Annotated in this window: 50 protein-coding genes and 1 tRNA gene; 30 read left to right on the top strand and 21 right to left on the bottom strand. The window is 68.3% G+C overall.

What is annotated here, in order from left to right; genetic code table 11:
* Window positions 1-35: 35 nt before the first annotated feature.
* Window positions 36-1,667, top strand: coding sequence for a DNA polymerase/3'-5' exonuclease PolX (locus KEG38_RS45940; protein WP_272427115.1), 1,632 nt, complete (start codon window positions 36-38; stop codon window positions 1,665-1,667).
* A gap of 14 nt (window positions 1,668-1,681) precedes the next feature.
* Here the strand turns inward: KEG38_RS45940 and KEG38_RS45935 are convergent, their stop codons facing one another.
* On the bottom strand, window positions 1,682-2,005 hold the full coding sequence (locus KEG38_RS45935) for a transcriptional regulator (protein WP_272427114.1): 324 nt from the start codon (window positions 2,003-2,005) through the stop codon (window positions 1,682-1,684).
* Window positions 2,006-2,217: 212 nt separating this feature from the next.
* Between KEG38_RS45935 and fusA the strand changes: the two genes are divergently transcribed.
* Both fusA and KEG38_RS45925 read left to right on the top strand, forming a co-directional pair.
* Window positions 2,218-4,329, top strand: a complete 2,112-nt coding sequence (gene fusA / locus KEG38_RS45930) for an elongation factor G (protein WP_272427113.1) — start codon at window positions 2,218-2,220, stop codon at window positions 4,327-4,329.
* Window positions 4,330-4,397: 68 nt separating this feature from the next.
* Window positions 4,398-5,366: a potassium channel family protein gene (locus tag KEG38_RS45925; RefSeq protein WP_272427112.1), complete on the top strand. Its 969-nt coding sequence runs from the start codon at window positions 4,398-4,400 to the stop codon at window positions 5,364-5,366.
* Between the two features lie 8 nt (window positions 5,367-5,374).
* On the opposite strand, the gene KEG38_RS45920 is transcribed toward KEG38_RS45925, so the two are convergent.
* The 3 genes from KEG38_RS45920 to KEG38_RS45910 all read right to left on the bottom strand — a co-directional run bounded on the left by KEG38_RS45920 (window position 5,375) and on the right by KEG38_RS45910 (window position 7,521).
* Window positions 5,375-6,103, bottom strand: a complete 729-nt coding sequence (locus KEG38_RS45920) for an aquaporin (protein WP_272427110.1) — start codon at window positions 6,101-6,103, stop codon at window positions 5,375-5,377.
* A 67-nt stretch (window positions 6,104-6,170) separates the two neighbouring features.
* On the bottom strand, window positions 6,171-6,944 hold the full coding sequence (locus KEG38_RS45915) for a phosphocholine cytidylyltransferase family protein (protein WP_272427108.1): 774 nt from the start codon (window positions 6,942-6,944) through the stop codon (window positions 6,171-6,173).
* 112 nt (window positions 6,945-7,056) lie between these two features.
* Entirely contained in the window at window positions 7,057-7,521 is a 465-nt protein-coding gene (locus KEG38_RS45910; RefSeq protein WP_272427106.1) for a hypothetical protein, read from the bottom strand.
* 344 nt (window positions 7,522-7,865) lie between these two features.
* Here KEG38_RS45910 and KEG38_RS45905 point away from each other — a divergent pair, with 344 nt between their 5' ends.
* On the top strand, window positions 7,866-8,654 hold the full coding sequence (locus KEG38_RS45905; RefSeq protein ID WP_272427105.1) for an acyl-CoA desaturase: 789 nt from the start codon (window positions 7,866-7,868) through the stop codon (window positions 8,652-8,654).
* Here KEG38_RS45905 and KEG38_RS45900 read toward each other — a convergent pair.
* Window positions 8,635-9,726 (bottom strand): hypothetical protein, encoded by a 1,092-nt coding sequence (locus KEG38_RS45900; protein WP_272427103.1) that lies wholly within the window; start codon window positions 9,724-9,726, stop codon window positions 8,635-8,637. The two genes, KEG38_RS45905 and KEG38_RS45900, sit on opposite strands and share 20 nt — an antisense overlap.
* A gap of 17 nt (window positions 9,727-9,743) precedes the next feature.
* Here KEG38_RS45900 and KEG38_RS45895 point away from each other — a divergent pair, with 17 nt between their 5' ends.
* Window positions 9,744-10,682 (top strand): TIGR01777 family oxidoreductase, encoded by a 939-nt coding sequence (locus KEG38_RS45895; protein ID WP_272427102.1) that lies wholly within the window; start codon window positions 9,744-9,746, stop codon window positions 10,680-10,682.
* A 272-nt stretch (window positions 10,683-10,954) separates the two neighbouring features.
* Here KEG38_RS45895 and KEG38_RS45890 read toward each other — a convergent pair whose 3' ends face one another.
* Complete coding sequence (locus KEG38_RS45890) at window positions 10,955-12,820, bottom strand: HEAT repeat domain-containing protein (protein WP_272427100.1); 1,866 nt, start codon at window positions 12,818-12,820, stop codon at window positions 10,955-10,957.
* A complete protein-coding gene (locus KEG38_RS45885; protein ID WP_272427098.1) occupies window positions 12,817-14,295 on the bottom strand; it encodes a hypothetical protein in 1,479 nt (492 codons plus the stop codon). Before KEG38_RS45885 ends, KEG38_RS45890 begins: the two co-directional genes overlap by 4 nt.
* Before the next feature lie 50 nt (window positions 14,296-14,345).
* Here KEG38_RS45885 and KEG38_RS45880 point away from each other — a divergent pair, with 50 nt between their 5' ends.
* Window positions 14,346-14,945 carry a phosphatase PAP2 family protein gene (locus tag KEG38_RS45880; protein WP_272427096.1) on the top strand — a complete coding sequence of 200 codons (600 nt, stop codon included), beginning with the start codon at window positions 14,346-14,348 and terminating at the stop codon, window positions 14,943-14,945.
* Here the strand turns inward: KEG38_RS45880 and KEG38_RS45875 are convergent.
* The 4 genes from KEG38_RS45875 to KEG38_RS45860 are packed head-to-tail and all read right to left on the bottom strand — an operon-like array spanning window position 14,866 to window position 19,157.
* On the bottom strand, window positions 14,866-17,067 hold the full coding sequence (locus KEG38_RS45875; RefSeq protein WP_272427095.1) for a bifunctional serine/threonine-protein kinase/formylglycine-generating enzyme family protein: 2,202 nt from the start codon (window positions 17,065-17,067) through the stop codon (window positions 14,866-14,868). The genes KEG38_RS45880 and KEG38_RS45875 overlap by 80 nt on opposite strands.
* A 22-nt stretch (window positions 17,068-17,089) precedes the next feature.
* Window positions 17,090-17,890 (bottom strand): HvfC/BufC N-terminal domain-containing protein, encoded by an 801-nt coding sequence (locus KEG38_RS45870; RefSeq protein ID WP_272427093.1) that lies wholly within the window; start codon window positions 17,888-17,890, stop codon window positions 17,090-17,092.
* Window positions 17,883-18,758: an MbnB/TglH/ChrH family RiPP precursor modification enzyme gene (locus KEG38_RS45865; RefSeq protein ID WP_272427092.1), complete on the bottom strand. Its 876-nt coding sequence runs from the start codon at window positions 18,756-18,758 to the stop codon at window positions 17,883-17,885. Before KEG38_RS45865 ends, KEG38_RS45870 begins: the two co-directional genes overlap by 8 nt.
* A 3-nt stretch (window positions 18,759-18,761) precedes the next feature.
* A complete protein-coding gene (locus tag KEG38_RS45860) occupies window positions 18,762-19,157 on the bottom strand; it encodes a hypothetical protein (RefSeq protein WP_272427090.1) in 396 nt (131 codons plus the stop codon).
* A 358-nt stretch (window positions 19,158-19,515) separates the two neighbouring features.
* Between KEG38_RS45860 and KEG38_RS45855 the strand changes: the two genes are divergently transcribed.
* Complete coding sequence (locus KEG38_RS45855) at window positions 19,516-20,130, top strand: outer membrane beta-barrel protein (protein ID WP_272427088.1); 615 nt, start codon at window positions 19,516-19,518, stop codon at window positions 20,128-20,130.
* 62 nt (window positions 20,131-20,192) lie between these two features.
* On the opposite strand, the gene KEG38_RS45850 is transcribed toward KEG38_RS45855, so the two are convergent.
* Complete coding sequence (locus KEG38_RS45850; RefSeq protein ID WP_272427086.1) at window positions 20,193-21,179, bottom strand: DUF72 domain-containing protein; 987 nt, start codon at window positions 21,177-21,179, stop codon at window positions 20,193-20,195.
* Between the two features lie 313 nt (window positions 21,180-21,492).
* On the opposite strand from KEG38_RS45850, the gene KEG38_RS45845 reads away from it, so the two are divergent.
* The 8 genes from KEG38_RS45845 (at window position 21,493) to KEG38_RS45810 (ending at window position 30,502) form a co-directional block, all read left to right on the top strand.
* Window positions 21,493-22,050 (top strand): hypothetical protein, encoded by a 558-nt coding sequence (locus tag KEG38_RS45845; RefSeq protein ID WP_272427085.1) that lies wholly within the window; start codon window positions 21,493-21,495, stop codon window positions 22,048-22,050.
* Between the two features lie 59 nt (window positions 22,051-22,109).
* Window positions 22,110-23,282, top strand: coding sequence for a methyltransferase domain-containing protein (locus KEG38_RS45840; protein WP_272427084.1), 1,173 nt, complete (start codon window positions 22,110-22,112; stop codon window positions 23,280-23,282).
* Between the two features lie 263 nt (window positions 23,283-23,545).
* A complete protein-coding gene (locus tag KEG38_RS45835; protein WP_272427083.1) occupies window positions 23,546-25,870 on the top strand; it encodes a SpoIIE family protein phosphatase in 2,325 nt (774 codons plus the stop codon).
* A gap of 22 nt (window positions 25,871-25,892) precedes the next feature.
* Window positions 25,893-26,810, top strand: a complete 918-nt coding sequence (locus KEG38_RS45830; RefSeq protein ID WP_136928627.1) for a slr1658 superfamily regulator — start codon at window positions 25,893-25,895, stop codon at window positions 26,808-26,810.
* A 48-nt stretch (window positions 26,811-26,858) separates the two neighbouring features.
* Entirely contained in the window at window positions 26,859-27,848 is a 990-nt protein-coding gene (locus tag KEG38_RS45825) for a PP2C family protein-serine/threonine phosphatase (RefSeq protein WP_272427082.1), read from the top strand.
* The gene (locus tag KEG38_RS45820; protein WP_272427080.1) at window positions 27,845-28,351 is read left to right on the top strand and encodes an ATP-binding protein; all 507 of its coding nucleotides are present in this window, start codon (window positions 27,845-27,847) and stop codon (window positions 28,349-28,351) included. The genes KEG38_RS45825 and KEG38_RS45820 overlap by 4 nt, the downstream gene beginning before the upstream one ends.
* Window positions 28,348-28,755 carry a hypothetical protein gene (locus KEG38_RS45815; RefSeq protein WP_136928624.1) on the top strand — a complete coding sequence of 136 codons (408 nt, stop codon included), beginning with the start codon at window positions 28,348-28,350 and terminating at the stop codon, window positions 28,753-28,755. The genes KEG38_RS45820 and KEG38_RS45815 overlap by 4 nt, the downstream gene beginning before the upstream one ends.
* Window positions 28,756-29,011: 256 nt before the next feature.
* Window positions 29,012-30,502 carry an ATP-binding response regulator gene (locus tag KEG38_RS45810; RefSeq protein WP_272427078.1) on the top strand — a complete coding sequence of 497 codons (1,491 nt, stop codon included), beginning with the start codon at window positions 29,012-29,014 and terminating at the stop codon, window positions 30,500-30,502.
* Window positions 30,503-30,510: 8 nt separating this feature from the next.
* Here the strand turns inward: KEG38_RS45810 and KEG38_RS45805 are convergent.
* Window positions 30,511-30,584: transfer RNA gene (locus KEG38_RS45805), tRNA-Arg, on the bottom strand.
* A 129-nt stretch (window positions 30,585-30,713) separates the two neighbouring features.
* On the opposite strand from KEG38_RS45805, the gene KEG38_RS45800 reads away from it, so the two are divergent.
* A complete protein-coding gene (locus KEG38_RS45800; RefSeq protein ID WP_272427077.1) occupies window positions 30,714-32,288 on the top strand; it encodes a L,D-transpeptidase in 1,575 nt (524 codons plus the stop codon).
* Window positions 32,289-32,318: 30 nt separating this feature from the next.
* On the opposite strand, the gene KEG38_RS45795 is transcribed toward KEG38_RS45800, so the two are convergent.
* From KEG38_RS45795 to KEG38_RS45780, 4 genes are read right to left on the bottom strand one after another with little or no spacing between them, the layout of a single operon-like run.
* A complete protein-coding gene (locus KEG38_RS45795; protein ID WP_272427075.1) occupies window positions 32,319-33,005 on the bottom strand; it encodes a class I SAM-dependent methyltransferase in 687 nt (228 codons plus the stop codon).
* A 37-nt stretch (window positions 33,006-33,042) separates the two neighbouring features.
* Entirely contained in the window at window positions 33,043-34,059 is a 1,017-nt protein-coding gene (locus KEG38_RS45790; protein WP_272427073.1) for a D-cysteine desulfhydrase family protein, read from the bottom strand.
* A complete protein-coding gene (locus KEG38_RS45785; protein ID WP_272427071.1) occupies window positions 34,056-34,559 on the bottom strand; it encodes an acyl-CoA carboxylase biotin carboxyl carrier protein subunit in 504 nt (167 codons plus the stop codon). The genes KEG38_RS45790 and KEG38_RS45785 overlap by 4 nt, the downstream gene beginning before the upstream one ends.
* Before the next feature lie 12 nt (window positions 34,560-34,571).
* Window positions 34,572-34,946 (bottom strand): hypothetical protein, encoded by a 375-nt coding sequence (locus tag KEG38_RS45780; RefSeq protein ID WP_272427070.1) that lies wholly within the window; start codon window positions 34,944-34,946, stop codon window positions 34,572-34,574.
* Between the two features lie 112 nt (window positions 34,947-35,058).
* On the opposite strand from KEG38_RS45780, the gene hutH reads away from it, so the two are divergent.
* From hutH to KEG38_RS45755, 5 genes are all read left to right on the top strand, one after another.
* Entirely contained in the window at window positions 35,059-36,615 is a 1,557-nt protein-coding gene (hutH, locus tag KEG38_RS45775) for a histidine ammonia-lyase (RefSeq protein ID WP_272427068.1), read from the top strand.
* Between the two features lie 88 nt (window positions 36,616-36,703).
* Entirely contained in the window at window positions 36,704-37,018 is a 315-nt protein-coding gene (locus KEG38_RS45770) for a hypothetical protein (protein WP_272427067.1), read from the top strand.
* 68 nt (window positions 37,019-37,086) lie between these two features.
* Entirely contained in the window at window positions 37,087-39,996 is a 2,910-nt protein-coding gene (locus KEG38_RS45765) for a protein kinase domain-containing protein (RefSeq protein ID WP_272427065.1), read from the top strand.
* Between the two features lie 273 nt (window positions 39,997-40,269).
* Window positions 40,270-41,649, top strand: coding sequence for a sensor histidine kinase (locus KEG38_RS45760; RefSeq protein ID WP_272427064.1), 1,380 nt, complete (start codon window positions 40,270-40,272; stop codon window positions 41,647-41,649).
* The gene (locus tag KEG38_RS45755) at window positions 41,646-42,581 is read left to right on the top strand and encodes a response regulator (RefSeq protein WP_272427063.1); all 936 of its coding nucleotides are present in this window, start codon (window positions 41,646-41,648) and stop codon (window positions 42,579-42,581) included. Before KEG38_RS45760 ends, KEG38_RS45755 begins: the two co-directional genes overlap by 4 nt.
* 220 nt (window positions 42,582-42,801) lie before the next feature.
* On the opposite strand, the gene KEG38_RS45750 is transcribed toward KEG38_RS45755, so the two are convergent.
* Window positions 42,802-43,335 carry a hypothetical protein gene (locus KEG38_RS45750; RefSeq protein ID WP_272427062.1) on the bottom strand — a complete coding sequence of 178 codons (534 nt, stop codon included), beginning with the start codon at window positions 43,333-43,335 and terminating at the stop codon, window positions 42,802-42,804.
* A complete protein-coding gene (locus tag KEG38_RS45745; RefSeq protein ID WP_272427061.1) occupies window positions 43,332-44,915 on the bottom strand; it encodes a hypothetical protein in 1,584 nt (527 codons plus the stop codon). The genes KEG38_RS45750 and KEG38_RS45745 overlap by 4 nt, the downstream gene beginning before the upstream one ends.
* Window positions 44,916-45,062: 147 nt before the next feature.
* Here KEG38_RS45745 and KEG38_RS45740 point away from each other — a divergent pair, with 147 nt between their 5' ends.
* From KEG38_RS45740 to KEG38_RS45715, 6 genes are all read left to right on the top strand, one after another.
* Window positions 45,063-45,680 carry a hypothetical protein gene (locus KEG38_RS45740; RefSeq protein ID WP_272427060.1) on the top strand — a complete coding sequence of 206 codons (618 nt, stop codon included), beginning with the start codon at window positions 45,063-45,065 and terminating at the stop codon, window positions 45,678-45,680.
* Between the two features lie 61 nt (window positions 45,681-45,741).
* A complete protein-coding gene (locus tag KEG38_RS45735) occupies window positions 45,742-47,154 on the top strand; it encodes a serine/threonine-protein kinase (protein ID WP_272427059.1) in 1,413 nt (470 codons plus the stop codon).
* Between the two features lie 91 nt (window positions 47,155-47,245).
* Window positions 47,246-49,420 carry a hypothetical protein gene (locus KEG38_RS45730; protein WP_272427058.1) on the top strand — a complete coding sequence of 725 codons (2,175 nt, stop codon included), beginning with the start codon at window positions 47,246-47,248 and terminating at the stop codon, window positions 49,418-49,420.
* Window positions 49,417-50,052, top strand: coding sequence for a hypothetical protein (locus KEG38_RS45725; RefSeq protein ID WP_272427056.1), 636 nt, complete (start codon window positions 49,417-49,419; stop codon window positions 50,050-50,052). Before KEG38_RS45730 ends, KEG38_RS45725 begins: the two co-directional genes overlap by 4 nt.
* Before the next feature lie 615 nt (window positions 50,053-50,667).
* Complete coding sequence (locus KEG38_RS45720) at window positions 50,668-51,003, top strand: helix-turn-helix domain-containing protein (protein ID WP_272427055.1); 336 nt, start codon at window positions 50,668-50,670, stop codon at window positions 51,001-51,003.
* A 359-nt stretch (window positions 51,004-51,362) separates the two neighbouring features.
* Window positions 51,363-51,698 (top strand): helix-turn-helix domain-containing protein, encoded by a 336-nt coding sequence (locus KEG38_RS45715; RefSeq protein WP_272427054.1) that lies wholly within the window; start codon window positions 51,363-51,365, stop codon window positions 51,696-51,698.
* 105 nt (window positions 51,699-51,803) lie between these two features.
* Here KEG38_RS45715 and KEG38_RS45710 read toward each other — a convergent pair whose 3' ends face one another.
* Together KEG38_RS45710 and KEG38_RS45705 are read right to left on the bottom strand one after the other, a co-directional pair.
* On the bottom strand, window positions 51,804-52,226 hold the full coding sequence (locus KEG38_RS45710) for a hypothetical protein (protein WP_272427053.1): 423 nt from the start codon (window positions 52,224-52,226) through the stop codon (window positions 51,804-51,806).
* A 19-nt stretch (window positions 52,227-52,245) separates the two neighbouring features.
* Window positions 52,246-54,738, bottom strand: a complete 2,493-nt coding sequence (locus KEG38_RS45705; RefSeq protein WP_272427052.1) for a peptidase U32 family protein — start codon at window positions 54,736-54,738, stop codon at window positions 52,246-52,248.
* Between the two features lie 69 nt (window positions 54,739-54,807).
* Between KEG38_RS45705 and KEG38_RS45700 the strand changes: the two genes are divergently transcribed.
* The 3 genes from KEG38_RS45700 to KEG38_RS45690 are packed head-to-tail and all read left to right on the top strand — an operon-like array spanning window position 54,808 to window position 56,773.
* Entirely contained in the window at window positions 54,808-55,071 is a 264-nt protein-coding gene (locus KEG38_RS45700; protein WP_272427051.1) for a chorismate mutase, read from the top strand.
* 46 nt (window positions 55,072-55,117) lie between these two features.
* Window positions 55,118-55,453, top strand: coding sequence for a YciI family protein (locus tag KEG38_RS45695; RefSeq protein ID WP_272427050.1), 336 nt, complete (start codon window positions 55,118-55,120; stop codon window positions 55,451-55,453).
* A gap of 3 nt (window positions 55,454-55,456) precedes the next feature.
* The gene (locus tag KEG38_RS45690; RefSeq protein ID WP_272427049.1) at window positions 55,457-56,773 is read left to right on the top strand and encodes a globin domain-containing protein; all 1,317 of its coding nucleotides are present in this window, start codon (window positions 55,457-55,459) and stop codon (window positions 56,771-56,773) included.
* Window positions 56,774-56,896 lie beyond the last annotated feature (123 nt).

Below are 56,896 nucleotides of genomic sequence, written 5' to 3'. Positions count from 1 at the left end.
GGTCTGGCGCGAGCAGGCGAGCGAAGAGGAAGAACATGGACAACGAAACCATCGGGAGCACGCTGGATCAGGTTGCTGATCTCCTGGAGATCGAGGGCGCGAGCGTGTTCCGCGTACGCGCGTACCGAGGCGCCGCGCGCACGGTCTCCGCGCTCGCCTCGCCCGTGAGCACGCTCCCGGACAAGGGGCCGGGCTCGCTGGAGGAGCTGCCGGGCATCGGCAAGGATCTCGCCGGCAAGATCCGCGAGCTCGCGGAGACGGGGGAGCTCGCGCTTTTGCACGAGCTGAAGTCACGCACGCCGGAGAGTTTGATCCACCTGCTCGAGCTGCCCGGGCTCGGGCCGAAGCGCGCGAAGGCGATCCACGAGGGGCTCGGGATCGACACGATCGAGGAGCTCGAAAAGGCCGCGCGCGAAGGAAGGTTGCGCGCGCTGAAGGGCGTCGGGCCGAAGCTCGAAGCGCAGATCCTGGAAGGCATCGCGGCGCGCGCGGCGCGCGGGAAGCGGATCTCGCTCGCGGAGGCGGAGGCGCAGGTCGAGCCGATCGTGGCGCGGCTGCGCGAGGTCGTGGGCGTCTCGCAGATCGAGGTCGCGGGGAGCTATCGCAGGCGCAGGGACAACGTGGGCGACGTGGACATCCTCGTCGCGGCGGATGCGAGCGTCGCGATCGGGAAGAAGCTCATCTCGGATCCCGCGACGGACAAGGTGCTCGCGGACGGCGACACGAAGACGAGCGTGCTCTTGAAGAGCGGGCTGCAGGTCGATCTGCGTGTGGTGCCTGCGTCGTCGTTCGGCGCGGCGATGCACTACTTCACGGGGTCGAAGGCGCACAACATCGCGATCCGCACGCTCGGCGTTCGCCGGAAGCTCAAGATCAGCGAGTGGGGCGTGTTCCAGGAGGACAAACGCCTCTCGGGCGAGCGCGAGGAGGACGTGTTCGCCTCGGTGGGGCTCGCCTGGGTGCCGCCCGAGCTGCGCGAGGATCGCGGCGAGATCGACGCGGCGCGGGAAGGAAAGCTGCCGAAGCTCGTGGAGCGCGCGGACCTGCGTGGCGACTTCGTGGGGGGGAATCTCGACGCAGACGGCATCGCGGCGATCGCGTCGGCATGCGCTGCGAAGGGCGCGGCGTGGCTCGTGGTGCTCGGCGCGACGCGACACGACGTCGAGCGCGCGCAGAAGCACGCGGGCAAGGTGAAGCTCTTCGCCGGCGCGGTGGTGCCCATCGGCGCGGATGGTTCGATCGGGACGAGCGAGGATGTCGACGTCGTGATCGGGGAGATCCACGCGGCCGACCTCGACGAAAAATCGCTCACGCAAGCGCTCGTCGCCGCGGCGAAGTCGGGGCGCATCCACGTGCTCGCGCGTCCGTCGAACGGGGGCAAACCCAAGCAGTTCGACGTGGAGGCGGTGGCGAAGGTTTGCCGCGAGCACGGCGTGCTCCTCGGGCTCGACGCGCGCCCCGCGTTCCTCGCGGGCGCCGATGGCTACGCGCGGGCCGTCAAGGACACGGGTGCGCGCATCGCCATCACGAGCCGCGCGGCGAACGCCGACGAAGCCGCGCACATCCGCTTCGGCTTCGATCAAGCCCGGCGCGGCTGGTGCGAGGCCAAGGACGTCGCGAACACGCTCTCGGCCGAGGCGTTCGAGACGCTCCTCGCGCGCCGCTGATCAAGCCCCGAGCATCACATCGGCGCGTCCGGCGGCAATCCGGCGGCCCAGACGAACACCTCGTCCACGACCTGAGCCACGAGAGCGATCAGCACGGTCACGACGACGCCGAGCACGAGGCCCACGAGCCCGTGCAGGCGCCCTTTTCCGCGCCGCGTCACCCAGCCCCAGGCCGGCATGCAGAGCGGCCCGTACCATAGGAGCGCCGCCCCCCAGGTCGCCGCGTTCCAGGCGTGCTCCCGCTGCTCTTCGGACAGGCGGCTCTTGTCCCAGCGCTGAAGCGCGTAGGTCAGAGCGATCCCGAGGGCGAACTGAAGGGCAAAACGAGCGACCTGCATGCGATGACGCGCGTGACGCGGATGCTACCCGAGCCCGCTCCCGTCTGGGGCGGTCTGCGAGGGACTCGCCCGCGCTGCCGTCCTCCCGCGGGCTCCGCGCGCAAACCGCAGAGCTTCGAACCCAATCCCCCTGGCAAGGGCGACCGAACAGGCGTAGAGGGGAGATCCGCCCTGCGACAAGGGGAGCGCGAGGGCGTGGACAGGAACCGACCATGACGACGACCGCGCCCAGCGACATTCGCAACGTTGCTCTGATCGGCCACAAAGGAGCCGGCAAGACGTCGCTCGCCGAGGCCATGCTCTTCGTGGCGAAGGCGACGCCCAAGCTCGGCAAAGTGGACGACAAGTCGAGCATTCTCGACGACTCGGCCGAGGAGAAGGACCACGCCTGCTCGCTCGAAGCGAGCGTTGCCTACCTGAACTGGAACGGCAAAAAGGTGAACGTCGTGGACACGCCGGGCGAGGGCAGCTTCCTCGCCGAAACGCGTCTCGCGCTCGGCGCGGTGGACGCGGCGGTCCTCGTCGTGAGCGGCAAGGACGGCGTGCAGCCGATCACCGAGCGCGTCTTCGGTTGGGCGCGCGCGCAAGGCCTGCCGGTGATCGTCGTCGTCACCAAGGTCGACGCGGAAAACGCGCGGCCCGACGACGTCGTCGCCGAGATCAAGGCGCGCCTCAAGGCGCCTCTCGCCGTGATGGAGCATCACGTTGGCGAGGGCCTCGACTACCAGGGCATCATCACGCTGCGCACGAAGAAGGCGTGGATCGGCAAGCCCGAGGCGCCGAACGCGATCGCAGCGAGCGCGGTGCCGGCCGACCTCGCGAGCGTGCTCGATACGGGCCGCGGAAGGCTCGTCGACGACGTCGCCGGGACGACCGACGAGCTCACCGAGAAGTACCTGACCGAAGGTGATCTCACGCAGGAGGAGCTCGATCAGGGCCTGCGCGACGCCGTGCGCGAGGGCAAGGTCGTCCCCGTGTACTTCGCGTCGGGCACGCGCCCGAGCGGCATCGCGGCGTTGCTCGACGGCATCGTGGAGCTCATCCCGCCGCCCACCGCGCACCCGACGTGGAAGGGCACGGTGCCCGGCGGCAAGGTCGGCGTGGCGCCGGCTGCAGCCGAGCGTCCGAGCTCGACCGACGCGCCGACCGCGGTGTTCGTCTTCAAGACCTCGATCGATCCGCACGCGGGCCGCACCTCGTTCGCGCGTGTCCTCTCGGGCACGCTGAAGCCCGACAGCTCGCTCTTGAACGCATCGACGGGCAACGCCGAGCGCGTCGGCAAGATCTTCAACATCGTCGGCAAGGACGCGAAGGCCGTCGAAGAGGCGAAGGCCGGCGACATCGTCGCGCTCGCGAAGCTCAAGTCGACGCTGAGCGGCCAGACGCTGTCCGATGAGAAGCACGCGTTCCAGTTCACGGCGCCGGAGCTTCCGCCGGCCCTGTTCTCACGCGGCGTGAAGTTCGAGGGCAAGGGCGCCGAGGACAAGGTGAGCACGGCGCTCTACAAGCTCACCGAGGAGGATCCGGGCCTCACGGTGTCGATCGAGGAGACGACGCGCGAGCTCGTGGTGTCGGGCCTCGGCTCGTTGCACCTCGAGATCACGGTCGAGCGCATCCGTCGCCGCGTGGGCATCGATGCGCGTCTCGGCGCGCCGCACATCGCCTACAAGGAGACGATCACGAAGCGCGTCGCGGGGGTCGAGGGCAAACACAAGAAGCAGACCGGCGGCCACGGCCAGTTCGGCGTTTGCTACATCGACATGGAGCCCATGCCGCGTGGCGGCGGGTTCGTCTTCGAGGACGCGGTCGTCGGCGGCGCGATCCCGCGGCAGTTCATTCCCTCGGTTGAGAAGGGCGTCGTGAAGTCGATGGCGAAGGGCTTCCTCGCCGGCTTCCCGCTGGTCGACCTGAAGGTGCGCCTCTACGACGGCAAGTACCACGACGTCGACTCGTCCGACGCGGCCTTCCAGATGGCCGGCAGCAAGGCCTTCAAGGCCGCCGCCGCGCAGGCGGGCGCGGTGCTGCTCGAGCCGGTCGTGAAGCTGCAGGTCGTCGCGCCGAGCGTGGCGACGGGTGACGTCATCGGCGACATCAACAGCCGCCGCGGCCGCATCCTCGGCACGGACACGATCGAGGATCAGACGATCGTGAACGCGTACGTCCCGCTCTCCGAGGTGCTCGAGTACGAGTCGAAGCTGAAGAGCATGACGCAGGGCAAGGGCACGTTCTCGATGAGCGTCGACCACCTCGCGATCTGCCCGCCGATGGTCCAGGACAAGGTCATCAAGGACAGCGGCTTCAAGGTCACGGAAGAGGAAGACTGATCTCGAAGCGCCGTCGCTTCCGATCGGTAAGGCTCCGCATCGCCGCCGCAGGCTACGTCCTGCGGCGCATGGGGCCGCCCCTCCTCTACGCCGCCCTCTACCTCATCGTCGCGACACTCGTCCTGCGCTGGGATCTCCGGCGCGGCGGCGAGCCTCTGCCCGACTTCACCGAGACCGTCTGGTCGCTCTGGACGTTGCTCGTCTTCGAGCCGACCGAGCCTTTTCCTCACACGCCCGTCGCGCGCGCCGTCTTCTGGTTGACCCCGCTCGCGGGCCTCTTCCTGCTCGCGCAGGGCGTCTTCAAGATCGGCGCGTCGCTCTTCGACCTCGCGACGCGGCGGGAGGTGTGGACCTCGATCATGACCGACATGATGAACGGGCACGTCGTGGTGTGCGGCGTCGGGCACGTGGGCTACCGCGTGATCGAGGAGCTCTGCATCCTCGGCGAGGACGTGGTGGCGATCGAGCAGAACGACGCGAAAGGCTTCCTCGAAGAGGTGCGCGAGAAGGGCGTGCCCGTGCACATCGGCGACGCGCGTCGCGACGAGCTGCTCGAGAAGGTCGGCGCCAAGCGCGCGAAGGCCGTCGTGTGCGCGACGAGCGACGACCTCGCGAACCTGGAGATCGCGCTCGACGCGAAGCGCATGAACCCGAGCGTGCGCGTGGTGATGCGCATGTTCGATCAGCGGCTCGCGGGGAAGGTCGGCGGCGCGCTCGGGCTCGATCAGTCGTTCTCGACGAGCGCGCTCTCCGCGCCGCTCATCGCGATTCAGGCGACGTACGAGGGCGTGCACGCCGCCTACCGCATCGACGACGTCGTGCGCGTGACGGCCGAGGTGAAGGTCGGCGCGTCACACGCCGAGGCGACGGTGATGGATCTCGAAGAGCGGTTGCCCTGCCGTGTCGTGAGCCGCCGGAAGAATCCCGACGAAAGCTTTGCACCCGTACGACCGCGCGACGTCATCCGCGGCGGCGACACGCTCGTGGTCGACACGGCCGCCGTCGATCTGCCGGCGGTCCGCTTCCAGCTCGGCTGAAGGACGGATCAGCGCGCTCGCTCGGCTCTTGCCCGAGCACCTTCGCCCGATGTTTCGGGCGCAAACAAAACCCGGAGCGCCATCGCCGCGATCGCACCCCCCACGATCGGCCCGAGCACGAACACCCAGAGCTGATCGAGCGCGACCCCGCCCGCGCAGAGCGCCGCGCCGAGCGCGCGCGCTGGATGCGCCGGCAAGCCCGTGACGGGCATGCCCACGAGGTGCACGAGCGTCATGCCCGCACCACCCGCCGCCGCTGGCAACGCATGCTGCACGGCCGGCCGCGCGTGGTGCGTCGCGCCGAGAAGCACGAACGCGAGGATCGCCGAGAGCCCGATCTCCGCGGCGAGCGCGGCGTTCGCGCCGTAGAACCCGGGCGAGTGCCGCCCGAACCCGCCGGAGAGCGCCTCGAGCACGCCCGGCGCCCCGCCCGGTCGGCCGCGTGCGATCGTCACGGCGAGCCCAACACCCGCTGTCGCGCCCGCGACCTGCGCCGCGACGTACGGCAGCACCTCACGCGCTCGCATCCGCCCGGCGAGCGCGGCCGCCACCGTGACGGCCGGGTTCAGGTGCGCCCCGCTCACCGGCCCGAGCGCGAGCGCGGCCGCGGCGAACGCGATCCCGAACGCGAGGGCGATCCCGATCGTCCCGAGCGCCGCCCCGCCCACGGCTGCCGCCCCGCACCCCGCGAAGACCACGATGAACGTTCCCACGCCCTCGGCCCAAGCTCGCCGCACCTCGCGCCTCCTTCCTGCCCCGAAGCGTAACCCAGGGCCGGGCCGGAGTTCCCCGCGCGCCGCGATTTCAGCCGTCCGTCCGGCCTCCGCTCCACCACGACGCGGCGAGCGAAGCATCCTCGACGGTATCGATCTCCATGTATCCGCCGAACGTGTCCACGCGGTGCATCGCCTCGCCCCGCTCCAGCATGTGCTGCAAGAGGTCGATCAGGTACGCCTTCTCGAACGTGCGCCCCTCCCGGAACACGCCCTCCGGGTGCGCGGCCTTCGCCTCGTCGTAGGCGCGCACGAACCGCCCCGCTCCTTCGGCCGACAGCTTCATCACCCCGATGAACTCGCCCGCCGCCTGCTCCGACACGATCCGCCGGGAGAGCTCCACGACGCGCCGGTCGTCGGCCCGCATCTTCTCCGCGTCGGTCTCCGGGTGCTGCGAGCGGCCCAGGTAGCGCCTCCGCCAGTCCGTGTCGCAGGCGAGCGTGATGTCCCAGGGCGCGCGCACGAGGTCCCGGGCGATCTCGGGGCGGTAGACGATGTCCGCGTACGTGGACACGAAGCCCTCGGCGAGGTGCTCGCGGGCGCAGAGCAGCGAGGCCAGGATGTTGTTGTGCTCCCAGCGCGTGTTCTCGACGTAGGTCAGGTCGGGGTAACGCGCCTTTATGACCTCGGCCTTGTAGCCGCAGATGAAGATGATGTCCTTGCGGGAGAAGCCGCCGGCGGCGAGCGCCTCGAGGATGCCGTCGAGCATCGGGCGTCCGAGGACGGGGACCAGGGTCTTCGGGATCTCTTCGGTCATGTGGCGGAGCCGGCTGCCGCGGCCCGCGCCGATGATGATGGCCTTCACGGGCCGGCTCGTTAGCACGCCTTCGGGCCGGCGTCCTTGGCGCACAAAAGGCCGCGAGCGGCCCCGGAGAACCGGAGGCCGCTCGCTTCCAGAACGGTCGTGCTCGTTCGGATCAGTTACCCGAGCAAGCTCCGAACTCTGCGCCGCAGCCCGCGGCGGAGTCGAGAATGCAGGTCTGGCATTCCCCGCTCGGATCGGCCGTGCCGCCGCAGTAGTCCTTGCACGGCTCCTGGCACGCGCCCATGTCGGAGCACGTGCAGTCGTAGAGCGCCGTGTAGATGTCCTTGACATCCTCACACACCGTCATGCCGGCGCACAGCTCGACCGTCACGAACTCGGCGCACGTGTAGCATTCCATGCCCGACGCCGGCTTCTCGCACGGCGTTCCGCCGCCCGCGCCGCCCGTGCCGCCCATGCCGCCCGCGCCGCCGCCCGAGCCGCCGTTGCCGCCGACGCCCGGACCGGCGCCGCCATCACCGCCGGCGCCGCCGGCGCCGGTGTTGTCGACGACCACACACGCCGTCGTCAACGCCATACAAGCCACTGCACCAAGCATCGCAAAGAATCGGATCTTCATTCGAGTTCCTCCCAGGTAAGCACCCGAGTTCGACAAGGACGTGCCGAGGCTAGCAGAGCTCTCCGCCGGGGCCAACCGGGGGCAAGGGCCCCACGACGGGGCCGAGCGAAGCATCGGAAGCAAGCAAGCCTCCGCGCGCGAACGGGCTCGGGTCCCCGATCGCCGCTTGGCCAAATGGCTTGGACGAGGGTGCTCGGGACGCATTCAACGCTTGAAACATGATCACGACGCGGAGCCGGGCCGAGGTGGTTTCCGTGCTTCCCACCGGCGCGCTGTCTCTGGACCGACCGAAAGATGACCCAGCCGTGACGGAGCGCGCGCCCCGCCTCGCCTACCACGGAGGCATGGCAATCGCGCTGTTCTTCGTCGGGCACTGGACGTTGTCCATATTCTGCCAGACGTTTTTCCTGCACCGCTATGCCTCCCACCGCATGTTCACGATGAGCAAGGGCTGGGAGCGCTTCTTTTATCTGCTCACGTTCATCGCGCAGGGCTCCTCGTACCTCGTCCCGCGAGCTTATGCGATCCTGCACCGGCATCACCACGCCTACAGCGACACCGAGCGGGATCCGCATTCACCACGCCATACCGGCAATCCGTTCGCGATGATGTGGGGGACGAGGACGCGTTATCACGACCTCGCTTATCGCATCGAGACGCCCGAGCCGAAGTTCGACGGCGGATATCCCGAGTGGGACCTCGTCGACCGCATCGGCGGCGATTGGCCGGGCCGGCTCGCCTGGGGCACGGCGTACGTCGTTTTTTATCTCGTGTTCGCGACCGCCTGGTGGCAATTCTTGCTCTTGCCCGCGCACTTCCTGATGGGCGTCATTCACGGCGCGATCGTGAACTGGTGCGGTCACCGGTATGGATACCGGAATTTCGATAGCAAGGACGACTCGCGCAATACGCTGCCGTTCGATTTCGTGACGATGGGCGAGCTCTTCCAGAACAACCACCACCGTTTCGGCCAGGCGCCGAACTTCGCCGTGCGCGCCTGGGAGCTCGACCCGACGTGGCACGTCATCCGCTTGCTCGCCTTCCTGAAGATCATCGACCTCGGCGAGCACCTCCAGGTCGGCCGTTATGAGCCGACCCCGGAGGTTTCGCCCGTCATCGATACAGCGACGTGAATGCGTCGCGCAGGTTCTCCGGCGAAAGCGCGTCCTTTCGCCGGTGGAACTCGGGCAGGGCCGCTTGATAGGCCTCGTCGAGGCGGAAGATCGTGCTCTGGAAGTCCGGCGCGAAGATCGGCGCGGTCGCCGCCCCGAGCTCGAGCACATCCTGGTATTGCCCGCGCTCTTTCAGGATCTGCGCCGACAGGCCGTACATGAGCAATCCGCCGGGGATCGCGCCGAGCGCCGTCGTGGCCACGGCCGGATAACAGAGCCGCACCGTTCGCGCCCCGAACCGATCGTGAATCTCCTGCATCGTCTGGCGCTGAAGCTTCTTCGCCCCCGCGAGCGGGCCCATCGCATAAACCGGATCGTCGGGCTCGAAATCGTAATCGCAGAACGCGACCACGCTCTCGCCCTTCGCGACGAGGCCCGCCGCCGCGAGCGGCTCGGCCCAGAGGAGCGACGAGGTGCCCATGAACCGGTTCGTCCGGTCGATGTCCGTGTCCGTCGCGACCTCGACCTCCACGAGCCCGACACGCCGGATGTTCTCCGGTCGGCTGAAATCCGGGACCTGCAGGATCGGATCGAACGCGACGTCGATGTCCTTCACGTTCGTCGGTCCATGCTCGACGTACCGCTTCGTCGCGCCCGCCGCGATGCCGTTGACGAGGTGGACCGCGCGGTAGTTGCCCTTGAGCGCCGCGACGACCTCCTCCACGGTCTCGGGCTTCGTCGCGTCCGCGTTCCAGAAGCGCGCCGTGAGCCCCTCGGCCGTCGCCGCTTCGACGAGCGCCGCGACATGGTGGCCGCCGATCTGCATCTTCTCGCTGTCGTAGTGCACGCCGAAGACGGCCGCGCGCTCGCCGAAGAGGAGCTGCACCGCGAGCGCCCGCGTGATGCCGTTCGAGCCGCCGAGGATGACGACGGCCGTGTCCTTCGCGAGGTTCGCGCCACGCGGCTTGATCATGGCTCGCTGCGCGGCGAAGAGCTCGCGCGCGACGCGAGGGCCATCCTGGGCCAGCGCTTGGACGATGGCGCGGCGATCGGTGCCGCCGAGCGGGAGCTTGCGGAAGACCTCGAGTTCCATGTCCGTAGCCTCTTACCATGGTAAAGAGCGCCGTGGTGAAGACGGTCCTTTTGACGGGCGGCACCGGGTTCATCGGTCGGCGTCTCACGGAGACGCTTCTCCAGCGCGGTGACCGCGTGACAGTGCTCACGCGGGATCCCAACCGAGCACGAGGCAAGCTGCCCGCGGGCGCGACGGCCGTCGCGTGGGATCCCGAGCACGAAGGTCCGTGGCTCGACGAGATCGGGCGCGCGTCGGCGATCATCCACCTCGCGGGCGAGCCCGTCGCGCAGCGATGGACCGACGAAGCACGCCGCGCGATCGTCGCGAGCCGCGTGGACTCGACGCGCCTCGTCGTGGAAGGCATCCGCCGCGCCGCGAAAAAGCCCGAGGTGTTCGTGTGCGCGTCGGCCGTCGGCTACTACGGGCCGAGGCCGCCGGACGAGGCGCTCGACGAGACGAGCCGCCGCGGCGAAGGGTTTCTCGCGGACGTGGTGACGCGATGGGAGGCCGAGGCGGCGAAGGCCGAGGCGCTCGGCGTGCGCACGGTGATGCTGCGGATCGGCGTCGTGCTCGGAGAAGGCGGCGGCGCGCTGGAGAAGATGCTCCTGCCCTTCAAGATGTTCGCAGGCGGGCCGATCGCGCCGGGCTCGCAGGTGATCGCGTGGGTGCACGCGGAGGACGTCGTGGGCCTCGCGCTGCTCGCGCTGAACGACACGCACGCGCGTGGACCGATCAACGTCGTCTCGCCCGAGCCTGCGACGAGCAAGGAGCTCGCGTCGGCGATCGGCCGCGTGATGCGCAGGCCCTCGTGGTTCACGACGCCCGAGGCCGCGGTGAAGGTCGCGCTCGGCAGCGAGGCTTCGATGGTGGTCACGACGGGGCAACGTGTCGTGCCTGCACGCGCCAAGGAGCTCGGCTACGTGTTTCAGTACCCGTCGCTCGTTCCGGCGCTCGCGTCGATCCTGACGCCGTAGGGCGGCCTCTCGAAGCGCCTCAAAAGACGCCGGCCGCCGGGAGTCGCCGAGAAGTCGACCTTGTCGAGCAGCAACTTCCCGGGGGCCGGGACGGCCTGTTGAGACGCTCCCCCCGAAGCGCGCCGTCCATGAGTCCATGAATAGGCCATCTTCGTCTCCGGATCGCTCGGGACGAGTTGGATTCCCGTGTCCGGTCTTGACCTGACGTCCCCGTACGAGACGTACGCGGGTACTGGAATTCGAGGGCTGGTAGGGCCCGTTTCCATTCGAAATCAGCCGATTCCGCGGCTCCGGAGCACCTCGCGGACGGCGGATTGCGCTGCGCTCGAAAGGCCGGGCAGGGAAGACTTCGCGACGTCCACGAACTTCATGCCACGCGCCCTCTTGAGGGCTTCGATCGCCGCCTGACGCTCGTCGCGACCATCGTGCTCGATCACGCCGAGCAGCATCTCGGCGGCCTCCAGCGTGTCGATACGCGCGAGCGCCTTCACCGCGGAGGCGCGCACCACGGGGCTCTGCGACTCGCGGTAGATGCGCGCGAGCGGATCGAAGGCGTGCGGGAAGCGCAGCTCTTCGAGCGCCTTCGCCGCCTCCTGGACGACGCCACCCTCGGCGTCGACGAGCGCCTCGCGCAGCGTGATGAACGTACGCTTGTAAAGGAATCGCGAGAGCGCGCGGACCACGGCGATCCGCACCTCGCGCTCGGGCCTCCGGAAGAGGGCCTCGAGCGGCGAGAGGATCGTGTAGAGCTCGACGAGCGCGAGCTGCTCGGCGAGCGTGGAATAGAGCTGGCTCTGCGCCGTCCGGCCCGGGGAAGCCTCCTCCTCGGCCTCGATCGCGAGCGCCGTGAGCCGCGCGAGCATGGCGCGCCTTCGCGTCACCTCGGACCACGCAGACGGGTCGAGCACGACGTCGCCCGCGGACTGGCTCGCGCTGCCGCGTTGCTCCCACTCGACGAGATCGACGTGCCAGACCTCGGGGAAGCCGACCTCGTGGCGCAGGTGCGCCGGCAAGGGCTGGCTCTCGATGCGGAGGTCTTGCGCCTCGACGTAGCGCTTGCGCGCGTTCGTGTAGTGCTTGCGCCGCGCCTCTTCGAGATCGAGCGCCGCGAGCTTCTCGTACACCTGGCCGACCTTGCCGTACTGCCCCGCCTCGCCGAGGGCGATCACCGCGGCGAGCAGCGCGTTCTCCGCGATGGAAGGCGGCGCGCCGCGCGCCGTCGACGCCGCGGCGACCTCCTGCCAGAGGCGCGCCTGCGCGAGCGTCCCGAAGTTCGCCACCGCCGGAAGCCCTTCCTTCCGCGCGTACGCGCTCATCTCGCGCGCGAGCGTGGCCGCGGCCGAGACCTCCTTCTGCTTCTCCGCCGCGGAGAGGGCCTCCTCGTACGATTGGAGCGCGTAATATCGCAGGTGATCCTCGCGCAGGATGCGGATCACGTTCACGTAGCCTTCCAGCACGTGCTCGAACTCGCCGCTCTCCCGGCCGATCGCGATGAGCACCTGGTAGCAGTCGAACGCGCGCTCGCGCTGGCCGATCGTCTCGTACCGATCCGCCGCTTCCTCGAGCAAGTGCACCGCCGCCACGACGGCCTCGCGCGCGGCCGCGGGTTCGCCCGTGCGCATCGACGTCCGCGCGAGGTTGAACCGCGCGAGCCCCGCCGCGTAAAAGTCCCCGCCCGACGCGCCGAGGATCTGCGACAGGCGCGACCAGAGCGCGCGCGCCCGGTACAGATCGCCGCCCCGCTCCCGCGCGATCGCCGCCTGCGCCACGAGGCCCGCCGACTCGTACTCGTCCGCGGCCTTCGCATAAAGCGCCTGCTTGCGTGACGCGTCCTCGGCCCGATCGGCCCACGCGAGGTAGGTGCGCGCGCGATCGATCCCCGGCACGCGCCCGCTCGCCACGAGATCGCGCTGCCCCTTCTCGCTGCCCGTGTACCAGTCGAGCGTGAGCGCGCCGCGCAGATCGCCGATCGCGACGAGCACCTCGCGCAGATCGCGGACCGCGCCGGCGTACTCCTCCTCGCGCGCGATCGTCTGTCCGAGCGCCGCGACGAGAGAAATCCTCGCGCGCCCGAGATCACCCCGCGAGCTCGCCGTCCGCGCTTCTTCGCGCAGATCCGACACCGGTCGGCCGCTCACGCTTCCGCCCCTTTCGCCGCGCCCTTGCTCGCCTCGTCCCCGGAGGACGCCGTCGTCTGATCGAGGATCGACCGCGCCGCGTTCGCGCGCGCCGAGCCGCTCGACAAGGTCGCGTGGTCGACGACCCAGTGCGCGTCGAGCAGGTCGAGGTAGTCGAGGTCGAGCTTGCCGCCCGAGGGCAGGATGAACACGGCCGCGATGTGCGCCGAGCGCCGCACCGCCTGCACCATCTCGCGCGGGATGTAGAGCGCCGCGTGCGTGAAGAGGTGCACGACGGGCGAACGTGGATCGCGGTGGCGATGAAGATCGAGCTCCGTCGCGAGCTCCGCGAACACGCGCGCCGGGTTTCGCCCGCGCTCGCCCTTGAACGAGAGCACGTGCGCCGTCGGCAGTTTGTCCCCGTGCGCTCGATGGATCTCGTAGAGCCGCGCGTCGAAGAACCGGAACGCCACGTCCTCGCCTTCGAGCAAGAGCTTCTTCGCCGTGGCGATCGCCATCCCGCGCGCGAACGTTTGCCGGTCGCCGCGCATCGACGCCGACGCGTCGACGAGCAGGTAATGCACCCGCTTCTGCTCGTCGCGGCTCTGCTCCCGCGCGTAGTAGAGCACCTCGTTGTCGAGCAGCCTCCGCGCGAGCTCGAGGTCGTCCCAGGCGAGCTCCGTGAGCACGAGCCCGTCGATCGACCCGCGCGTCCCGATGCCCGAGTAGCCGTGCGCCGCCGTCGTGCCCGCCGCGGGCCGCGTCTTCGTCTCCAGCACGCTCGGCAGGATCTCCAGCGAGAAGTTCACGATGTCGTTCGCCTCGGGCGACTCCAGCGCCGCGAGCAGATCGACCTGCGTGAGCGCGCCGCCCGCGCCCTCGGCGCCGAGCATGCCGAAGAGCCGCAGCGTGTCGAGGTCGAGCGCGTCCGTCATCGTCAGCACGAAGAGCCGCGAGACCTCGAGCGCCGAGAGCGCCGACGCCTCGAAGCCGCGTCGCGCCGTGGAGAAGAGCTGCGGGAGCTGCGGCTCGATCCGCTCGAAGAGCGACGCGTCCATCGGCACCGCCGCGCGATACGCCGGCGGCACGTTCACGCGCGACGCGACCGCGCCGAGCAGCCGCGAGAGCAGCACGATGACGAGGTCGTCGCTCATCTTGAGCTCCGGCGCGCGCCGCGCCGCCTCGCTTTGCCCGAGCTCTTCGAGCATGCGCCGGTAGCCGTCGAGGAGCCGCAGGAGATCCGGCATCCCGCGCGCGATCGACGAAGGCTCGCAGCGCGGACCGATCTCCACGTGGTCCCGCGAGGTCGCGAAGAGCAGACCCACGTCGTGCACGAGCGCGAAGGGCAAGACGACGCCGAGCCGCCCGAGGCCCTCGTGCCACTTCACCGCCCGGAGCGCGAGCACGGTGCTTCCTGGGCGCACCTGGGACAACGCGAGGGAGCCGAGCGGCCCCGTCACCGACGTATCGCCGAGGAGATGGTCCGGGACCGGCACGGCAGACAACCTAGCAGGCACCAGCGCCCAGGGACTATATCCTCCCGGACTTGAGCCCCCTCGACGTGATCTCCGCGGCCGACGAGGCCCTCCTCCGCGCCGTCCGCGGCTCGCCCGCCTGGGCCACGCCCCTCTTCGTCGCCGTCACCTTCGTCGGCGGCGGCTGGGGCATGTTCGCCCTCGTCCCCTTCCTCGCCCGCGAAAAGACCCGCGCCACGACCACGCGCCTCATCGCCGCGCTCGTCGTCACGAGCGCCCTCGTCTCCACCGTGAAGGCCGTCGTCGGCCGCGTGAGGCCCTGCGACGCGCTCGCCGCCTGCGAGCCCGTCTTCATCACCTCGCCCGGCGGACACTCCTTCCCGAGTGGACACGCGGCCGGCTCGTTCGCCTTCGCCGCGTTCGTCGCCTCCGTGCGCCCGGTGTTCGCCGTACCCGCGTTCGTCTTCGCCGCGCTCGTCGCCTGGTCGCGATGCTTCCTCGCCGTGCACTACCCGAGCGACATCCTCGCGGGCGCGCTCCTCGGCATGTCGATCGGCTTCGTCGCGGCGCGGCTCCGTTTTCCCTTGGACCTCAAAGGTTCATCACGCAGCGGAAGCCGATCACCGGCGTCGTCGCGTCCGGCACCTGGTGGAACCGGAACGCCGGATTGAGCCACTGCTGCACGCCGCCGTTGAAGCCGCCGCCGCGGATCGCCTTCCTGTCACCCGCGGGCGCGCCCTTCGGGTTGATCTGCTCGTCCTCGGCCTTGTACGTCTCGTACCAGTCCGCGGTCCACTCCCACACGTTGCCGACGAAGTCGTCCGCGCCGAAGCGCGTCTTGCCCTTCGGGAAGCTGCCGACGGGCGCCGTGCCCGGGAAGCCGTCGTCGATCTCGTAGAGCGTGCCCGTGAGCTTGAGGCCTTGCGCCTTCTCCCACGCCGCCCACTCCTTACCGCCCGCGTTCATGTGCCCCGCCGCGGCCTCGTCCGCGCCCCAGGGGAACTTGCGACCGTCGGAGCCGCGCGCCGCGTACTCCCACTCGGCCTCCGTCGGCAGGCGCTTCTTGCGCCACTTGCAGTACCCGTCGGCCTGGTACCAGCTCACGCAGTTGACCGGGTGGTTCTCGCGGCCCGCCTTGCCGAACGTGCAGAACTCCGCGTACGCCTCGCGCTTCTTCTCGTGCTCGTCGTCCGTGCTCCCGGCCGTCTTCGGCCAGTTCGGCGCGACCTCCGGTCGTTTGCATTCGCCGACGTCCGAGCACTCCTTGTACTCGGCCGACGTCACCTCGTGCAGGTCGACGCAGAACGTGTCGATGATGACCTTGTGCGCCGGTTGCCAGAGCTTGAACGACCCTTCGTCCGAGCCCATGAAGAACTTGCCGCCGGGCACGAGCACCGTCCCTGCCGGGCACTCCGTCGGCCGCGTCGTCGCTGCGATCGCCGACGAGCTCACCACCGGCGCCGCGCTCACCACCGGCGCGGACGAGCCCGTGGTCGACGTTCCGCCCGAGGGCTTCGTGAACATCTTGTACGCCGCGAAGCTACCGCCGAGCAGCGCGATCGCCGCGATCGCGGCGAACGCCATGAGCCCCTTGCCCTGATCCGCGGCCGGCGCATTCACCGGCCCGCTCGGCGCGGCCGGCGGCGTCGCCAGCGATCCCGGCGGATCCTGCGTCGTGCGTTGCTGCGCGCCCTGCGGCCCCGTCATCATCGCGGTGCCACCACTCGGGCGCGGGAGCGTCTCCTGCAGCGGCCCCGGCATGCTCGCGCGTGATGCCGATCGTCCGCTGGGCGACGACGTGATCGACGACGACACGCCGCTCGTCGTCCCCGGGTTCCACTGGATGTCCGGGAACACGGCCTCGTGCAGCGCGGCCCAGAACCGACCCATCGACGGGTACCGGTCCGTCGGCGCCACCGCGAGCGCCTTCTCGAACACCGCCTCGACCTCGGGCGAGACCGGAACGCCGAACGTGCGCGGCGTCGGCCTGCGCATCGGATCGCGGCTCGCGAGGGCGAACTGGATGAAGTCATCGCCTTCGAACGCCGGGATCCCGCCGCGCAGCACCTCGACCATGATGAGCGCCATCGCGAACACGTCGGTCCACGGGCCCGTCGCGCCGTACGATCGGCTGAACTGCTCGGGCGCGCCGTAGTTCGGCGTGAACGCGGTGATCTCCTTGCCCGTCTGCGCGAGCTCGGCCGTCGCCGCCGCGTGATCGGCCATCACCTTTGCGATGCCGAAGTCGAGGATCTTCGTGAACGGCGAGGGCCCTCGCGGATCTCCGATGACGAAGATGTTCGCGGGCTTGATGTCGCGGTGCGCGATGTTCTTCGCGTGCGCGATCTCCAGCGCCACCGCGACCGGCTCGAGCAGCGCGAGCGCCTCGTGGATCTCGCGTGGCTTCTCACCGCTCACGCGCTCCACGAAGAGCACGTGATCGAGCGTCTTTCCTTCGAGCCACTCGAGCACCATGTACGGGATCCACATCCCGTCCGCGGTCGTGAACTTGCCGATGTCGCGCGCCTGCACGATCGCCGCGGATCGGCTCGACAGGCTCGCGAGCAGCCGGCCCTCTTGGATGAAGCCGTCGAGCAGCTCGTCGCGCTTGTTCTCCGGCGCCTGCGCCAGGATGCGGAAGCACTTGATCGCCACCGGCTGCTGCCAGATGAGGTGCTCGGCGCGGTAGACGACGCTGAAGCCACCCTCGCCGATGAGTGCGTCGATCCGGTATTTCTCGGCGAGGATCGTCCCCGTGATGCCGAGCGGGTCCTGTTGCGAGCTCGTCGTCATGGGCAAACGCAGAGGTGTCGGCTCATGTTCGTTCGCCGGCGACTATACCTCGCTCGCTTGCCGCGTGCGTGACGTGATCGTGATTTCCTTGCTCGAAGGCCGCACCGAGGACCACCCCGCGCTCCCCGAGGTCCGCGAGCACCTCGGCCGTGCCGCGCAACACCGCGTCGCCGAGCGGCTCCCCGAGCGTCGCGCATGCCGCCGTCACCGCCTCCCCGAGCCGAGCGCCCCCGAGGAGCCGCGCGAGGATCTCGGCCGCGAGCGGCGATAGCACGAGGCACCGGACCTCGTGCGCCCCGTCCCGGTAGAGCAGCACTGCCGTGGGCTCTTTTTCAGGCTCGCCCGGCGCGCCCTCCGGCAAGCGGTTCACCGCCCACGCATACCGAGCGACCTGCGCCGCGCCGCCGAACTTCACCGCCCGATCGAGCGCGAGCGGAAGTCCGCTCGGCTCGCCCGCCGTCTCCGCCGCCGCCACGTCGAACCGCGCGACCTCGTACCGCGCGAGGTCGGAAATCCATGGCGGAACGGATGCATCCTCCGTCCAGCGCGCCGCGGCCCAACCGACGAACTCGACCGCGGCGTCGCGCAGATACGGCGAGCTCGGCAGCGCTTCGTCGAGCCAAAGGTCCACCGTCGCCTCGAACCGCGCCCCGAGCGTCATCGCCGTGCGTGGCATCTGTGCCCGCACCGCCCCGAGGATCCCCCGACGAACGAGCGACCTGTACACCCCGCGCCGCGTCTCTTCCGGCGGCCCTTGCACGACGGCCGCGAATGCTGCCGCGACCTCGGCGATCGCGGCCCGCCCCTCCTCTTCTTCAACCACGCGCCCGCGCCTCCCGCGCCGCGAGCCCTGCCTGGTAGGCCGCTTCGACCCGCCCTAGCTCCCCGAGCAGCTCGTCGAGCGGCGGGATCGCGTGATCCCGCTCCAGCACCACCGGCACGGGCCCCGTCCGCTCGATCGTCCATGTGAGCAGCGACAGCACCTCGCCGAGCACGTCCGCGCCGTGCGTGTCGATCACGAGGTCCGTCCCGGCGCGCTTCTCGTGCCCCGCCACGTGGATCGCGGCCACGCGATCGAGCGGGATCTCCGCGAGGAACACGAGCGGATCCGTGCCGTCGTTGATCGCGTTCACGTACACGTTGTTCACGTCGAGCAAAAGCTTTGCACACGAACGATCGAGCACCTCCGCGACGAACGCCGCCTCGCTCATCTCCGGCGCGCCTGGCACGACGTACCGCGTGATGTTCTCGACCACCATCGGGAGCCCCAGCCGATCCTCGGCCTCCCGCACGCGCGTGGCCACGTACGCCGCGGCGCCTCGCGTCAGCGGCAAGGGCAAGAGCTCGTGCACCATCCGCCCAGCGATCCCCGAAAAACACAGGTGGTCCGAGTGGAACGGCACGTCGAACCGCCGCGTGAAGGCGGCGAGCTCGCGCATGTAGGCGTCATCAAAAGGATCGACCCCGCCGAGCGACATCGAGAGCCCGTGCGAGAGCAGCGGATACCGCGCCGCGATCCGCTCGAGCGCGGCCGGGACGAACCCGCCCCGGCGCATGTAGTTCTCCGGCGCGACCTCGAAAAACCGCGCGGGGCCGAGCGACATGTCCGCTAAGGCCCGCGCAAGCACGTCATCCAGGAAGTCGAACCTGAGCCCAAGCCCGACCCCCGTGATCGTCGACCGAACCGTCACCCTCTAGCCGCAGGACCCTTCGCCGCAGGCCGCTTCCGCGCCCTTCTTGGGCGCCGCGACCTTCTTCGGAGCGGGCTTCGGCGCGGCCTTCGCCGTCGTCGCCGGGGCCGGAGTCGCCGCCGGCGCGGGCGTTGCCGCGGGTGCGGGTGTCGCCGCGGGTGCGGGTGTCGCCGCGGCTGCCGGGGCTTCCGCGGGCGCGGCGGCTGCGTTCGTCGCGCCTGCCGCCTCCGTACCTGCCGCCGACTCGGCCTTCTTCTCTTCCGGCGCGGCCTCTGCGGGCGCCGCCTCGGCTTGCGGCTCCTCGGCGGCCTTCACGGGCTCCTGCGTCCCGGCACAACCTGCGATCATCGCGCTCGCGCCGAGCGCCGCGAGGGTCTCGTAAATGCTCTTCGCGTTCATCGTCTGCTCCTCGATGCTTGCACCGAAACCTACGGTCGCCACCCCCTCGCGGTTCCGTTGCCCTGGATCCGCGCCCCGCCCCCGCGCCTTCGGCCTCGCTCCTCTACTCTCCGCCCGAAGCGCCCGCGGCGGCAACAACAAAGGCTTGACAGCCCCCCGCGCCCCGGTCTTTGCCGCGTGACGCCGCGCCTCGCGTGGCTGCTGTCCGCCCTCACGGCATGCTTCGGGTCCGGACCGCCCGTCTGGACGTGCAGGGTCCGACCTGCACAGCCTCCATGGCCCGCTGCATGCACCGGGACGCACGCAAGGCGAGACTCGTTCTCGGTAAGGACCTCGAGCATTCGCTGAGGAGGAAGCAATGACCACCGGACGAATCGTGGCGGCCCTCGTGGCTTTCGCCGCACTGGGAGCGCCGTCGTTGGCCCACGCGCAGAACACCCGGGCAGGCCTGCCTCCTGCCGATCAGCCCGCCATCCGCGAGATCCCGCGGCCGACGTCGTTCTCTGTGGAGGGCGGCGCCGGCATCGTCGGGTTCCTGGGCGGCGTTGGCGCCCTCGGCCCCGGCTGGAACGTGCGCGTCACCGGCGCCATCAACGATCGCTGGGCGATCGAGGGTAACTACCTCGGCAGCACCAACACCCGCGCCGACACTCGCACCCAGCTCGTGATGACGTCGCTCGACGCCGGCGCTCGTTACAACCTCGCCGCTGCGGACCGCCTCCCGCTGCAACCCTTCGTCGTCGCGGGCGTCGGCTACGCCGGCTTCGCGGGCAGCTACGGCGACGGCTTCACGCTCATCGTCCCCGTCGGCGTGGGCGCGGACCGCATGCTCACCGAGAACATCAAGGTCGGCGCGCGCTTCAACTACCGCCCGGCCTTCTTCGACAACCTCGGCTCGCCGATCACGCCCCCCAACGACGAGCCCGGCGGCGACACCTGGACCCTGCTCGCCCAGATCGGCGGCGGCTTCTGATCTGATCATAAGGAGGAGGCGGACCCGCGGAGGTCCGCCTCCTTCCGCCTGGGACGTACGACTCAGCAGCCTGCCGCGATCCGCCGCCCGAGCGCGCGCACCGTGAGCGGCGCCGATCCTTCCACCTTGTTGTTCACCAGCACCATGAGGCTCCGCCCCTCGCGGGCGCATCGGGCCGCGACTTCCACGACGTCGGCACGGGTCTCCTCGTCCGTGGCCACGATCTTGTCGAACGGCGCGCAGATCCGCCGCCGCTCCTCGTACCTCTCGCCGGGCCGTATGGACAACCGGCACACGACGAGCGGCGCCGTCAGGATCTTCGGCACCGCCAGTTGCCGGCCGAGCGTGGGCATTCGTTCCCACAGCCCGAGCACGTGCGTCACCCCGTACCGCGCGAGCACGTCGAGGTACGCCCTCGAAAGCAGCTCTGGGTTCCGGAGCTCCACGGCGTAACGAAACGACCGCGGCGCGGCTTCGAAGAACCGATCGAGCTGCTCGGCGAGCTGCTCGGCATCCATCCGATCCTCGGCGCGCATCGGCGACAGCACGAGCAAGAGCACGCCTACGTTCCGGGAAAAACTCTTCTCGATCGGCGCGAGCACGCGCTCCTCGAAGGCGCGTGGATCGAGGAACCAGGGCGAGCGTTGGTTTGTGCTCGGATCTCTTCGCGCCACGATTCCGCTCCACACCTTCATCGCGCAGCCGTAGCCGTCGGGCAGATCGTCGCGGTACCGCGCGAGCTCTTCGACGCGGAGCGGCGCGTAGTAACTCCGATCGATCCCTACGGTGCGGAAGAGTGGGTTACGCGTGTAGAGTCGTAGCCCGTGCGAGGTGATTTCCCGCTCGGGGATATCTTTGGGGTAGAAAATTCCTCGCCATCCCGGGAACGTCCAGGTGGACGTCCCGAGGAGAACGGTTGGGGCGAGCTTCGCGGCGATCGCGCGGTCCGCTTCGATCTCGGGGAGCTCGGGCTCCGGCCGGCCCGAGAACAACACGAGCTGCTTCATGTAAAACACCTTCGGCCGGGCGAGCCGCGACGAACCTAGCATGCGAAGCTCGTTTCGTCTCGACGCGGACAAACCCTGGGGTTTGGCGCCGGCTTTCGGGTGAACTGCGCTACAATAGCTTTCTGCTTCTACCGTTCTCCGCCGTCCAACGTGGGCTTCGTGCTTTACTCACAGCCGCGATCTGGAACGTGATAGGGGTGGCATGGTAGCTGCTACCCGCGCGTGCGCGAACGGCCGCTTTGGAAGCATGTTGAGACACGTCGCGAGCCACCACGGTTGGACAGACGGCACTCGACGTCGACGTCGGGACCGGCTAGCCTTTCTAGGCCGACGGTCGGCCGCCTTCGAGGTCCCGATGTCGATTGTCAAGACCATCACACCGGCTCCGCCCATGGAAGCCGAGTTCGCCTCGAGCCGATACAGGATGATCATGGCGGCTCGCTTTACGGTGGGCGGCTTTGCTCGGGAGTGGGGTCACTGCCATCTGCTCGCGAACTACCTCGCTCGTTACGTAAGCGCGAACGAGGGGGACCCCGAGCGTCATGCGACGCTGCTTTCGACGTTCATAAACGAGCTGCTCGAGGTCATCTTTCGCAACCACGCGGTGGAGGGGCAGATCGAGCTCATCTTCCGCAAGCGGGGCCGGCACGTGATCCTGCAGATCACGCTTCCGGTCACCGAGCAGAATCGAGTATTCTATCGTATGGCCGTGCAGATCGTGAACCAGCCCGATCTGAAGAGCTGGTATCGCGCCCGGCTGGAAGATCCGGCGGATGGCGAGGATACCATGCTTGGTTTGCTGGAGCTCGCTGCCGTATATGCCTGCTCCCTCACGATATCCGAGCCACCGGGTCAAGACAGGCTGAGCCTCTTCCTGGAGCTGCCAGAGGTCGACGATATGGGGGAGGTATGAGCAACTCCATCGCTCCTGCGTCTTCGGGTACGCCCTCTTCCGGCGTTCCTCCTTCATGCATGCCCGTGGCCCTCAACATGCGGCTCACGGGGAACGAGGAGCAGGAAGTCACGCTCACGGGGACGCTGCGGCCGTTCGTCGCCGAGGAAATGGCCTCGGTACGCAGCTCGCTCGAGCAGGCGGCGCGGTCGACGCGCGGCACGTTGTGCGTGAACTTGAAGCGCCTCAAGTACATGAACAATGTGGCGTTCCTCGAGCTCAACCGCTTCGTGCGGTGGGTGGCGCATACGCGCCCCGGGCTCCGGGTGAAGTTCGTCATCTCCAGCGTCATTCCCTGGGCGGTCCGCAAGTTCCAGGTGATCGCGGAGCTTTACCCGTTCGTCACGATCGAGGTCTACGACAAGGCCTTCTATCCTATCCAGCAGGTGATCGAGGACGACGACTTCATGAACGTCCTCCGCACCCAGCAGAAGATCATCTGGGAGCACGAGCGGGAGAAGCTCGCCTGGCATGGTCTTCGTCCTGGGCTGCGTATCGCCGACATCTGCTGCGGCCTCGGGGATTTCGCGATCCTCCTGCAGAGTGATTTCCGGCCGGAGTACCTCATCGGCGTCGACCATTCGAAGCCGTTCCTTCGGTATGCCTGGCAACTCGTCTCGGACTTTGGCCTCGAGAACATCGAGTATCAATACGGCGACGCGGCGGCGCTGCTCTTGCCGGACAACTCGTTCGACTTCGTCTCTTGCCGGCTATCGCTGCAGGTGTTCCACGAGCCCGATCACATCGTGAACGAGCTCTATCGCATCTGCCGACCCGGGGGTCGGATCTACCTGACGAACGAGATGATGTCCGGCGTGACGGGCTATCCGAACGAGGAGGTCATACGCCACGGATACATTCGGTTCCTCGAGCTTTGCCGGCGGGTCGGTATGGATCTGGATATCGGGTTGAAGACCCGGACCATCCTGCACGAGGTGGGGCTCGAGGACATCAAGATATGCCTCCTCGGTATCACGAACATGAACACCGCGCCGCATGACTTCGCCCGCGTGGTGGAGAGCTGGCTCCGCACCGCGAAGCAGATGGCCGCGACGGCGAATGCCGAGCCCGAGCTCTACGAGGACGTATCGGCCGGCCTCACGGCGCATATCGAGGCCATCACCCGCGACAACGGCTTCGCCATGTGGCCCATCTTTGCGGGTTCCGGGCGTAAACCTTTCCGTACTTCATAGCGAGTGGTAATGCAATTCACGCGTTGGATGTAAACCGTCGATTCTTTGGCGGAGGCATCACGAGGCGGAGGCAGGAGAGGAAGCGAAGAGCGTAGTGGCGTCTCCCTTCCGCCTCGATGTTTGGTGTGGCGGTCGGAGCGTAGACGGTTTAGCGTCGCAGGCTGTCTGGGCCACACGAGGCCGTTGCGAGGAGATGCGTGGACGTGTCGTCGGAAGCGCGTGGAACGAACAGGGGGGTGCGGCCGACTGGCCTGCTCGCACGGATGAGCAAGTTCAACACCAAGTTCATCCTGGTGACGGGCGTCAGCGTGCTGCTCGGCGCGATCCTCAACGTCCTCGTGGCGCGGCAGGGCATCCACAAGCTCAGCCGGGAGGCCACGGACGAGATCGAGCAAGGCCTCGACCAGGCGACGCGCGAGTATCTGACGAACCACCTGCGCGACACCGCGCAGCACACGAACAGCTCCCTTGCCCACGCCTACACGGACCTCGAGATCCTGGCCGACATCGTGCAAACGATGGTCGACCACGACGAGGACCTGACGCCGCTCTACGACCACGCCAAGACGCTGCCTTTCCTCCAGGACAAGCTCGTCTTTCACGAGAAGGGCGGCTGGTACGAGAACCAGAACGACGAGCCGACGGCCGTCGCGGCGTGGGGCTACCTCGGCGACAAGCAAAGCCGCGTCCTTTTGCCCGAGGCGCAGCGCGACATCGATCGCACGATTTTGCTCGACGTCGTGATGCCGTCGTTCAAGAAGCGCGGCGCCGACAAGCTTCAGCTCTATTTCGTTGGTCCTCCAAAGCATCCGTACGTGCGCCTCGCGCCCTGGGCCGACATGGCCGCGGAGTTCGATCGCACCTCGCCGGGCCACAACGAGAAGAACTTCTACGACTTCTTTTACACGGGCCTGAGGCAGGGCTGGGAGGCGTGGCTCAACGAGCCCGGGGGCCTCGAGCAGCGCAACTCCCAGGTCACGTTCTGGCCCCCCTACGACGACGCGAGCGGCGGCGGGAAGATCATGACGATCTTCCACCCCGTGTGGAGCAAGGACCGCAAGGCGCTCTCGGGGGCGCTCGGCCTCGATCTCACGCTCACGCAGATCGTCAAGTACATCCAGGATGTGAAGCTGAAGGAGACGGGCTTCGCGTTCCTCACGCAGGGCGACGGAAACGTCCTCGCGGTGAGCGAGGACGGCGCGAAGCGGCTCGGCCTCCAGGCGAAGGCGGAGCGCCAGGGGCTCGAGTACCTGAAGCGGGTCCTCAAGGACAGCAACGAGCCGCAGATCGCCTCGATCGAGCTGCCCAAGGATGCAAAGGTCCAGTACCGCGACAACGTGCAGATCAACGGGGCGCCGCACTTCCTCGTCCTGCAGCGCCTCGCGCCCTTCCACATGGGCGGCGGCGGCGACAAGATCGTGGAGGACACCTGGACGATCGGGTTCGTCGTCCCGAAGAGCGAGATCTACGCCTCGCTGACCAAGGCGCAGGCGGCGATCGACACGAGCCGCACGAGCATCCAGACGAGCCAGGCGTTCGTCTCGTTCGGCTCGATCCTGGTGCTCATGGCGGGCGTCTTCCTCGTCTCGCGGAAGATGACGGGCGCGCTCGTGGCCCTGTCCGAGGGCGCGACGCGCATGCGCCAGGGCGACTACGGGGTGCGCGTGGCCGTGACGAGCGAGGACGAGATCGGGCAGCTCACGGGGGCCTTCAACGAGATGGCCGCCGAGATCCAGGCCCATACGACCAATCTCGAGGAGCTCGTCAAGGCGCGCACGAGTGAGCTCGAGGACGCGAACAAGGAGATCATGAGCCTCAACGCCCAGCTCGCGCAGGAAAACCTGCGGCTCGGCGCGGAGCTCAACGTGGCGCGGCAGCTCCAGCTCATGGTGCTCCCGCCCGCGCAGGAGCTGCAGGAGATCAAGGATCTCGACATCGCGGGGTACATGTCGCCCGCGGACGAGGTCGGCGGTGATTATTACGACGTGCTCCGCGGCAACGGCGTCATCAAGATCGGCATCGGCGACGTGACCGGGCACGGCCTCGAGAGCGGCGTGCTCATGCTGATGGTGCAAACCGCGGTTCGGACGTTGCTCGCCAGCAACGAGACCGATCCGACGCGGTTCCTCGGCATCGTCAACAAGGTCATCTACCAGAACATCCAGCGCATCAGCTCGGACAAGAACCTCACGCTGTCGCTGATGGACTACAGCGATGGCAAGCTTCGGCTCACCGGGCAGCACGAGGAGGTCATCGTCGTGCGTGCTTCGGGCGAGCTCGAGCGTGTGGACACGACCGGTCTCGGGCTCCCGGTGGGCATGGACGAGGACATCACGGATTTCCTCTCCAACACCGAGATCGATCTGGAATCGGGGGACGTCGTCGTTCTCTTCACGGACGGGGTAACAGAGGCGGAACGCACCGACACGGCGCAGTACGGGGTCGAGCGGCTATGCGAGATCGTCTCTCAGAACCACAAGAAGACGTCGCAGGAGATCAAGGACGCGATCATCGAAGACCTGATGAACCACATCGGCACCAACAAGGTCTACGATGACATCACCGTGTTGGTCATCAAGAGGCTATGACGCGTAGGAGACCGGCAACACTATGAGTGAGATCATTGGCGTCTATTCGCTGGACGATTCGTTCAGCGAGCACATGTCGTTGACCCTGTACCCGGATTCGTTCGCGGTGCGGTGGAGCCTCTGCAACCTCACGGCGAACTTCATGGCGGAGTACTTCGCCGAGCTCTTTCCGGACGCGGACAACGACGGGAAGCTCATCAGCCGGGCGGAGGTCAGCGGCGCGGTGAGCTACGTGCTCAACGAGCTCGTGGAGAACGCCGTCAAGTTCAACCGCAGCGGTGATATCAACGTCACGGTTGGGATTGGCAAGGAAGATCTGGTGTGCCTGGTGAGCAACCACATCGCCAATGGCGAGGTTCCTCCGCTGCGGGAGAAGCTGCTCGAGCTCTCGCGCGAGGATCCGGGGGAGCTCTTGCGCCGCCAGGCCGAGGCGAACGCGGAGGACGTCGAGGCGACGGGCTCCGGGCTCGGGTATCTCATCATCATGAGCGATTATGGCGTGAGCCTGGGGTGGAAGCTCGATCCGGTCTCAGCGCAGAACACTTGCATCAGGACGATGGCGCGGCTGCCCATCTTGAAGGAAAGGGCCAGAATGGAAATCAAAGGTGGAAACTATCGAGTCTGGTACGACCCCGCGGAGGTCACGGTCTACTTCGAGGGTATCTTGCGCCTCGGCGGGCCGCAGGAATACCAGCCGATCGAGGATCTCCTCGAGAAGGTCCTCCTGGGCAATGCGAAGTCGATCACGATCGACATGCGCACGCTGAACTTCCTGAACAGCTCTGGCATCAACGTGCTCTACAAGTTCGCGATTGCCATGCGGAAGAAGGGCGACGTGCAGCTTGTCGTCCGGGGCTCGAAGGCGATTCCGTGGCAGGGCAAGTCGCTCCCGAACCTCAAGAAGTTCAACCAGAACTTCGAGATGATCTTCTGTGACTGATAGGAGAGGGGAACGTAGGGCGCCCGCGGCGGAGGATTTCTTCGAACGATGACCGCATCGAAGGACAACTCGTCGGATCCGGTGGACGAAGGTCGGTCGGAGCAGACGGATCTCGAAGCCGTCAAGGCGCTCCTATCGGACGACGCTGCTTGCAAGGCTTTGCTCGCGCGCGAGGGTGGGGCTCTCGAGCTCCTTGCTCGCTGTCGGGGCCTGGTCGAGCAATGCGAGCGTGTTCGGGCCGACATCGACGAGATGTCCGTTGTGCACGAGCTCACGCTCGAGCACGCGACGCGCATCGAGAACGAGCTCGAGCTTCAGAACCGGATCGTGAGCGAGGACCTCGAGGTCGCCCGAGGGATCCAGCAGGCGCTCTTGCCAGACCCGTCGATGCTCTCCGCGGAGCTGGAAATCGCCATTTACCACAAGCAGCTCGCGGAGGTTGGAGGAGACTACTACGACTTTTCCCAGCTACCCGGGGAACGCTTTGCGGTCAGCGTGTTCGACATCTCCGGTCACGGGGTATCGTCGGCGCTCATCATGTCCTTCTTGAAGGCACAGATCGAGAATGCGACACGGCGTTCCGACAGCCCGAGCGCGATCGTGGATTGGGTGAACCGAGCATCGTATGCCTTCCTCCGCGGAGTGAGGCGGTATGCCACGGTGAACTTCGTGGTCTTCAGCGATCGGTTCATCCGGTACGTTTCTGGTGGCGGATATGGGCTCCTGGTCCGGCACGGGATGCAGCGAACGTTCAATAGGGTGGGCAATTACATCGGTTTGAGGACCAAGCCATTCCGTGAGTTCGAGCTGCCGTTCGAGCAGGGAGACGTCCTGGCGCTGTACACGGATGGTATGGTCGAGGCTTTAGATGCAGAGGGAAAGGGTTATACCGTGCAACGTCTCAACGACATCATCGCGCGGCATAGCGAAGAACCCGTCCAGGATATCCTGAAGAGATGTGTGGACGACTACACGTCCTTCAGGGCCGAGGACATCGACGACATCACGCTCCTCATCATGCGAAGGTGCGCTAAATGAGCGCCGGGGGCAACCGGACGCAGACGGCCGTCGGAGCGTCGATTTCCATCGCGCCGCTCGATCACGTGGCCGGAGACGTGGCAGGCCTGCTCGGGAACTTTCTCTTCGACCTTTTGGGGATGTTTTACCCGCGGCAGATCTGCTCGAAGGCGAACGTGGTCGTCATCGAGCTGGTCACCAACGTGATGGAGCACTGCTCGATCCGCGACGGCGCATTGCGCGTCGACCTCAAGATCGACGGTGATGAGCTCATGATCACCGTGGCGAATCCGGCCACGGAAGACGAGTTCAAAGCCGTGAGCGATCGCTTCACCATCATCGCCAACGCCGAGGACCCGAGGAAGCTCCTCGCGGATACGGTCTATCGCCGGCGTATCGACAAGGCGAAGGGAGGCCTCGGCCTCATGCGGCTCACTGCGGAGAGCAAGTTCAAGCTCACGGCCGAGTACGAGCAGGGGTTCCTCGTTGTCAAAGCGCTATTCCCGATGAGAGGTTTCGCATGAAGGTCCTCACCTACGGTGAAATCATGGACGGCGGCCTGAGCGTGTTCCACTCGGTCGCGAAGCTCGATGATCATCACCTGATCCTGACGTTCGAGGGCGTCATCCGGGTGGACAACCCCTACCGCTACCTCCACACGTACCTCGAGGAGCTCGCGAAGGTCCTCCCCCGGCAGTCCGTCACCGAGACGACGATGGACTTCGTCAAGATGCGCTTCTGCAACTCGAACGGGTTCTACGTCATCATGGATATCGTCGACGCGGTCTACAACCTCGTCCCCGGCCGCGTCACCGTGCGTCGTATTGCCGACGACGACTGGCAATGCGAAACGCTGCCCATCCTGCTCAACCTGAGCGAGGAGCACATTGCCGCGAGGACGAACTTCGAGGACGTCAAAGCGCCCTGACCGCCTGACCGACCGATCGCTCGATACGCCGCGTCCCGCCCGCCTCCCCGTCATCCGTTTCTGTTCAAACGGATTTCCATTCCATCCATCTCACGTCGCATCTTTGCTCGTGCCAGGCCGCCGTTCCTCCAGAATCGCGCGGACGCGAGATCCGTAGTACGTTCGTTCCGACCGCCTGAACATCGTGGAGCTCAGAGGTACGGCATTGGACCGCTCGGACGCGCCATCGGCACGTACGGTGTGGAAACGTTACGCGGTGGCGCTGCTTTCAGCCGGGCTCGGGCTGGGCTCGCGCTTATTGCTGACGCCGATCGTCGGTAATGAGGTTCCGTTCATCACGATGTTCCCCGCCGTGGTGCTGAGCGGCTGGTATGGAGGATTCCGTGCCGGAATGCTCACCACGCTCGTCGGCGGTTCCAGCGTTGCCTGGTTTTTCCTTCGATACGATTTCACGCCCGTAGGTGGCCCGGTTGAAAAGGTCACGAGCCTCGTCGTGTTTCTCCTGATGGGTGTGCTCATCAGCTGGCTCACGAACGAGCGCAACGTGGCCATTGCGCACCTGCGCAAGGCCCACGAGAGCGAGCGCGTCGCGCGGCGACGAGCCGAAGAATTGAGCACGCGCGAGGAGGCGCTGCGTAGCCAGGCCGAGTCCGCCAACCGCGCGAAGGACGGGTTTCTGGCGATGCTCGGGCACGAGCTCCGCAACCCGCTCGCCCCGATGGTCACGGCCCTCGAGCTCATCCGCATGCGCAGCGGCGGAGCGCTCGGCCGTCCAGAGCAGGTGATCGAGCGGCAAGTGCATCACCTCGGCCGGATGGTCGACGATCTGCTCGACGTCTCGCGCGTCGCGCGTGGGCTCATTTCACTCGCGAAGCGATCCACCGAGCTCGAACCGATCATCACGCGCGCGCTCGAGATGGCGAGTCCGCTGCTCGAAAAACGTCGCCACCACGTGACCGTGACCGTGCCGAGAACCGGGCTCGCGGTGTACGCGGATCCCGACAGGCTCGCGCAGGTCTTCGCGAACCTCTTCACGAACGCGGCGAAGTACACCGATCCCGGCGGGGTCGTCGAGGTCTCGGCCGAGCGGCGTGGCGGTACGATCGTGGCCACGGTGCGCGACACGGGCGTGGGGATGAGCCCGGAGCTGCTCGCGCGGGTGTTCGAGCCATTCGTGCAAGGCGCGCAGAGCATCGAGCGCAGCGCGGGCGGGCTCGGCATCGGTCTCACGCTCGTGAAGAGCCTGGTGTCGCTGCACGGCGGAGAGGTCTCGGCGCACAGCGACGGCGCAGGTCACGGAAGCACGATCGAGGTGCGATTGCCCGGGCTCGATCGCGCGTCGCTGCCCGCGATCGAGGAGGTGAACGGACCCGCGGCGGCGCTCCCCGCGCATCGCGTGCTCGTCGTCGACGACAACGAGGACGCGGCGACGTTGCTCGCGGACGTGATCCGCGCGCAGGGCTGGCCCGTGGCCGTGGCCTTCGACGGGCCGCAAGCGCTTTCGATGCTCGAGTCGTTCGCGCCGGACATCGCGGTGCTCGACATCGGGCTGCCCGTGATGGACGGCTACGAGCTCGCCGCGCGGATCCGCGAGCGTCTCGGGACGCGGGCGCCACGCCTGCTCGCGGTGACGGGGTACGGGCAGGAGGAGGACCGGAAGCACGCAAGCGAGGCGGGCTTCGCGCACCACCTCGTCAAGCCGGTCAGCACCGACGCACTCCTCGCGGCGATGAACGAGATGCGGTGATAACGCTGCGCGCCACAGTGGATTCGAACCACTGGCCTTCGGCTCCGGAGGCCGACGCTCTATCCAGCTGAGCTAGTGGCGCACGCCGCGTTTTCGGACGCGGGGGCCAGCAACCTAGCGGGAAGTTTGCCCCTGCGCAAGCCCTTCGAGTGTCGTTCCGGTGCGACCTCAAAACTTGGCCCTCTTGGCCGACATCCGGCATCCGGGCCCCATGGACGCACGCAAGCGGCTCTCCCTCCTGGCCCTCGGTGTGCTCGCGCTCGCCGGGTGCAAGGGCAAGGGCTCTCCTGAGGGCATCGTCAGCTTGTCCGCGCCTGCGGAGCAGGTTGCGGCCGATCCGGCGACGGTCCCCAAGGAGGGCGGCCCCCGCATCGGCGCCGTGGAGATGGCGGCGCCCATCTATCTCAAGCCTGATCGCAGGTCGCCGAAGATCGGCTACCTGCGCGCGGGCGCGACCGCGGTGCGGGGGGAGAAACCCGCCGCGTTCGACGACTGCCAGGGCGGGTATTACCGCGTCCTGCCGGCCGGCTACATCTGCGCCGAGGGCAGCGCGTCGATCGACATGAAGCACCCGATCTTGCGGGCGCTGACGAAGCGGCCGGACCTCTCGAAGCCGATGCCGTATCCGTACTCGTTCGTACGAGCGATCGCGCCGAACTACTACCGGCCTGCGACGAAGGCCGAGCAGTTCCAGTACGAGATGCGGCTCAAGGAGCACCTCCGCAGCTACAAGCGCCTCCAGAAGAAGTGGGATGCGATCGAGGTCGGCGCGAACGACGTACCGCTCGACGCCGAGGGCAACGCGATCGGCGAGCCGCCGAGCGAGCCGCCGGACCTCTCGGATCAGGAGCTCTACGGCGGCGACGGCAACGACGCGATCCCCTGGTTTTTCCAGGGCGGCCGCAAGATCCCGAACATCTCGTCGTTCAAGGTCCCCGACTACGCGATCATCACGAACCGCGTCGCGCGGCATGCGGGGCTCGCGCTCATCGGCACCTTCGTCGGCGACAACGATCGACGCTTCGCGATGACCACGGACGCGCGCCTCGTGCCGACGTCGAAGCTCAAGCCTGCGCGCGGATCGACGTTCCACGGCGTCGACATGCGCAAGGGCTGGGAGCTGCCGCTTGCGTTCGTGCGCGTGCCGGATGCGTACAAGTACGACACGAGCAAGCGCTCGCTCGAGAAGACGGGCAAGCTCGCGTTCCACACGCCCATCCAGCTCACGGGCAAGAGCATGCGCATCGGCGAGACGCGCCTCGTCGAGGCCAAGGACGGCACGTGGATCAAGGACAGCGACGTGGCGATCGCGGTCAAACCGTCGGAGCTCCCGAGCTTCGCGGCGAAGACGAAGAAGTGGATCGACATCTCGATCCTGAGCCAGATCCTCATCCTGTACGAGGGCACGAAGCCGGTCTACGCGACGGCGGTGGCGACGGGCCGCGACGGGCTCGGCGATCCCAAGAAGACGTACTCGACCGTGCGCGGCACCTTCAAGATCCGCGAGAAGCACGTCACGACCACGATGGACTCGCACGAGGTCGGCAACAAGTTCGAGCTGCGCGACGTGCCGTGGGTGCAGTACTTCGAGGCGGGCTACGCGCTTCACGCGGCGCCGTGGCACGACGAGTACGGAAAGCCTCGGAGCCACGGCTGCATCAACCTCTCGCCGATCGACGCGCGCCGCGTCTTCATGTGGACCGATCCGCCGCTGCCCACGGACTGGCACGGCGTGCAGGCGAGCGAACCCACGGGCGAGGGAACCGTGGTGCACATCCACCCCTGAAAAACCGAGCGCGCAGGGCGCTCTTCGTCGTCAGGGTTTGACGGCGGAGAGCGTCCAGTGCCGATCGCTCGTCATCCGCACGGCCGACGCGGGGATCCCGAGCGGCGCCACGAACGCGACGATCTCGTCCACCGTGAGCGCCGCGGCAAGCGAGGCGTGGAAGAGGGATCGTTGGTGATCAAAGGAGAGCGCGGCCGCGGGATCGGCTGGACGCTCGCCGCTGTAGAGCGCGACGAGCCGATCGATCTCGGCTTCGGCCTCGGGGCGGTAAAGGTCACGCACGAAGAGCAGGCCGCCCCGGGAGGTCACGCGCCACATCTCGGCGAGGACCTCTGCGGGCTCGGGGATGTGGTGGACGATCGAGTTCGAGAGGACGACGCCGAAGGCGCCGTCGGGGTAGGGCAGGGCCTTCGCGTCGATCTTCGCGACGGTCACGCGCGAGCCGAGGCCCGCACGCTCGATGTTCTCTCGGGCGAGCGCGAGCATGTGCTCGGCGAGGTCGATGGCCACGACCTCGGCGTTCGGCGAGAGCGAGCAGAGCTCGATCGGGATCCGCGCCGTGCCCGTGCCGACGTCGAGCACGCGCCCCGGGGTCGGGCGGACGGCGAGCATGTCCTCGCAGAACGCGCGATTCACCGCGGCGTGATCCATGGCGTCGTAGTCACGGGCCTCCTCGGGGGTGTCCATGACCTCGGGTTCGAGGACACGCGGTAGCATCGGTCGGCCTCTCTTCGTTGGAGGTGAAACGGGTCGCTCAGTCCAGACCGAGCGCGTCCTGGAACGTCGCTCCTTGCGCCAGGAGCCCCGGCAGCCCGCCCGTGTGCACGAACAGGATCCGCTTGCCGGCGAGCGGCCCGCCCGCACCCGCGAGGTCCATCAGCGCCGAGAACGCCTTGCCCGTGTAGACCGGGTCGAGCACCATCCCGGACAACCCCGCCACGCTCGCGATGAGCCGGCGCTGCTCGGGCGTGCTCACCGCGTAGGCCGGCCCCTTGTGGGCGTCGTCGACCGTCACGCGCGCGGGCTCGGGCAGACGCGGATCGAGCGAACGCGCTTCCCGCACGATGCCCTCGATCCGTGCCTGGAACGTGGGTGCGTCGTCGCAGACCGCCACGGCCACGACCTCCTTCGCCACGCCGTGGAACGCCGCGCCGAGCGCCGCGCCCGCCGCCGTGCCGCCCGAACCACACGCGACCACGACCGCGTCGAACGGCTTGCCCCCGCCGAGCCCGAGATCGAGCTGCCGCCGCACCTCGCCCATAGCCTCGACGTACCCGAGCGCGCCGAGCCCGTTCGATCCTCCCTCGGGGATCACGTAGGGCTTCTGCCCCTCGGACCGCAGCTCCTCGGCGGCCTCGTCCAGGATGCGATCCCGATCCCGGTACTGCTCGGGCGTGATGAGCCGGATCTCCGCACCGGCGAGGCGATCGATCAGCACGTTGCCTTCGAGCGGCGCGCGGGACGGATCGAGCGAGGGATCGTTCGTCCTCAAAAAGAGCACCGCGCGCAGGCCGAGCGAGGCGGCCGCGAGCGCGGTCGCGCGGGCGTGGTTCGATTGCAGCCCGCCGCAGGTGACGACCGTATCGCACTCGAGCGAGAGGGCCTCACCGAGCAGGAGCTCGAGCTTGCGGATCTTGTTGCCCGCCTCGGCGCCCCCGGTCATGTCGTCGCGTTTGACCCAGAGGTCGATGCCTGTCGCGACGGCGAGCCTTCGCGGGCGCTGGAGGGGGGTTGGCAGGTGAGCGAGCGGAAGGCGCTTTCGAAGACTCATTCGATCTCGACGAGCTTGGCACCCCCCTCGACGGTCGCGCCAGCGGTCACGTAGACCTTCTTCACCCGACCGTCGCGCGTGGACGCGAGCTCGTTCTCCATCTTCATCGCTTCGACCACGACGAGCGGCCGCCCTGCGTGGATCTCGTCGCCCTCGGCCACGAGCACCTTGAGCACGCGGCCGGGCATCGGCGACCTGACGAGCCCCTCGCCGCCGCCGCTCTTGCCGCCCTGCACGCTCGAGAGCGCGCGCAGCCGTTCGTTCTCGACGCGCGCGTAAAACCGCCGCGACGACGCGACGACACCGACCTCGGGCGGCGTGCCCTCCATCCAGAGCTCGACCGAACGCCCGCCGATGTCGAGGTGCACCGCGCCTTGGTGGTCGTAGGCGTCGATCGCGAACGAGCGACCCTCGACCTCGGCGCGGATCTCGCCCGAGGGCAGCACGGTCAGATCGACGGGGACCTCGCGACCGGAAGGGAATTTGACGAAGTACCGCATGAGATTCGTGGATCAGTTGGGCTTCGGCACGAGGGCGCAGCGGCCCTCGTGACATACGCAGGGGTTCGCGTCGACGCTCTTGCAATCGAGCATCGTGGAGCAGACCGTGTCGGGCGTGCGCGGCTTCGCGTGGGCGACGGCGACACAGGCGTGCGCATGGCAAGGCTCCGCGGGCGCGCACTCGGCGTCCTTCGTACACGGGTCCTCGCTCACCACGGGCGCGGGCAGGCCGCAGGTGATCGGGCCTTCCGCGGCAGGAGGCGGCGGCTCGTTCGGAGCGGACTGGATCGCGCCGGGCTCGGTCGACCCCGGCCCCTCGGCTGCGGAGCCGGCACACGCGACGAGCCCCAGCGCGAGCGCCGTGAGGGACCAACGTAGGGTTTGCATGGGGCGGGAGCTTAGGCGATCGCCCCCGACCGTCAAAGCCGCTTTCGCCCGTCCTCCCGCGGCGTGCGTCCGCGCGGAGGCACGCGGCTGGGGATGTACTAACGTGGCGCCCGTGCACACCCTTTCGCCTCTTCTCGTTGGGCGCCCGATCACCCTCGCCGATCTCGAGGACGTGAGCCGTCGCGGCCGCCCCGTTGCCCTTTGCCCCGAGGCCCGCGCTCGCATCATCGCCTCGCGCCGCGCCGTCGACGCCATCGCGGAGGCCGGCGACTCCGCGCCCGCCGTGTACGGCATCAACACGGGCTTCGGCGCGCTCGCCGAGACGCGTATCGCCGAGCGCGACGTCATCGCCTTGCAGAAGAACCTCGTGCGCAGCCACGCGACCGGCGTCGGACCGGATCTCGGCGAGCCTGAGGTCCGCGCCATGATGGTTTTGCGCGCGCAGGTCGTCGCGCTCGGCTACTCCGGCGTCCGCGCCGAGGTCGTCGATCTTCTCCTCGCCATGCTCAACGCCGGCGTCGCGCCGCGCATCCCCTCGCAAGGATCGGTTGGCGCTTCGGGCGACCTCGCGCCGCTCGCGCACCTCGCGCTCACGCTCATGGGCGAAGGCGAGGCCTCCTTCCGCGGCGAGCGCATGACGAGCGCGGAAGCTCTCGCGCGCGCCGAGCTCCGCCCCGTGGTCCTCGCGGCGAAGGAGGGCCTCGCGCTCATCAACGGCACGCAGTACATGGCCGCCCTCGGCGCGCTCGCCGTGCGTGACGCGCTCGCCCTCTGCACGATCGCCGACGTTGCCGGCGCGATGAGCCTCGAAGCGAACAAGGGCTCGAAGCGCCCCTTCGACGAGCGCCTCATGGCCGTCCGCCCGCACCCGGGCCAGGCCGCGTGTGCCGCGAACCTCCGCGCGATGCTCGACGACAGCGAGATCATGCAGAGCCACGCCGACTGTCCGCGCGTGCAGGACGCCTACTCGCTCCGCTGCATGCCGCAGGTCCACGGCGCCTCGCGTGACGCCCTCGGCTGGGCTGCCGACGTCCTCACCCGTGAGATCAACAGCGTCACCGACAACCCCACCATCTTCCTCCGGGACGACGGCGGCGCCGATCTCCTCTCGGGCGGCAACTTCCACGGCCAGCCGCTCGCGCTCGCGCTCGACCTCGCGGCGATGGCTGCGGCCGAGCTCGCGAACATCAGCGAGCGCCGCGTCGAGCAGCTCGTCAACCCCGCGCTCTCGAGTGGCCTCACCCCGTTCCTCGCGCCGCAGAGCGGCCTGCACTCCGGCTTCATGATCGCGCAGGTCGCGAGCGCCTCGCTCGTCAGCGAGAACAAGGTCCTCTGCCATCCGGCCAGCGTCGACTCGATCCCTTCGAGCGCCGGCCGTGAGGATCACGTCAGCATGGGCAGCGTCAGCGCCCGCAAGCTCGCCCAGGTCATCGAGAACGTCCGCACCTCGCTCGCGATCGAGATCCTCACGGCCGCCCAGGGCATCGATCAGCGCCGTCCCCTCCGCTCCTCGGCCGCCGTCGAGCGAGCGCACGCGGCCGTCCGCTCCGTCTCCCCCACGCTCGACGAGGACCGCCCCCTCTATCGCGACATTGCCGCCGTCCGCGACATCGTCCTTTCGGGCGCCCTCTGCCGCGCCGTGGAAGAGGTCACCGGCTCTCTCCGGTGACCCCTGAAAACGCGCCGGCTCGCCATTTCGATACGAATCCGATACATTCGTTCAGGTGATCTCCGGGCGTGAAGATCCCTTTCCCGCGGTGGCCGTGCGCGACCTCATCGGCATCGTGCGGGCAATGTATGCGGCCGCCAAACTTTCCGGGGCGGGCCGCGCCGAGCTCCAGCGCATCGAGCGTGTCGGCCGGGACCTTGCATCGGCGCTCGAGCTCGCGCAGCGGAGCGGGCCGAACACGATCGGCGCGTCGGCCGCGTGGAAGCGGGCCGAGGAGGCGGCGCTCCGTGCGGGCGACCTCGTCGACGCGTTGACGCCTGCCGAGCCGCTCATGCACGCGGCCCGCGCGCGCATCGCGGGCAAGGCCGTGGGTGAGGGGAAGAAGAAGGCGAGCGCGCGGTGAGCTCGCCGCGGCGCGAGCTCTGATATCCTCGCAGCTTCCCCGAGGTACCCCTGGACCAAGATCAAGCGATGCCCCGTTCGCGGCTCCGGCGCACCGTGGTTGCCGGAACGCTCGCCCTCGCGATGCTCTCGGCCTCGCCGATCACGCGCGCGGACGTGCCTGCCCCTGTCACCCCCGAGGCGTTTGCCCACGCGTATCAGGGCGCGTGGGAGTACCGCTGGGGCGACTCGCCGCGTGATCCCACGGGCGCGCCCGTCTGGGCCACGCCCACCGTGAACGACGGATGGCGCGCCTTGCCGCCGAAGACCGTGCCCGAGGGCCGCGGCGGCGAGCACTTCCTCTGGATGCGCACGCGCCTCGTCGGCGCTGCCGAGCGCGAGCCCGTCCTCTACCTCCAGGGCGTCGATCAGCTCGTCGAGGCGTACGTCGACGGCGCGCTCGTCTACCGGTTCGGCTCGTTCGAGGGGAACGGCGCGCTCCGCTTCCAGGGCTACAAGACGCACTTCATCCCGCTCGGATCGAACTTCGCGGGCAAGACCCTCGCGCTTCGCGTCTACTCCGATCACGTCAACATCGGTCCCTACGGCGAGGTCCTGCTCGGCTCGCGTGCCGACCTCGCGCTCGAAGCCGTCCGCGACGACCTGCCCACGCTCGCGATGGGCATCCTCCTCGTGTCCGTGGGCCTCTTCGTCCTCGGCCTCTTCCTCTCGGAGCGTCGCGACAAATCGAACCTCGCCTACGGCCTGCTCGCGCTCTCGCTCGGGATCTACCTCCCCGCGGCCGTGCCCATCCGGGGCCTGCTCCTCGACGCGCCGCTGTTCTGGATCCACGTCGAGCTCGCGAGCCTCTACCTCACGCCGCTCTTCTTCGCCTCGTACTTCGAGCACGTCTTCGGCCCGGGCCGCTTCCGCTTGCTCCGCGGCTTGCAGTGGGTCCATGGCGCGTACTTCCTCGGCTCGGCGCTCGTCGTCGCGCTTGGGCTCGTCCCCGTCCTGCGCACGCTCCTCCCGTTTCAGATCCTCCTGCTCATCACGATCGCGCTGATGACGGCCCGCGCGATCCTCAACGCGACGCGCGGCAACCTCGACGCGCGCATCTTCACGGCCGGGTTCATCCTGGCCGCCACGGCGGTCTCGCACGACGTGCTCCAGGCGATCGGCCTCGTCCCGCGTGATCACGTCTCGTTCGGGCACGTCGGCACGTTCGCCTTTGCCCTCTCGCTCGGCATCATCCTCGCGCGCCGCTTCGTCGAGGTGCACGAGCGCATGGGCCGCTACTCGCGTGTCCTCGAGCTCAGCCTCGCCTCGGCGCAGGTCCTCGATCGTGGCGGCCAGGCCCGCGTCGCGCTCGACGAGATCGTCCGCCTCCTCGGCGCGCGCGCCGCGCTCCTCTTCGTCACGCCCGAGGGCGGCGCGGTCGCGGGCGCCGAACTCGAAGTCGCTGCGGGCCGCGAGGCTGGCGGCGTGGAGATCCCGCTCGCCTCCGTCATCGCTGGCTTCGCCTCGAACCTCGACGACCTCGTCGAGCAGGTCCGCCTGCGCCGCGAGGCGCGCGTGTGGAAGCGCATCGAAGACACGCGCCGCAGCGCCATGGCTGCGCCGCTCCTCGTCCGCGACGAGCTCCTCGGCGTCCTCTACCTGGAGAGCGACGAATCACGCCGCCACTTCGACGCCGCCGACCTCTCGCTCCTCAACGCCCTTGGCGAAAAACTCTCCATCAACATCGTCTCCACGCGCGCCGTCCGGGCCGAGCTCGAAAGCTCGCTCCACCAGAAGCGCATCGCCGAACAAGCCGCGCTCCTCGAAGCCGCCGCGCGCCTCGCCTCGGGCGACATCAAGACCCCGATCCCCGTCGACGAGAAGAGCGAGTTCGCGGACCTCGCGCGTGGCCTCGACCAGATGCGCCGCGACGTGCAGCAGAAGATCCGCACCATCGAGGCCAAGAAGACCGAGGTCGAGGTCCTCAACGAGGAGCTCCGCCGCAAGATCCAGCAGCACACGTCGAGCCTTCTCTCCTCGCTCCGCACCGACGTCGACGTCGACGAGGACGATCTCGTCACCGCCGCGCCGAGCTTCGCGGTCGGTGCCCTCATCGCCGAGCGCTACCGCGTCATCGAGGAGCTCGGGCAGGGCGCGATGGGCGTCGTCTACGAAGTCGAGCGCGTCCGCGACACGCGCCGCTTCGCCATGAAGGTCCTCACGAGCCGAAGCGACAAGCTTGCGATGGCGCGCTTCGTGCGCGAGGCGCAGATCCTCTCCCGCCTCGACCACCCGAACCTCGCCTCGATCGCCGACGTCGACGTCACGCCCGAGGGCTTGCTCTACCTCGTCATGGAGCTCTGCAAGGGCAAGCCGCTCCATCGCTGCAAAGAGCGCTACCGCGACGTCGCCTGGTGCTGCTCGGTGCTCGGCCAGATGGCCGCGGGACTTGCGGCCGTGCACGCGCAGGGCGTCATCCACCGCGACCTCAAGCCGGGCAACGTCATGGTCGCCGACGACGCCGAGGGCCATGCGCAGGTCAAGCTCGTCGACTTCGGCATCTCCACGCTCACGGGCGAAGTTCAGGAGCGCGCGCCCGCCTCCGAACGGCCCCGCGAGCTCGACACGCCGCCGTCCACGCGCCGCAGCATCGCGCCGCCTCCGCAGGAGGTCACGCGCACGGGCATCCTCGTCGGCACCCCGACCTACATGGGCCCGGAGCTCGCGCAGGGCTCACGCCACTGGAAGGCGCACTCCGACGTCTTCAGCCTCGGCGTCATCGCCTACGAGATCCTCACGGGCAAGCGCCCCTTCAACGTCCCGCCGATCTTCGTCGGCATGCAGGGACAAACGCTCCCGCGCCCCACGGGCCTGCGCCGCGTGGAGGGCCTCCAGGGCGGTCTTGCGCTCCTCTTCGAGCGCTGCATGGACCCCGACCCCGCCGCGAGGCCGACCGCGCAAGAGGTCGCGGAGATGGTCGGCAAGTACGGGTATCGCTGACGTTCGCTCGTCTGCCCGCAGCCTTGACGCCATCGATCCGCTGGGTCTAGGAGCCCTTCCATGGGGTTCCTGGAGCAGCTCCGCGGCTACCTGGAGCGGGTCGGGCGAGCGCCCGAGGGGCTGCCGTACACGAAGATAGACGTCGGAGCGCACCGGCGGTTTCTCTTCGAGGCGCTTGAGCGTCAAGGGGCCGGGGATCCTGCGGCCGCGGAGCGCATCTGGGAGCGCTGGACGGCCGGTCGAAGATTCGAAGCGCTCGTCCAGTCGTTGGCCATGGCGATCCTCGAAGAGGTCGAGCCCGATGCACGAGGTCAGCGGCTCGCGGTTCTGATCGACATCGGCTTCGGGATCCTGTTGGGGGCAAGGAGCAGCAATGCGGCTATCCCGACGACGGGATCCAAGTTCAAGGACGACCTGCTGTACGACGCCGGCATGAGCGCCTTGTACGCCGAGTCGATAGCGGGAATCGCCGACCGCTGGCACTTCCTACCGGACTACGCTTTCGAGACAAGGCTCGTCCAGCGCCGCGGTGAGAACGTCGTGCTCTCTCGTTGCGGTCGAACGCTCCTCGAGACGCCGGGGCTCGATGCCCTCCGCTGGTTGCTGGCCCTGGAGGCGGCACAGTCGCTGGGGCGTGAGGACGACATGCGCTTGTCGCCCGAGCTGGCCGCGCTGCTCTCGAACAACCCAGAGCGCCATGAGACCGTTGATGATGACGCTGAGCCGCACGAGGAATGGCAGATATCGTGGGCCACGGTTCGCCGTCTCGGCGCGCTCGGCCTCTTGAAGTACCACGACGATCCTGACCTGGAGTCGCCCTACATTCGGGGCTACGAGGTCATTGAGCGTCACCGATCCCTCCTCGACGACATCGCGCAACGACGGTCCACGCCGTTCGCGGTCCTCGCAGACGCGCTCCTACGGGATGAAGTGGCAGGGATCGTGGAGCGTATCCATCCCGATGCCGCACGTGTTTCGCAAGAAAACGCGGCTGCCGCCTCCGCGCTCCAGGCGCGCATGGTCGCCCACGAAATTCGGAACGCGCTGATCCCCGTCCAGGTCACGTTTTCATCCCTGATATCCGATCTCGTTTCCGGTGATTCGACCGGCCCGAGACACCGGCAACGAGCGCGAATCGAGGCGGGCATCCAGCGAGCCCTCGACTTCGTCGACGGGATGCTTCGGGTCGCCAATCTGGGCCTCGAGGGGCCCTCCACGTTCGACGTCGACAGCGCCTTGCGTGATGCCTGCGCCGCCCTTTCTCGCGAGCTGAACGGCAACTTTCGGCAAGCGTTCAATACCTCGGGTGCGACCCTCATGGGGCCGCGTGCGCGCTTCATCCTCGCCGTGGCGAATTTGCTACGGAATGCCGCACAAGCGATCACGGGTGTCGTGGACGGGAGGGTGTCGATCGCGACTGAGGTCGGCGCTGATCACATATCGATCCACGTGGATGACAATGGCTCCGGAGTTCCCCAGGAGCAACGGAGCGTCGTCTTCGAGCCCGGCTTCACGTCCCGGTCGGGAGGGAGCGGACAGGGCCTCGCGCTCGTCCGGCAAGTCGTGGAGGGCGAGATGCGTGGTACGGTCACGTGCACGGAGAGTCCGCTCGGCGGCGCGCGGTTTTCGTTACGGTTTTCGAGGTCGACATGAACGGCGGCGGACGGCTCCTCATCATCGACGACGACAACCTCTTCCTGGAGACGTACGAGGATCTCCTGTCCGCCTGGGGGTACAAGGTCGAGAGCGCCACGACCCGGACGAAGGCCCTGGAGCGCCTCGACGAACCGGGCTGGAGCGTCGTCCTCGTCGACCAGAAGCTCGACGGGCCTGGCGGAGGCGATGACGGGCTCGACCTCATCGCCGAGGTGGGGATACGCGCGCCTGGCGCGAAGGCCATCCTCGTGACTGCATACGCCTCCAACGAAGCGGTCGAGCGCGCGTTCAAGGATGGCGCATATGATTACCTCGAAAAGCGCTCCGTCTTCGCCGCGCTCCTCCGCGTGAAGGTCCGCAACGCCATGGAGGCCGTCCGCGAACGATGGCTGGGCGCGCTCGATCAGGGGGAGACGGAGAAAGCTATCCGCGCGACGTGGGAAGCCGTCCAGGCAGAGAAAGACCGCAACAGAAAAGGGCTCCTCCTCGAGCAGCTCATGGAGCTGCTCCTCAAGACGATTCCCGGCTTCCAGCGTCTCCGCGCGCGCATGAAGAACGAGCTCGAGGAGCTCGACATCCTCGTGCAGAACAATGCGCCCGACCCGCTCTGGCAAAAGGAGAGCCCCTACATCCTCGTCGAGTGCAAGAACTGGTCGAGCCACGTGGGGACGAAGGATGTGAGGGATCTCCTCGGCAAGCTCGAGGGGCGTTACAAGCGGTGCCGGGTGGCCCTCTTCGTCGCAGCCGGCGGTTTCGCCGATACGGTTCGACTGGAGCTTCGTTCGCGGGCGCGTGAGGAAAATCTCGTCCTCCTCCTCGGTCCAGGCGACCTGGAGACCCTTGTCAATTGCTCGGATCGCAGCGCCGTCCTGAAGGAGATCCACCAGCGCGCCGTCGCCGCGACCTTCGACCATGGGCGGGATGAATGAAGACGCCGATCGATGAGCGCCTCTGACAGACCGCCCCTGTCCGCGCTCCCCCTCGACCCCCAGCGACGCCGGACCGCCCTGTAGTCGCGCCGACATCGACCCCCAGCGACGCCGGACCGCCTCCGCCCGCGCCGCGCCTCGACCCCCAGCGACGCCGGACCGCCTCCGCCCGCGCCCACCCTCGACCCCCGCCTCCGCCGGACCGCCTGTACCCGCGCCGCTACTCCGGCCTCATCACGCGCACAGGCCTTCCATCCGGCCCCATACGAACCTCTCCCGGCGGCTGCGTCAGGCTTGGCGCCTCCGCGTTCACCGTGAACGACTGCACCCGCTCGCGCACCCGCCCATCGAACGTCCCGCGCACCCGCACTGCGAGATCGGCCCGCGTCGCCGGCGCCGTGAACGACACCTCCACGGAGGCCTTCTCGCCCCTGCCGAACTCCCGGTTCTGCACCGGCTCCTTCGCGCTCGTCACGACGAGCCCGTCCACGCCCCACACCTCCACGGACACCTCGCTCGCGGACTCCTCGAAGTCGATCGTCAGCACCGCGCTCGACGACGCGAGCCTCCCTTCCACCTTCACGGGCGCGCCCGGCTTCTGCGTCCGCACCTCGCCTCCCTCGTCGACGTTCGCCTCGGCGGCGCTCGGCGTATCGGGTCCGACGTGATCGGGCTCCTTCCGCTCGACCGTCCCGCACGCGGCCACGACACAAGCGAGCATCCAGAGCGCGCGCATCTCGTTCCCTCTCTTCATGGCAGGACCTCGATCTTCACTTCGTACGGCCCCGAAATTTCTCCGTACCCTTGCACGTTGACCACGTAGTCCTCGCCTGCGGCCGTGGAGAACGACACCGTCTCGTCGCCGCTCTCCGACGCCGCGCTGTCGAGCTCCTTGCCCCGCAGGTACACGTAGAGATCCACGTCGCTCGTCGCGCTCGAGCTCACCTGCATCGTCCCGCCCGTGCCCTTCACGCGCAGGAATCGGTTTTGCCCGAGCAGCGCCTGATCGAGCCCGCCGATCAGCGTCAACGTCACCGACTCGTTCGCCGCGACCGGCACGAACACCGGCAGCGCCCCCGGATCCTCGGCCGCGTGCGTCTCGCCCGTGCCCCACGCGTCCGTCACCGGATCGATCCCGAACGAGCTGCCCGACCCGTGATGCCCGACCAGCGCGTCGATCGCCGTCGCCGCCTCCGGATGCGCGCTCTTCAGCCCCGCGACGAAGGGGAACAGCGTCGTCATCGCCGGCGTCGCCTTCAGATCGCCGATCATCACCGCATACACGCCTTGTAGCTTCAGCTCGACGCCGTCGAACGCCTCGGCGTACCCGTCGTACGCGTCGAACACCACGTTCTGCACCGTCGTCTCCGAGTACCAGCCGGGCTTCGCGGATGAGCTCGTGTCGTTCTTCTCGATGTCCTCCGAGAACCCGTCCTTCTGCCCGGGGCCCATCGAGTCCGTGTAGACCGTGTCCGGGTCGAGGATCATCGCCGAGAGCGCGTTGCAGAACCCCTCGCTGAATGCGAGCCGTGGATCGAGCACGTCGCCGAACCCGTGCGACCCGCCCCAGCTATCCGAGCGCGTGATGTGCTCCTCGAACGAGTGCCCCCACTCGTGCACCAGCACGTGCGTGTCGAACTCGTCCGTGTCCACGTTCTCCTTGCCGAGCACGTAGATCTGATCGCCGTCCCAGTGCGACGTCCCGATCTGGCCGGACGAGACGGGCCCGTCCTCGGGCCGATTGTCCACGCTCCAGTTGATCTCGAGCTTGGGGAACACCGGCGGCGGCGTCGTCTCGTCGAGGAACCGCCGCGCCGCCGTGTAGGCCGCGTCGAGCACCGAAAACGGCGCCGCGAGCCGCGGTTTGCCGTACGAAATCCCCGTCCACCCCGTCGTCGCCACCACGTCGAGGGACGTCGGCTCCTCGGCCACGACCTCGGCGCTCTCCAGCACGTACGTCGCGTCGCTCGCCGTGTTGTCCACGACGAGGATGGAGGGCTCCATCGTCTCGGCGTAGACCCACACCTTCACCTGCGCCGTGCCTTTCCAGTCGAAGCCATACCGGCCCATCGCGTCGGACGTCGTCTCCGCGAGGAGCGTCTCGTTCGCCGCGTCGAGCAGCGCCACGCGCGCGCCGCGGATCGGCTTCTGGTCCACCTTCGTGTAGTCGAGCCCGTCCGCCACGCGGTCGTACGCGACGGTCTCGTACAGAAGCGTCCCCGAAAGCCTTGGATTCTCGGGCGGCGGCTCGCCCGTCCCGCCGGGCTTCACCGCGGGTTCGTCGCTGCCGCAACCTGAAAAGGGCAACGCGCCCAGCACGAACAGCGCTGCCAACCGAATTCTCGAACGTGCGGATCCCGCGCCGAACATCCCCCGAAAGTATCGAAGGGTCATCCGCCCCGTCAACGCCCGGAGTCGCGCGACGTACGCGTCTGTCCCCGTCGTTTTCGGGCATCTCGATTGCAGAGGCCGCAAGACATCATGCAATCGACGATGCTTCGGCCGTTCCTGCTGTCCCAAGCTGCGCTTTTGCTGCTCCTCGCCGCCGCGGGTTGTCAGGAACGAGGAGATCACGACGACGCGATGAAAGGCGATGGGGCCTCGCTCGGCGCATCGGATGACTTCGATCGCCGGGACGGAGGATCCGACGCGGGCGCATGCGACGAACGTCCGAACCTCGAATCCGGCACGGCTGTCGACCCGAACGATCCGTGCGGTACGCTCCTCGGCGAGGGCGAGCCGCTCGCGCGCGCTGCGTGGGTGAGCGCGCCGGAACCGAACTTCCAGATCTCCCAGGCTGTCGGCGTCACGTGGTTCGCCGAGTATGCGTCCCGCGTGCCCGTCGAGCCGCGCGACGGCTACGCGCTCGAGCTCGAGCGCTGCGACACCCCGGCGCACAAGGCGACCATCTGCACGACGGCGCCGCTCGTGCTCCCCGCGAACGAGTGCGGCACGGGCATCGTCCGCTTCGGCGTCGATCCCACGCAGTACCGGCGCGGGACGAACCTCTACACGTTCACCGTTCGTCTGCGCCGTGGTTGTGTCGTCGACAGCGTCGACACGTTTTCCCTGACGGTCGATTACAACCCAGGTCCTTAGGGGCGGAAAAAAGCGCGGATTCCTCGTGCTGCCCCCCCGACCTCGGCTAGCATCGCGGCCGATGGACTTCGTCCCGGGGGCGACTATTGGGGGCAAGTACCGTCTCGCGCGCAAGATCGCCGAGGGCGGTATGGGCGAGGTGTGGATCGGCGCGCAGGTCTCGGGCGCGCTCGTCGCGATCAAGCGCCTTTTGCCGGACGCCGCGCGTGATCCCCACCTCGTCACGCGCTTCCGCCGCGAGGCGCTCCTCCTCGGCAAGATCGAGAGCGACCACGTCTCGCGCGTCATCGAACAGACGACCGATCCCGAGTTTGGCCTCCTGCTCGTCATGGAGTACGTCGAGGGCTTGTCCCTCGCGGATCTGCTCGAAAAGCAGGGCACGCTTTCCGTCGAGGAGGTCCTCGACATCGGCGAGGGCGTCGCGCGGGCCATCGCGGACCTGCACCGCGCCAGCATCATTCATCGCGACGTCAAACCCGAGAACGTCATCCTGCGGCGCCTGCCGAGCGGCGAGCGCCGCGCCGTGCTCATCGATTTCGGCCTCGCCCGCCTCCTCGATCCGGCCGAGGACCAACGCGGCAAAGAGGAGACGCTCACGGGCATCACCCGCGCCGACATGGCCGTCGGCACCATCCCGTACATGGCGCCCGAGCAATTCCTGAACTCGCGCGAAGTCAGCGGTACGGCCGACGTCTACGCGCTCGGCGCGATCCTCTATCGCGCCGCCTCGGGCCGGAATGTCTTCGGCGAGCAGGACGACCTCGCTTATGCGCGCCAGAAGCTCAGCGACGAAGCCCCGCCCATCGCGCTCACCCGCAAGGACCTCGTGGCCGAGCGCCTCTCCGCGATCGTCATGCGCGCCGTCAAGCGCAGGCCCGCCGAGCGATACGAGGGCATCGAGCCCATGCTGAAGGACCTCGCCGAGGCCCGCGCGCTCGCGCGCCCGCAAAGCTCCGACACCGACGCGCCCACGCAGGCGGCGCCCGTCTCCTCGCTCCTCGGCTCGGCCCCCACGCAGCTCCCCTACAACACGTCCGCCGCGGCTCCGCCTCCTGCCTCCTCGCGCCTCGGCCCTTCGGCCTCGCTGCAGCGCCCGTCCCCTGCGCTCACCGTGCCGATGCCGGCCGTCTCCGACATTCCCGACCCGGGCCCACCGGCGGCCCTCCGCCGTCCGTCGCCCGCGTTTGGCGTTCCCGCGGTCGCGCCGCATGCGGCCACGCCGCAGGTGATCATCACGCCGCCGGCCGTCGCGCCGACCGTCGCCGCGCCGCCGCCCATCGCCCCGCCGCTCGGCCGTCCTCCCGGCGTCAGCTTCGGCGAAATGCCGCATGCCTCGAGGCCCGCGCCGGCCGTCGTCATCCCGGCCGACGCCGTCCCGCGCCGCGCCGCCTTTGCATTTGGCCTCGTCGCGCTCGGCGTCGGGTTCGTCCTCGGATTCGTCGCGCACGCGATCGTCGCGGGCGGGGCTCCCTGACAAACCCGTTTCCCCCGCGCGGCCCTCGCGGCCGGCCGTAGCCCTCGGGTGGAATGTCGCGGTATCCTGGAGCGTAACCCGGGTCCCGCCGATGCGAACCACCGCGTCCACCTTCTTCCTCGCTGGCCTCACCTCGCTCGCGGCCCTCGCCGCCTGCAAATCCGGCGAGCAAACCTCGCCGACCGACGCCACCCCCCAACCCGCCTCGAACGCGGCTCCGGCCGCCGAGCCTGCGCGCGCGCGCAAGCCCCCGCTCGTGCGCGAGGGCGGCGCGCTCATCCGCTCGCCCTCTGAGCCTGCGCTCTGGCTCGCGGACGAGGATCAACAGGTCGTCCGGCGCATCGCGCTCCCCGCCGACGCCCAGAACCCGCCCGTCGCCGTCAAGATGCCCGGGCCACCGGCGGCCGTCCTCGCCCTCGACGACCGCGTCCTCGTCACGGTCCGTGGCATTCGCAAGACCGACGATCCCGCATCACCTTACGAAGGCCCGGGCCTCTTGCTCGTCATGCGCCCCGATCCCGCGGCGGGCCTCGTCGAGATGGGCCGCGTCGAGCTCCCGGCCGACGCCTGGGGCCTCGCGATCACCCCCGACGAATCCACCGCGCTCGTCACCTCCCCGTGGACGCACGCGGTCTCGGCCGTCGACCTCAAAACACTCGAGAAACGCTGGACCCTCGACGTCCCCCGCGAGCCGCGCGCCGTCGTCGTCTTGCCCGACGGGAAAACCGCGTACGTCACGCACATCGACCGCGCCACGCTCTCGCGCATCGACGCCGTCGATGGCCAGGCCCGCGTCAAGGACCTCCCCTTCCCGGCGGCCCCGTTGCGCACCCCGCCCGATCCGGCGCGGCGCGAGGCCGCGACGCTCGCGTATTCGGCCGTCCTCTCGCCCGACGGCGCGCGCCTCTTCGTCCCGCGCCACGCGCTCGGGGCCATGGGCGAGAGCGCGTGGAATGGGCAAAACACCGTCGACATCCTCTCGACGGTCGACGAGAGCCCGCTCGCCGTGCGTGCGCCGCGCTGGTTCGTCATGCAATCGAAGCCGTTCCAGAAGACCCTCGGCGAGTTCGGTCTCGAAGAGGCCGATCCGCACCTCACGGGACCGGCGCCTGCGCAGATCGGCGAGGTCTTCGTCCAGCCGCGCGCCGTCGTGTATCGCAAGAAGACGCGCACCTTGCTCGTGGCCAGCGAGGGCACCGATATGCTCGTCGAGCTCGACGCGCTCTCCCTCGAGCCCTCGCTCGGCGCCCTTCGCAAATACGACCTCGGCGTGGACACGAATACCGAGGACGACAAACCCGGCGCCACCCGCTGCGGCGCGCCCACCGGAATCGCGCTCTCCGAGGACGAGGGCACGGCCTTCGTCTTCTGCCGATCGAGCCACGACCTCGCGATCGTCCGGCTCGACGCCTTCGACAAGCGTGCTCCCTATGAATCCTCGCCCCCTGGCATATTCTCCCTCGGCCCGGATCTCCTGCCCGAGCAGGCCGCCATCGGCCGCCGGCTTTATTACAATGCGCGCGACTGGCTCATGAGCGGCTCGTTTGCTTGCGCCGGCTGCCATCCCGAGGGACGTGACGACGGGCACGTGTGGCACGAGGACATCCGGGAGAACTACGAGCAAAAGGGCAAGTACGAGCCCAATGCGATGCATGCCTTCGAGGACAAGCAGGCGTTCGAGGGCTTCCTGAAGGGCGCCCCGCGCCAGACGCCGATGCTCGCGGGCCGCGTCGCCGCGTTCGGACCTTATGGCTGGAAGGGCGAGAGCCCGAACCTGAAGCACCGCGTGATCGTCGGCTTTGGCCTTCACCGCTGGCTCGGCGGCGGTCCCTTGAGTTATTCCGCGGACAAGACGCTCCCGCGCGCCGAGGCCATCATCGCCTTCGCCCGCCAAGGCCTCGTCCCGCCCCCGCGCGACCATCACGAAAAGACCGCCGAGGAGAAGCGCGGCGAGGAGCTCTTCAACGACGCCAACGTCGGCTGCGCGACCTGCCATGTGCCGAAGACCGATTACACGAACCGCGCGCTCGTGGGGCTCGGCCCGTGGGCATTCGACAAGGCACGTTTCGACACGGAGATGGAGGACGACTGGAAGTTCAAGACGCCCTCGCTGCTCTACATCGCCGGCAGCGCGCCCTATTACCACGACGGCAGCGTGGCCACGCTCGAGGAGCTCATCGAGCGCAATGGCAAGCGCATGGGCCATACGGATCATCTTTCCAAGGAGGATCGGGCGGCGCTCGTCGCCTTCCTGAAGACGTTATGAACACCTCGAACCTGCGCCGCGCCGTGGCCTTTGCGCCGCCGTTCCTGCTTCTCTTCGCGTTCTTCTCGCTCGCCGTGGCCGAGGAGGCGCCCGCGCCCGCGGCTGCGCCCGCGCCCGCCTCCGCTGCCGCTGCCGCGCCCGCGCCCGCCTCCGCGTCCGCCGCTGCGCCTGCGGACCCGAGCGCGCCTTCCCTCGGGGAATGGTCTCCGCCCGAGACGGCGTCCGAGAAACCCACGGCCGAGGAATGGGAAAAGGCCACGCCGCTCGAGCTCCTCCGGCCTCACGAGTTCTGCACGGCGTCCGCGGTCCGCGAATGGCTACGTGTCTCGTGTCGGGACCCGCGGGACGAATTCAAGGGTCTCCGCGTCGTCGGCGGCTCCGAGCAGGACGTCTCGATCACCGACTTCAAGGTCAAGGGCAAGAGCAAGGACTTCGAGGGCAAGGAGATCGACAAGACCTTCGACGGCCTGCACGTGGTTTTCCCCGTGCGCAAAGGGGATCGGCGCGTGATGAGCCTCGTGAGCTGGGCTTCCTGCGGCTGGAAGTGCTGGTACATGCGAGAGGACACGTTCGTGACCATCTCCGAGCTCTGGCTGCCCGGCGAAGAGCGCCCCACGATCGTCCTGCACTGAACGCGGTCTTGTCGCAGACCGCCGCGCCGGGGCGCTGCCCCGGGCCCCGCGGGGGCTGTTCGCCCCTCGACCCGAACCAGGGCAAGCCCTGGACTCGTGTTGGAAGAACTGCGCGGTGCGCAGTTCTTCCAAAAGGCCGGTGATGGCCTTGACTTGGCCTGTTCGATGAACTGCGCGGGAGCGCAGTTCATCGACCCCGGGTCCAGCGCTTGCGCTGGTCCAGGTCCAGGGGCGGATAGCCCCTGGTGGGGCCTGGGGCAAAGCCCCAGCGCGGCGCCTCCCTTCTTCTCCCTCGCGCTCGGCGCAATCGTCCGCCGTCGCCGCAAATGAAGACGAGCTAGGACAAAACCCGTCCGATCGCGCTCGCGTTTTCCCTCCTCTCACTGCCGCGTCTGTGCTTGGTGGGACAATTGCTGTCCTACCCGGATCACGTTTTTCGGTGCGGGTTCGTCCAATGCGGTGCATATTCGCTCCTGGTCGTACCGAGCCGAGAGCGCGGTGAGCGCGGAGAGGCCGGACGATCGAGAGCTTCACCAGCGATAAAGACCCTTGGAATTCCGGCGAGAAGGAGGCCGGTCGGCGCGTCCGCGAGGGCGAACCGAGAACCACATCCACATGCCCCGACGTTCCACTCCCGATGCGTTTGCACTTCAGGTTGGCGCCCGTATCCGCGAGCTCCGTTACGAGATGAACATGTCCCTCGCGGCGCTTGCCGACGCGAGTGAGCTTTCGAAGGGCCATCTCTCGAGCGTCGAGCATGGCCTCGCCGCGATCACGATCGGCACGATCGCCCGGCTCGCGCAGGGCTTCGGCGTGCCGCCGATGTACCTGCTCACGTTCGCGGCGGAGGACGAGCGCGCTCACGCGGCCGAGCTCCTCCGCTACCTGCCCCAGAGCGAGGTGAGGAAGCTGCGCCGCCAGATCCAGGCGCAGGTCGCCGCCCGCAAGTAATCGCATCCCACAACAAAACTACCTGGAGAGCGCTGATCGGCGGGTCCGATCGGCGCTCTCGCTTTTTGTCCACCACGAAAGAAGCTAGGACAGTCAATGTCCATCACGCCCGTCGTTTTCCCTGGCCTCGATACGGGGGCCATGCTGGGTAGGACATTGAAGGTCCGATCCGCTTTCGGTTTTTCGTGCAGGTTCGTCTGAATGGGTGCATATTCGTTTTCGTGGTCGCCGCGGTGGTCGCGGGCAGTGCGCGACGCGAGGCGACGAGAGCTTCCGAAAACGACAGACGAACCGTTTTTCCCCGGCGCGAAGGAGGCCGGTCGGATTGCCCGCGAGGGCGAACCGAGAACCATATCAAAATGCCGCGACGTTCCACCCCCGAGCCGTTTGCCCTCCAGGTCGGTACCCGTATTCGCGCGCTTCGCAAGGAGCGCAATATGTCCCTCGGCGCCCTCGCCGACGCGAGCGCGCTCTCGAAGGGCCACCTCTCGAGCGTCGAGCACGGCCTCGCCGCGATCACGATCGGCACGATCGCGCGCCTCGCGGAGGGCTTCGGCGTGCCTCCGATGTACCTCCTCACGTTCGCCGAGGAGGACGAGCGCGCCAAGACCGCCGAATTGCTCCGCTACCTCCCGCAGACCGAGGTGCGGAAGCTGCGCCGCCAGATCCAGGCGCAGGTCGCCGCGCGCAAGTAATCGATTCCTCCGCCCTGGGACGTCCCTCCCGCTCCCGGGGTGTTCCAGGGCCGCACCACTTCCTTGTCTTTCGATCGGGGGTGCACGGAGACGTGCGCCTCCGGTCTACCTTTTGTCTGCGGCGAGGTGCTTCTCTCGGCACGCGATCAGCCACGCCTTGGCCGATTCGTGATCCTCGAAGAAGGCCGAGACGTTCTTTTGGCCCTGCAACAAATTCGCCGCGCGCATGAACAGCGCGACGACCACGCGCATCTTGAAGGTCGCGCCCACGTAGGCCGAGTAATACGTGCCCGCCGGCCGCGGCCGTTCGGCGCCCATCTTGCGCGCGGTGGAGTCGAGCCCGCCGAACGCCTGCATGTCGAAGAGCGCGAGCTGAAATTTGCCTTCGTGCTCATCCATGTCCGGGAGAGCGACGAGGATGCGCATGTCGTCCACGGTGATCGGTCCCCGGTAGATGTGTACGGCGATCCCGGGTTCCTCGAAGGTAAGGGTATGCTTTCCGAACTGAATCGGGTCTCGCTGCTTCATCCCTCGTTCTTGGCCTCCCTCACGCCGGGAGCACCCGGAGTGAGCCCTTCACCACGCCGTATCCCCCCTCCGTCCTGAGCGCCCGAAAAACCTCCGGCGCGTGCATCTTGCCTTCGAGCAGCCGCCGGTATGTCCCGACGATCGTCGCCACGTCCTCCGCCGTCTCGCGCACGAGCTCGATCCGGAATCGCCGCACGCCGCCTCGCATCGCCGCCGCCGCGAGGCTCGCCGCGCTCTGCGCCGCCGCGTGGAACACCGTGTTCCGGCAGCCCACGTCCGCCTCCACCGGGTGCTCCATCCCGGCGCGATCCCGCAAAGACACCTTGTGTTTTTCGCACGGCCTGCCGCAATCCCGAAAATCCTTCCCCGTGGAGAGCAGTGCCGCGATCACGCAATGCTCCATGTGGAAGAGCGGCATCGGGTGGTGCAGGACCACCTCGGCGAACGGTCCGAACGGCGAATCGAGCATGCGCTCGAGCTGCGCCGCGTCGAGGTCGAACGAGGGCGTGAACGCCGAGAGCCCGTGCGAGAGCACCTCCGCCGCCGTCAATCGGTTCGTCACGTTCAGCGAAAAATCGCCGATCCGCGGGATCGACAGCGCCGCGCCTTCCCGCAGCGCGCCGAGCCCCCGCACGAGCAAGAGATCGGGCGAGAGCGAGAGCAGGTACCGATCGATCTTCTCCTCGCCCGGCTTGCGAATGCGCGGCGGCGCGACGCCGATCGTCACGTTCGGCCGCGACGCGCGCAGCGCGCGCAAGGCCGCGCCGGTGCCCACGAGCTCCAGGAAATCGAGGTAAACACCGTCCGCGCCTGCGTCAAGCGCCGCCGCGGCTTGTGCCTCCGTCCGGCAGAGCACGAAAAGACCGGCCGGCGGCGGGCTCCGATCGGGCGGGCTCGACGCGCGCACGAGGTCCTGGAAATGCACCGACGTCGTCTCCAGTTTCCGCGCGGCCGACGCGAAGAGACCCTCGACGAGCGCGCGGCGCGCCCGGTTCAGCGACGACGGCGGGATCATCACGCCCGCGGGCAGGTTCGCCTCGATCTCCGCGATCTCGAACGGCGTATCGCCGAGCCGCCCGAGTTTGTCCTTCAGAACCGCGGCGACATCCGCGCCGCCCCGCGCTTCGCCGATCGGCGCGTCACCCGTCACCGCGGAGCGTAGCCCCGACGTCGTCCACGCCTCGAACCGCGGCATCTCCCCGATCGCGCCCGACACGCGGATCGAGAGCGGCACCTTCCGCGGCGACCGCTCAATCTCCGCGAGGATCGCCTTTTCCGTCGCGGGATCGTCTGTCTTCCACACGCGCCGGCCCGGCTTCGCCACGTCGACCCGACAATCGGGCCCGAGCCAGACGGAGACCTCCTCGCCCGCCTCGGCGCGCGGCGTGTCCGCGCCGTTCGTCGCGATCGTCCAGACGCGCCCGCCGATCTCGCCCGCGCCCGCGAATCCTCCTTCCACGAGCACGCCGTCGCCGCGCGAAAGCGCCTCCGCGAGCCGGACCCGCAAGAACGTTTTTCCTCGCGCGCGCGTGGTGCCGACGAGCTCGCCCACCGGCAACCCGCGATGATCACAGGCGCGCCCCTCCACGAGCCGCTGATGATCCACGCCGGCGAGAAACCCCGGACCCGATCCCCGTGAATACGTTTGCAGCGCGGTTTTTCGGATCGAACCGAGCGCCTCGCTCGGGCCCGCGCTGCTCGCTTCGAGCGCCGCGCGGTAGAGCCGCGTCGTCGCGGCCACGTAGTCGGGGCCCTTCAGCCGCCCTTCGATCTTCAGCGACGACACGCCGAGCTCGGCGAGCTTCGGCACGAGCGCGCTCGCTTCCAGATCCTCGGGCGACAGGAGATACGCGTGATCCCCGAGCTCCCGCTTTTCTCCGTCGACGACGAGCTCGTACGGCAGCCGGCATGCTTGCGCGCATGCCCCGCGGTTCGCGCTGCGACCTCCGATGGCCTCGCTCGTCAGGCACTGCCCCGAATACGCGATGCAGAGCGCGCCGTGCACGAAGACCTCGATCTCCACGTCCGTCGCGCGCCGGATCGCCGCGATGTCGTCGACCGACAGCTCGCGCGCCAGGATGACGCGGCTCGCGCCGAGCTCGCGCGCGAGCTCCACGGCCCCCGCGTCGGTGCACGTCATCTGCGTCGAGGCGTGGATCGGAAGCGCCGGCGCGATCGCCCGCACGAGCCGCGCGACCCCGAGGTCCTGCACGATGACCGCGTCCACGCCCGCCTCCGCGCACGTGCGTACCGCGTTCTCGACGTTCTCGAGCTCCTCGTCGAAGACCAGCGTGTTCAGCGTGACGTACCCGCGCACGCCGTGCTCGTGCAGGAACGCCATCGTCCGCGCGAGCCCTTCGGCGTCGAAGTTTTTCGCGCGCGCCCGCGCGTTGAAACCTTGGAGCCCGAAATAAACCGCGTCCGCGCCGGCCAGCACCGCGGCCCGGAGCGCAGCTTCGTCACCGGCGGGGGCGAGGATCTCGGGGCGCCTCGGCTGCGCGGGGGTGCTCATGGTCGGACCCTATAACGCAACCCGAAAGCGGTGGCACGCAAGCTGCGCGGTTGTACTCTTTGGCCCGCCATGCCTCCGGCCGACGTCAGCGAGACCCGCAGAGACCTCGATGAGCTCGACCATGCGCTGCTCGACCTCGTCGCGCGGCGGAGGGCGCTCGTCGGCGCGCTCTTCGCGAAAAAGCGGGCGCTCGGCCTGCCGCGCGTGGATGCGGCGCGCGAGGTGGAGCTCCTCGCGGATCGTCGCGCCTACGCCGAGCGCCTCGGTGTCCCGGCGGAGCTCGCCGAGGTGATCTTCCGGGCCATCCTCGAGGACAGCCATACACGAACGTAGGTTCGAGTGGATTTATCGCGCGGCGATGGACCATGATGCGAAGCCCATGAGTGAACAACCTGCTTCTCAGCCCACGAACAAGTGGATTTACGTCGTCCGGGCCGTGCGGCCGGACCTCCTGCAGACCGGCCCCACGGAGACCGAGATGGCCACGCTCGGTCGGCACGGCGCGTACCTTGAAGAATTGAAGGCGCGGGGCGTGCTCGTCTTCGTCGGCCGGACGCTCACGACCGGCCCGGAGACGTTCGGCATGGCCGTCGTCGAGGCCGCGGACGATGCCGCCGCGCGCGCGATCGTCGACGCCGACCCGGTCGTGTCCGAGGGCCTGATGCGGGCCGAGCTTTATCCCTTTTTCATCGCCGGCATGCGCGCTCTGGGTTGAGACATGAGCAGGAAGACCCTCTCGGCCGAGACTGTCGCGATCGTGAAGGCGACGGCCCCGGTGCTCGCCGAGCATGGCGCGACGATCATTCGTCATTTCTACCGCCACCTGCTCCACGATCACCCCAAGCTCGAGTTGCTCTTCAACCCGGCCAACCAGGGCACGGGCGAGGAGAAAACACGTGGCTCGCAGCAGGAGGCGTTCCGGGGGGATTTCTTCGGCCAAGAGGGCGCCCGAGGCGCCGCGCTGACGAACGTGCTCAATGGCTCCATGACGAGCCTCGACGACCTGCCCGCGCTCAAGGCCACGGTGATGCGCATCGCGCACCGGCACGCCTCGCTCGACATCCGGCCCGAGCATTACCCGATCATCGGGCAATACTTCCTCGCCTCGGTGAAGGCCATCCTCGGCGACGTCGCGACGGACGAGATCATGGCCGCGTGGCGGGAGGCGTATGGCGTCCTCGCGGATCTCTTCATCGAGGTCGAGCGGGATCTCATGCAGAAAAACGCCCACGCGCCGGGCGGATGGGAAGGGTTCCGGCCGTTCGTGGTCCGGCAGAAGGTGAAGGAATCGGAGGACGCCGCCTCGTTTTACCTCTCGCCCAAGGACGGCGGCCCCGTGCCGCATTACGAGGCCGGCCAGTACGTCACGTTCCGCCTCGAGGTGCCCGAATTTTCGCGCCGCGGCGGCAATACCGTGTATCGCAATTACTCGCTCTCCACGGCGCCGGGGAAGGGGTATTTCCGGGTCACGATCAAGCGCGAGTTCGGCGCGAAGGGGAACCCCGACGGCGTCTGCTCCCGGTTTTTCCACGAGCACGTGCGGGAGGGGGACGTGCTCGACGTCTCCACGCCGTTCGGCGAGTTCACCCTCGTCGACTCGCCGCGCCCGCTCGTCTTCATCGGCGCGGGAATCGGCATCACCGCGGTGTTCAGCCTTTTCCAGAGCGCGCTCGATCGCGGCATCGACCGGCCCATTTACTTCTTCCTGATGATGCGCGACGGGCGCCACCACCCGCTCCGGCGGGAGATCGAGGCGCTCGCGCAGCGCCACCCGAACGTGACGCTCCACCGCTGCTATTCGCAGCCCTCGGCCGAGGACGAGCTCGGGCGAGATTACGAGACGCATGGTCGGCTCGGGCTCGGCACGCTCGGGCGGAACCTTCCTGGAAACGATTGCGAGTTCTATTTCACGGGCCCCATTCCCTTCATGCGCACGATCCGCGGGGCGCTGCACCTCTTTGGGGTGGCGGCCGATCGCGTCCACTACGAATGCTACGGGCCTCACGGACCGGAGATCGAGGCTGACGTGCGCTAGTACATCATCCCCAAAGTTCGTAGTCGTTCCCATCCCTCCGCGCCCTCCTCTTTGGGTTCGTCCGAGAGCAACGGGGGTTCGTCATGGAAACATCCTTCCCTGTTGTTCTGTTCAGGGGCACAT

The organism is Polyangium jinanense (genome assembly GCF_028435265.1).
GTDB classification, from domain to species: domain Bacteria; phylum Myxococcota_A; class Polyangia; order Polyangiales; family Polyangiaceae; genus Polyangium; species Polyangium jinanense.
This window is presented reverse-complemented; position numbering and strand designations above follow the sequence as displayed.

Excerpts from the sequence above, each read along its gene's own strand:
- KEG38_RS45940 (WP_272427115.1), top strand. The coding sequence starts at position 36 with ATGGACAACGAAACCATCGGGAGCACGCTGGATCAGGTTGCTGATCTC.
- KEG38_RS45935 (WP_272427114.1), bottom strand. The coding sequence starts at position 2,005 with ATGCAGGTCGCTCGTTTTGCCCTTCAGTTCGCCCTCGGGATCGCTCTG.
- fusA (WP_272427113.1), top strand. The coding sequence starts at position 2,218 with ATGACGACGACCGCGCCCAGCGACATTCGCAACGTTGCTCTGATCGGC.
- KEG38_RS45925 (WP_272427112.1), top strand. The coding sequence starts at position 4,398 with ATGGGGCCGCCCCTCCTCTACGCCGCCCTCTACCTCATCGTCGCGACA.
- KEG38_RS45910 (WP_272427106.1), bottom strand. The coding sequence starts at position 7,521 with ATGAAGATCCGATTCTTTGCGATGCTTGGTGCAGTGGCTTGTATGGCG.
- KEG38_RS45905 (WP_272427105.1), top strand. The coding sequence starts at position 7,866 with ATGGCAATCGCGCTGTTCTTCGTCGGGCACTGGACGTTGTCCATATTC.
- KEG38_RS45900 (WP_272427103.1), bottom strand. The coding sequence starts at position 9,726 with ATGGAACTCGAGGTCTTCCGCAAGCTCCCGCTCGGCGGCACCGATCGC.
- KEG38_RS45895 (WP_272427102.1), top strand. The coding sequence starts at position 9,744 with ATGGTAAAGAGCGCCGTGGTGAAGACGGTCCTTTTGACGGGCGGCACC.
- KEG38_RS45875 (WP_272427095.1), bottom strand. The coding sequence starts at position 17,067 with ATGACGACGAGCTCGCAACAGGACCCGCTCGGCATCACGGGGACGATC.
- KEG38_RS45860 (WP_272427090.1), bottom strand. The coding sequence starts at position 19,157 with ATGAACGCGAAGAGCATTTACGAGACCCTCGCGGCGCTCGGCGCGAGC.
- KEG38_RS45855 (WP_272427088.1), top strand. The coding sequence starts at position 19,516 with ATGACCACCGGACGAATCGTGGCGGCCCTCGTGGCTTTCGCCGCACTG.
- KEG38_RS45850 (WP_272427086.1), bottom strand. The coding sequence starts at position 21,179 with ATGCTAGGTTCGTCGCGGCTCGCCCGGCCGAAGGTGTTTTACATGAAG.
- KEG38_RS45845 (WP_272427085.1), top strand. The coding sequence starts at position 21,493 with ATGTCGATTGTCAAGACCATCACACCGGCTCCGCCCATGGAAGCCGAG.
- KEG38_RS45840 (WP_272427084.1), top strand. The coding sequence starts at position 22,110 with ATGCCCGTGGCCCTCAACATGCGGCTCACGGGGAACGAGGAGCAGGAA.
- KEG38_RS45835 (WP_272427083.1), top strand. The coding sequence starts at position 23,546 with ATGAGCAAGTTCAACACCAAGTTCATCCTGGTGACGGGCGTCAGCGTG.
- KEG38_RS45830 (WP_136928627.1), top strand. The coding sequence starts at position 25,893 with ATGAGTGAGATCATTGGCGTCTATTCGCTGGACGATTCGTTCAGCGAG.
- KEG38_RS45825 (WP_272427082.1), top strand. The coding sequence starts at position 26,859 with ATGACCGCATCGAAGGACAACTCGTCGGATCCGGTGGACGAAGGTCGG.
- KEG38_RS45820 (WP_272427080.1), top strand. The coding sequence starts at position 27,845 with ATGAGCGCCGGGGGCAACCGGACGCAGACGGCCGTCGGAGCGTCGATT.
- KEG38_RS45815 (WP_136928624.1), top strand. The coding sequence starts at position 28,348 with ATGAAGGTCCTCACCTACGGTGAAATCATGGACGGCGGCCTGAGCGTG.
- KEG38_RS45800 (WP_272427077.1), top strand. The coding sequence starts at position 30,714 with ATGGACGCACGCAAGCGGCTCTCCCTCCTGGCCCTCGGTGTGCTCGCG.
- KEG38_RS45795 (WP_272427075.1), bottom strand. The coding sequence starts at position 33,005 with ATGCTACCGCGTGTCCTCGAACCCGAGGTCATGGACACCCCCGAGGAG.
- KEG38_RS45790 (WP_272427073.1), bottom strand. The coding sequence starts at position 34,059 with ATGAGTCTTCGAAAGCGCCTTCCGCTCGCTCACCTGCCAACCCCCCTC.
- KEG38_RS45785 (WP_272427071.1), bottom strand. The coding sequence starts at position 34,559 with ATGCGGTACTTCGTCAAATTCCCTTCCGGTCGCGAGGTCCCCGTCGAT.
- KEG38_RS45780 (WP_272427070.1), bottom strand. The coding sequence starts at position 34,946 with ATGCAAACCCTACGTTGGTCCCTCACGGCGCTCGCGCTGGGGCTCGTC.
- KEG38_RS45765 (WP_272427065.1), top strand. The coding sequence starts at position 37,087 with ATGCCCCGTTCGCGGCTCCGGCGCACCGTGGTTGCCGGAACGCTCGCC.
- KEG38_RS45760 (WP_272427064.1), top strand. The coding sequence starts at position 40,270 with ATGGCGATCCTCGAAGAGGTCGAGCCCGATGCACGAGGTCAGCGGCTC.
- KEG38_RS45755 (WP_272427063.1), top strand. The coding sequence starts at position 41,646 with ATGAACGGCGGCGGACGGCTCCTCATCATCGACGACGACAACCTCTTC.
- KEG38_RS45750 (WP_272427062.1), bottom strand. The coding sequence starts at position 43,335 with ATGAAGAGAGGGAACGAGATGCGCGCGCTCTGGATGCTCGCTTGTGTC.
- KEG38_RS45740 (WP_272427060.1), top strand. The coding sequence starts at position 45,063 with ATGCAATCGACGATGCTTCGGCCGTTCCTGCTGTCCCAAGCTGCGCTT.
- KEG38_RS45735 (WP_272427059.1), top strand. The coding sequence starts at position 45,742 with ATGGACTTCGTCCCGGGGGCGACTATTGGGGGCAAGTACCGTCTCGCG.
- KEG38_RS45730 (WP_272427058.1), top strand. The coding sequence starts at position 47,246 with ATGCGAACCACCGCGTCCACCTTCTTCCTCGCTGGCCTCACCTCGCTC.
- KEG38_RS45725 (WP_272427056.1), top strand. The coding sequence starts at position 49,417 with ATGAACACCTCGAACCTGCGCCGCGCCGTGGCCTTTGCGCCGCCGTTC.
- KEG38_RS45720 (WP_272427055.1), top strand. The coding sequence starts at position 50,668 with ATGCCCCGACGTTCCACTCCCGATGCGTTTGCACTTCAGGTTGGCGCC.
- KEG38_RS45715 (WP_272427054.1), top strand. The coding sequence starts at position 51,363 with ATGCCGCGACGTTCCACCCCCGAGCCGTTTGCCCTCCAGGTCGGTACC.
- KEG38_RS45710 (WP_272427053.1), bottom strand. The coding sequence starts at position 52,226 with ATGAAGCAGCGAGACCCGATTCAGTTCGGAAAGCATACCCTTACCTTC.
- KEG38_RS45705 (WP_272427052.1), bottom strand. The coding sequence starts at position 54,738 with ATGAGCACCCCCGCGCAGCCGAGGCGCCCCGAGATCCTCGCCCCCGCC.
- KEG38_RS45700 (WP_272427051.1), top strand. The coding sequence starts at position 54,808 with ATGCCTCCGGCCGACGTCAGCGAGACCCGCAGAGACCTCGATGAGCTC.
- KEG38_RS45695 (WP_272427050.1), top strand. The coding sequence starts at position 55,118 with ATGAGTGAACAACCTGCTTCTCAGCCCACGAACAAGTGGATTTACGTC.
- KEG38_RS45690 (WP_272427049.1), top strand. The coding sequence starts at position 55,457 with ATGAGCAGGAAGACCCTCTCGGCCGAGACTGTCGCGATCGTGAAGGCG.